At 31.0% G+C, this 57671-nt stretch carries 56 protein-coding genes, 1 riboswitch and 1 other annotated feature (2 of these 58 cut by a window edge); of the genes, 19 read left to right on the top strand and 37 right to left on the bottom strand.

Annotation, left to right across the window (positions count from 1 at the left end; genetic code table 11):
* Positions 1–973, top strand: the 3' portion of a protein-coding gene (locus tag DP68_RS09435) for a tetracycline resistance MFS efflux pump (protein WP_035308836.1). Its footprint begins 284 nt before the window's first position; the window shows 973 of its 1257 coding nt (coding positions 285–1257); the start codon falls outside the window, past its left edge; its stop codon occupies positions 971–973.
* 108 nt (positions 974–1081) lie between these two features.
* Here DP68_RS09435 and DP68_RS09440 read toward each other — a convergent pair whose 3' ends face one another.
* The 19 genes from DP68_RS09440 to DP68_RS09535 all read right to left on the bottom strand — a co-directional run bounded on the left by DP68_RS09440 (position 1082) and on the right by DP68_RS09535 (position 19045).
* Positions 1082–1582, bottom strand: coding sequence for a DUF2798 domain-containing protein (locus DP68_RS09440; protein ID WP_035308839.1), 501 nt, complete (start codon positions 1580–1582; stop codon positions 1082–1084).
* A gap of 700 nt (positions 1583–2282) precedes the next feature.
* Positions 2283–2780: a hypothetical protein gene (locus DP68_RS09445; RefSeq protein WP_035308840.1), complete on the bottom strand. Its 498-nt coding sequence runs from the start codon at positions 2778–2780 to the stop codon at positions 2283–2285.
* Positions 2781–2974: 194 nt separating this feature from the next.
* Positions 2975–3298, bottom strand: coding sequence for a cobalt transport protein CbiN (locus tag DP68_RS09450; protein WP_035308841.1), 324 nt, complete (start codon positions 3296–3298; stop codon positions 2975–2977).
* Positions 3298–4050, bottom strand: a complete 753-nt coding sequence (locus tag DP68_RS09455; RefSeq protein WP_035308843.1) for an energy-coupling factor ABC transporter permease — start codon at positions 4048–4050, stop codon at positions 3298–3300. Before DP68_RS09455 ends, DP68_RS09450 begins: the two co-directional genes overlap by 1 nt.
* 69 nt (positions 4051–4119) lie before the next feature.
* Positions 4120–4941 carry an energy-coupling factor ABC transporter ATP-binding protein gene (locus tag DP68_RS09460; protein WP_035308844.1) on the bottom strand — a complete coding sequence of 274 codons (822 nt, stop codon included), beginning with the start codon at positions 4939–4941 and terminating at the stop codon, positions 4120–4122.
* Between the two features lie 12 nt (positions 4942–4953).
* Positions 4954–5856 carry a cobalt ECF transporter T component CbiQ gene (gene cbiQ / locus DP68_RS09465; protein ID WP_035308846.1) on the bottom strand — a complete coding sequence of 301 codons (903 nt, stop codon included), beginning with the start codon at positions 5854–5856 and terminating at the stop codon, positions 4954–4956.
* 202 nt (positions 5857–6058) lie between these two features.
* A riboswitch (cobalamin riboswitch) is annotated at positions 6059–6228 on the bottom strand.
* Between the two features lie 191 nt (positions 6229–6419).
* Positions 6420–6815, bottom strand: a complete 396-nt coding sequence (locus DP68_RS09470; RefSeq protein ID WP_035308848.1) for a hypothetical protein — start codon at positions 6813–6815, stop codon at positions 6420–6422.
* Between the two features lie 258 nt (positions 6816–7073).
* Complete coding sequence (locus DP68_RS09480; RefSeq protein ID WP_035308854.1) at positions 7074–7718, bottom strand: V-type ATP synthase subunit D; 645 nt, start codon at positions 7716–7718, stop codon at positions 7074–7076.
* Positions 7719–7732: 14 nt separating this feature from the next.
* Positions 7733–9124, bottom strand: a complete 1392-nt coding sequence (locus tag DP68_RS09485) for a V-type ATP synthase subunit B (protein ID WP_035308857.1) — start codon at positions 9122–9124, stop codon at positions 7733–7735.
* The gene (locus DP68_RS09490) at positions 9117–10889 is read right to left on the bottom strand and encodes a V-type ATP synthase subunit A (RefSeq protein WP_035308859.1); all 1773 of its coding nucleotides are present in this window, start codon (positions 10887–10889) and stop codon (positions 9117–9119) included. The genes DP68_RS09485 and DP68_RS09490 overlap by 8 nt, the downstream gene beginning before the upstream one ends.
* A gap of 18 nt (positions 10890–10907) precedes the next feature.
* Positions 10908–11222, bottom strand: coding sequence for a V-type ATP synthase subunit F (locus DP68_RS09495; protein ID WP_186430498.1), 315 nt, complete (start codon positions 11220–11222; stop codon positions 10908–10910).
* Positions 11209–12210 carry a V-type ATP synthase subunit C gene (locus DP68_RS09500; RefSeq protein ID WP_035308861.1) on the bottom strand — a complete coding sequence of 334 codons (1002 nt, stop codon included), beginning with the start codon at positions 12208–12210 and terminating at the stop codon, positions 11209–11211. Before DP68_RS09500 ends, DP68_RS09495 begins: the two co-directional genes overlap by 14 nt.
* A 15-nt stretch (positions 12211–12225) precedes the next feature.
* Positions 12226–12831, bottom strand: a complete 606-nt coding sequence (locus DP68_RS09505; RefSeq protein ID WP_035308863.1) for a V-type ATP synthase subunit E family protein — start codon at positions 12829–12831, stop codon at positions 12226–12228.
* Between the two features lie 44 nt (positions 12832–12875).
* Entirely contained in the window at positions 12876–13382 is a 507-nt protein-coding gene (locus DP68_RS09510; protein WP_186430501.1) for a V-type ATP synthase subunit K, read from the bottom strand.
* 12 nt (positions 13383–13394) lie between these two features.
* Positions 13395–15362 carry a V-type ATP synthase subunit I gene (locus DP68_RS09515; RefSeq protein ID WP_035308865.1) on the bottom strand — a complete coding sequence of 656 codons (1968 nt, stop codon included), beginning with the start codon at positions 15360–15362 and terminating at the stop codon, positions 13395–13397.
* Positions 15349–15675: an ATPase gene (locus DP68_RS09520; RefSeq protein WP_035308867.1), complete on the bottom strand. Its 327-nt coding sequence runs from the start codon at positions 15673–15675 to the stop codon at positions 15349–15351. Before DP68_RS09520 ends, DP68_RS09515 begins: the two co-directional genes overlap by 14 nt.
* Before the next feature lie 302 nt (positions 15676–15977).
* Positions 15978–17672 carry a B12-binding domain-containing radical SAM protein gene (locus DP68_RS09525; protein ID WP_035308869.1) on the bottom strand — a complete coding sequence of 565 codons (1695 nt, stop codon included), beginning with the start codon at positions 17670–17672 and terminating at the stop codon, positions 15978–15980.
* 28 nt (positions 17673–17700) lie between these two features.
* Positions 17701–18201, bottom strand: coding sequence for a hypothetical protein (locus tag DP68_RS09530; protein WP_035308870.1), 501 nt, complete (start codon positions 18199–18201; stop codon positions 17701–17703).
* Between the two features lie 103 nt (positions 18202–18304).
* Entirely contained in the window at positions 18305–19045 is a 741-nt protein-coding gene (locus DP68_RS09535; RefSeq protein WP_035308872.1) for a zinc dependent phospholipase C family protein, read from the bottom strand.
* 309 nt (positions 19046–19354) lie between these two features.
* On the opposite strand from DP68_RS09535, the gene DP68_RS09540 reads away from it, so the two are divergent.
* Positions 19355–20602, top strand: a complete 1248-nt coding sequence (locus tag DP68_RS09540; RefSeq protein ID WP_035308874.1) for a dicarboxylate/amino acid:cation symporter — start codon at positions 19355–19357, stop codon at positions 20600–20602.
* A gap of 132 nt (positions 20603–20734) precedes the next feature.
* A complete protein-coding gene (gene spoVB / locus DP68_RS09545; protein ID WP_035308876.1) occupies positions 20735–22228 on the top strand; it encodes a stage V sporulation protein B in 1494 nt (497 codons plus the stop codon).
* Between the two features lie 76 nt (positions 22229–22304).
* Here the strand turns inward: spoVB and DP68_RS09550 are convergent, their stop codons facing one another.
* Positions 22305–22847, bottom strand: coding sequence for a recombinase family protein (locus DP68_RS09550; RefSeq protein ID WP_035308877.1), 543 nt, complete (start codon positions 22845–22847; stop codon positions 22305–22307).
* Positions 22848–23028: 181 nt separating this feature from the next.
* Here DP68_RS09550 and DP68_RS09555 point away from each other — a divergent pair, with 181 nt between their 5' ends.
* From DP68_RS09555 to fetB, 4 genes are all read left to right on the top strand, one after another.
* Positions 23029–24468, top strand: a complete 1440-nt coding sequence (locus DP68_RS09555) for a SulP family inorganic anion transporter (protein ID WP_035308878.1) — start codon at positions 23029–23031, stop codon at positions 24466–24468.
* Positions 24469–24671: 203 nt separating this feature from the next.
* Positions 24672–25112 carry a MarR family transcriptional regulator gene (locus DP68_RS09560; RefSeq protein WP_035308880.1) on the top strand — a complete coding sequence of 147 codons (441 nt, stop codon included), beginning with the start codon at positions 24672–24674 and terminating at the stop codon, positions 25110–25112.
* Between the two features lie 14 nt (positions 25113–25126).
* A complete protein-coding gene (locus tag DP68_RS09565; RefSeq protein ID WP_035308882.1) occupies positions 25127–25783 on the top strand; it encodes an ATP-binding cassette domain-containing protein in 657 nt (218 codons plus the stop codon).
* Complete coding sequence (gene fetB, locus DP68_RS09570; RefSeq protein ID WP_035308884.1) at positions 25780–26538, top strand: iron export ABC transporter permease subunit FetB; 759 nt, start codon at positions 25780–25782, stop codon at positions 26536–26538. Before DP68_RS09565 ends, fetB begins: the two co-directional genes overlap by 4 nt.
* A gap of 124 nt (positions 26539–26662) precedes the next feature.
* Here the strand turns inward: fetB and DP68_RS09575 are convergent, their stop codons facing one another.
* The 5 genes from DP68_RS09575 to DP68_RS09595 form a co-directional block, all read right to left on the bottom strand.
* Complete coding sequence (locus tag DP68_RS09575; RefSeq protein WP_035308886.1) at positions 26663–28270, bottom strand: polysaccharide biosynthesis protein; 1608 nt, start codon at positions 28268–28270, stop codon at positions 26663–26665.
* 25 nt (positions 28271–28295) lie between these two features.
* Entirely contained in the window at positions 28296–29270 is a 975-nt protein-coding gene (locus DP68_RS09580; protein WP_035308889.1) for an RluA family pseudouridine synthase, read from the bottom strand.
* A 4-nt stretch (positions 29271–29274) separates the two neighbouring features.
* Positions 29275–30465, bottom strand: a complete 1191-nt coding sequence (locus DP68_RS09585) for an amidohydrolase (RefSeq protein WP_035308890.1) — start codon at positions 30463–30465, stop codon at positions 29275–29277.
* 172 nt (positions 30466–30637) lie between these two features.
* Complete coding sequence (locus DP68_RS09590; protein WP_035308892.1) at positions 30638–30937, bottom strand: hypothetical protein; 300 nt, start codon at positions 30935–30937, stop codon at positions 30638–30640.
* A 158-nt stretch (positions 30938–31095) separates the two neighbouring features.
* Positions 31096–33102, bottom strand: coding sequence for an ATP-dependent helicase (locus tag DP68_RS09595; RefSeq protein ID WP_035308894.1), 2007 nt, complete (start codon positions 33100–33102; stop codon positions 31096–31098).
* 134 nt (positions 33103–33236) lie between these two features.
* Between DP68_RS09595 and DP68_RS09600 the strand changes: the two genes are divergently transcribed.
* Positions 33237–34721 (top strand): nicotinate phosphoribosyltransferase, encoded by a 1485-nt coding sequence (locus tag DP68_RS09600; protein WP_035308896.1) that lies wholly within the window; start codon positions 33237–33239, stop codon positions 34719–34721.
* 75 nt (positions 34722–34796) lie between these two features.
* Here the strand turns inward: DP68_RS09600 and DP68_RS09605 are convergent, their stop codons facing one another.
* Positions 34797–35021: a hypothetical protein gene (locus DP68_RS09605; RefSeq protein WP_035308898.1), complete on the bottom strand. Its 225-nt coding sequence runs from the start codon at positions 35019–35021 to the stop codon at positions 34797–34799.
* 225 nt (positions 35022–35246) lie between these two features.
* Between DP68_RS09605 and DP68_RS09610 the strand changes: the two genes are divergently transcribed.
* The gene (locus DP68_RS09610) at positions 35247–35591 is read left to right on the top strand and encodes a hypothetical protein (protein WP_035308900.1); all 345 of its coding nucleotides are present in this window, start codon (positions 35247–35249) and stop codon (positions 35589–35591) included.
* Between the two features lie 252 nt (positions 35592–35843).
* On the opposite strand, the gene DP68_RS09615 is transcribed toward DP68_RS09610, so the two are convergent.
* Positions 35844–36440 (bottom strand): CoA pyrophosphatase, encoded by a 597-nt coding sequence (locus DP68_RS09615; protein ID WP_035308901.1) that lies wholly within the window; start codon positions 36438–36440, stop codon positions 35844–35846.
* A gap of 153 nt (positions 36441–36593) precedes the next feature.
* On the opposite strand from DP68_RS09615, the gene DP68_RS09620 reads away from it, so the two are divergent.
* On the top strand, positions 36594–37847 hold the full coding sequence (locus tag DP68_RS09620; RefSeq protein ID WP_291548286.1) for a D-alanyl-D-alanine carboxypeptidase family protein: 1254 nt from the start codon (positions 36594–36596) through the stop codon (positions 37845–37847).
* 36 nt (positions 37848–37883) lie between these two features.
* Here the strand turns inward: DP68_RS09620 and DP68_RS09625 are convergent, their stop codons facing one another.
* Positions 37884–39011: an aminopeptidase gene (locus DP68_RS09625; RefSeq protein ID WP_035308906.1), complete on the bottom strand. Its 1128-nt coding sequence runs from the start codon at positions 39009–39011 to the stop codon at positions 37884–37886.
* 122 nt (positions 39012–39133) lie between these two features.
* Between DP68_RS09625 and DP68_RS09630 the strand changes: the two genes are divergently transcribed.
* Both DP68_RS09630 and gltX read left to right on the top strand, forming a co-directional pair.
* Positions 39134–40519, top strand: a complete 1386-nt coding sequence (locus DP68_RS09630; RefSeq protein ID WP_052085736.1) for an MBL fold metallo-hydrolase — start codon at positions 39134–39136, stop codon at positions 40517–40519.
* Positions 40520–40765: 246 nt separating this feature from the next.
* Positions 40766–42226 carry a glutamate--tRNA ligase gene (gene gltX, locus DP68_RS09635; RefSeq protein WP_035308911.1) on the top strand — a complete coding sequence of 487 codons (1461 nt, stop codon included), beginning with the start codon at positions 40766–40768 and terminating at the stop codon, positions 42224–42226.
* Between the two features lie 34 nt (positions 42227–42260).
* Here gltX and DP68_RS09640 read toward each other — a convergent pair whose 3' ends face one another.
* Together DP68_RS09640 and DP68_RS09645 are read right to left on the bottom strand one after the other, a co-directional pair.
* Positions 42261–42929 carry a ribonuclease H-like domain-containing protein gene (locus tag DP68_RS09640; protein WP_035308913.1) on the bottom strand — a complete coding sequence of 223 codons (669 nt, stop codon included), beginning with the start codon at positions 42927–42929 and terminating at the stop codon, positions 42261–42263.
* Positions 42930–42964: 35 nt separating this feature from the next.
* Positions 42965–43699 carry an HAD-IB family hydrolase gene (locus DP68_RS09645; RefSeq protein ID WP_035308915.1) on the bottom strand — a complete coding sequence of 245 codons (735 nt, stop codon included), beginning with the start codon at positions 43697–43699 and terminating at the stop codon, positions 42965–42967.
* 254 nt (positions 43700–43953) lie between these two features.
* On the opposite strand from DP68_RS09645, the gene DP68_RS09650 reads away from it, so the two are divergent.
* Genes DP68_RS09650 through DP68_RS19225 form a run of 3 tightly spaced genes read left to right on the top strand, consistent with a single transcriptional unit; the run spans position 43954 to position 46111 of the window.
* Positions 43954–44220 carry a ferrous iron transport protein A gene (locus tag DP68_RS09650; RefSeq protein ID WP_052085737.1) on the top strand — a complete coding sequence of 89 codons (267 nt, stop codon included), beginning with the start codon at positions 43954–43956 and terminating at the stop codon, positions 44218–44220.
* On the top strand, positions 44195–45958 hold the full coding sequence (gene feoB, locus DP68_RS09655; RefSeq protein ID WP_035308916.1) for a ferrous iron transport protein B: 1764 nt from the start codon (positions 44195–44197) through the stop codon (positions 45956–45958). The genes DP68_RS09650 and feoB overlap by 26 nt, the downstream gene beginning before the upstream one ends.
* A gap of 12 nt (positions 45959–45970) precedes the next feature.
* The gene (locus DP68_RS19225) at positions 45971–46111 is read left to right on the top strand and encodes a FeoB-associated Cys-rich membrane protein (RefSeq protein WP_081957164.1); all 141 of its coding nucleotides are present in this window, start codon (positions 45971–45973) and stop codon (positions 46109–46111) included.
* A 25-nt stretch (positions 46112–46136) separates the two neighbouring features.
* On the opposite strand, the gene DP68_RS09660 is transcribed toward DP68_RS19225, so the two are convergent.
* Together DP68_RS09660 and argS are read right to left on the bottom strand one after the other, a co-directional pair.
* On the bottom strand, positions 46137–46931 hold the full coding sequence (locus DP68_RS09660; protein WP_035308918.1) for a ribonuclease H-like domain-containing protein: 795 nt from the start codon (positions 46929–46931) through the stop codon (positions 46137–46139).
* A 91-nt stretch (positions 46932–47022) separates the two neighbouring features.
* Entirely contained in the window at positions 47023–48714 is a 1692-nt protein-coding gene (argS, locus tag DP68_RS09665; protein ID WP_035308920.1) for an arginine--tRNA ligase, read from the bottom strand.
* 85 nt (positions 48715–48799) lie between these two features.
* Positions 48800–49014, bottom strand: a binding site (T-box leader).
* 259 nt (positions 49015–49273) lie between these two features.
* Between argS and DP68_RS09670 the strand changes: the two genes are divergently transcribed.
* Both DP68_RS09670 and DP68_RS09675 read left to right on the top strand, forming a co-directional pair.
* On the top strand, positions 49274–49630 hold the full coding sequence (locus DP68_RS09670; protein ID WP_035308922.1) for a CidA/LrgA family protein: 357 nt from the start codon (positions 49274–49276) through the stop codon (positions 49628–49630).
* Entirely contained in the window at positions 49623–50312 is a 690-nt protein-coding gene (locus DP68_RS09675) for an LrgB family protein (protein ID WP_035308923.1), read from the top strand. The genes DP68_RS09670 and DP68_RS09675 overlap by 8 nt, the downstream gene beginning before the upstream one ends.
* Positions 50313–50488: 176 nt before the next feature.
* Here the strand turns inward: DP68_RS09675 and DP68_RS09680 are convergent, their stop codons facing one another.
* From DP68_RS09680 to DP68_RS09695, 4 genes are all read right to left on the bottom strand, one after another.
* Positions 50489–50953: a hypothetical protein gene (locus DP68_RS09680; protein WP_035308926.1), complete on the bottom strand. Its 465-nt coding sequence runs from the start codon at positions 50951–50953 to the stop codon at positions 50489–50491.
* 228 nt (positions 50954–51181) lie between these two features.
* Positions 51182–51883, bottom strand: coding sequence for a phosphatase PAP2 family protein (locus DP68_RS09685; RefSeq protein WP_035308929.1), 702 nt, complete (start codon positions 51881–51883; stop codon positions 51182–51184).
* Between the two features lie 114 nt (positions 51884–51997).
* A complete protein-coding gene (locus DP68_RS09690; protein ID WP_035308930.1) occupies positions 51998–52639 on the bottom strand; it encodes a TrkA C-terminal domain-containing protein in 642 nt (213 codons plus the stop codon).
* Between the two features lie 94 nt (positions 52640–52733).
* Entirely contained in the window at positions 52734–53855 is a 1122-nt protein-coding gene (locus DP68_RS09695) for an alanine dehydrogenase (protein WP_035308932.1), read from the bottom strand.
* 241 nt (positions 53856–54096) lie between these two features.
* On the opposite strand from DP68_RS09695, the gene DP68_RS09700 reads away from it, so the two are divergent.
* Both DP68_RS09700 and ablA read left to right on the top strand, forming a co-directional pair.
* The gene (locus DP68_RS09700) at positions 54097–54894 is read left to right on the top strand and encodes a hypothetical protein (protein WP_035308934.1); all 798 of its coding nucleotides are present in this window, start codon (positions 54097–54099) and stop codon (positions 54892–54894) included.
* A 16-nt stretch (positions 54895–54910) separates the two neighbouring features.
* The gene (ablA, locus tag DP68_RS09705; protein ID WP_291548318.1) at positions 54911–56191 is read left to right on the top strand and encodes a lysine 2,3-aminomutase; all 1281 of its coding nucleotides are present in this window, start codon (positions 54911–54913) and stop codon (positions 56189–56191) included.
* A gap of 37 nt (positions 56192–56228) precedes the next feature.
* Here ablA and DP68_RS09710 read toward each other — a convergent pair whose 3' ends face one another.
* On the bottom strand, positions 56229–57671 hold the 3' portion of the coding sequence (locus DP68_RS09710) for a methyl-accepting chemotaxis protein (protein WP_035308936.1). Its footprint extends 639 nt past the window's final position; only the last 1443 of its 2082 coding nucleotides appear in the window; its start codon lies off the right edge, out of view — the gene reads right to left on this strand; its stop codon occupies positions 56229–56231.

Here is a 57671-nt window from a genome sequence, read left to right on the forward strand (position 1 = left end):
TTTGGGTTCTGTAATCGGGTACCTGATTTTTGGCATAGGAGGAGCTCTATGGATACTATTTGCTGGGCGTATAATAGATGGTATAACCGGAGGTACTATAAGCACTATCTTCGCATATTTTGCAGATATCATTCCTCCAGAGCAGAGAACCAAATACTTTGGATGGATAAGTGCAATTGTAGGTGTGGGTACAGTCATTGGCCCAACTCTAGGCGGATTACTTGCCAAGTTTGGTTATTCTGTACCCCTGTATTTTGGAGCAATAATAACTTTATTGAATGTTGTTTATGGATTCTTTTTTATGCCTGAAAGTCTCGACAAGAATAATAGACTGAAAGAAATTACCTTTGTAAGGCTAAATCCATTTACACAGCTTGCAAGCATACTTTCCATGAAAAACTTGCAAAAATTGCTTATCTCAGCGTTCTTAGTTTGGATACCCAACGGATCTTTGCAGGCAGTTTTTTCACAATTTACAATAGATATTTTCAGTTGGAGACCAGCACTAATCGGGCTTATGTTTTCAATTATGGGCTTCCAAGACATCATTTCACAAGGTTTCATAATGCCAAAGTTCTTGATAAAACTTAGTGATAAAAAGATAGCAATTCTTGGAATGGCTTCGGAAATTATAGGCTACAGTCTTATTGCGCTATCTGCTTTATTCTCATTCTATCCTCTTTTTATCGCTGGAATGTTTATATTTGGTTTTGGAGATTCGATTTTCGGGCCTTCATTCAATAGTATGCTCTCCAAGTCTGTCAATTCTAGTGAACAAGGAAGGATTCAAGGAGGCAGTCAATCTATTCAGGCTTTAGCAAGAATGATTGGGCCTATCATTGGAGGTCAAATTTATGTATTATTTGGTCATGCCTCCCCCGCCTTTATGGGTATGATCCTTATAGCAGTGGCAATACCAGTTTTATATATAAGAACGCATGTTGATGAGGTTGTCGAGAACCCATCTGCTTAGCAGGTGTGTTTAATAAGATATATTGCAGTTCAATTTCTTAATGCGACAGCCCCTTTTTCTTTTTATTATTTGAGATAATTTATGTATTCAAGCTGCTTTGTATAATATTTAAGCAACTTCAATTTCCCCACATTCGTCTTCCTTTTCTAATTGCTTCTTAAAAATAGCGCCAAAAACGAATCTTACAAAGGGTTGTATGAAAAACAACTGTGAAAAAAATGCAAGAGGAAAATTAAATACTATTTTCTCCATCCAATTTGCAAGAAACTCTATGCTAATGCCGTTATACATAGTTGTTGCCACGAAGGTCATCATTGGACACATTAAGCAAACAGTAGCACATATGATTGCTGTTGTAACTATATACGGCTTATCTTCTCTTGGATTTACAACGCTGAAAACCAATTTTAGCGAAAGAGGACCGGCAATAAATATTTCAAGTAAAAATGTGATTATAAACTCAATTGCAATTACTTCGCGAGCTGCTATAAACACCTGATTGGACATACCTCCCATTTCAATAGCAAGATTATAAAATACGAATAAATGAACCGTAATTATTACGGTCAAAAGTGCATAAATCACTTGTTGAAATTTTGTTGTTGGCATAAAAAATACCTTCCTTTCTTTTGTTTAAATAACTTTTGTATTTTTATACGACAAAAAAGACACATGTAGCGCTTTGTACCGTAATCAGATTTACGTGCAAAGCACTACATGTGTCGTTATCTACTACTATATCATAATTTTTAGAAAAAAATCGAGCAAAATTTCTTCACATTTTAGAAATAAGACAGCATATTTTTAATGTTGAACGGGTCGTATGGAATTTCGCTTTGGCGAAAGTTTCTTTTAATAAATTGACACTCATCAAAGGGCTGGTAAGCCCACAGACCGATAGGTCGCAAAACATTAAGTATTCTATTTTTTATCAGAATTTTTTTATTTATTTAGTATAAGTTCCTGTAATGTTAAGGACTACCGTCCTAAAAAATCTTTATGTACTGATTCCTAAGATATCTTAGAAATTCAGTTAGCTGAATTTCTTCCTTTAGCAGTTCACATGAAGAACTTTTTAATGCTCTGAGAGCATAGAATTTTCATCGTAGAAGGCATTGAATGAGCCTAAGAACGGCTTTATTTATAAATTCAAAATACCATTAAGAGCCGCCTACTGCCTGAGCGACAGCGAATTTAGGCGGTTTAGGTATTTTAGATTTATAAATATTAGCCGTTCTCGGCGAAATGAACGTCTTCCTAGATGAAAATTCTATACGACCCAGAGCATTAAAAACGTCGTAATATCCTTTTAATGCGTTGCTTTTACTGATGAGAAGTTTCCTGCTTTAGAAAGCACTTTTACTACAGAAAATGCTATTACTCCATCTACTACGTGATGAAGTATTGTCCCTAACCCTACAGCTATAAGTATCTTTTCCATTGTAAATCCAAATGGAATAACTACTAAAGCTTCCAATATTCCATGAATTGGAGCTGTAATTGCTACAACTTTTGAGTATGAAACTCCTTTTTTAAGAAGATAAGCTCCAAACATTCCTACAAATGTATGCATAAAAGCTCTTGACGCTACAACTGCACCTTTAGTAATTAAGAATCCTATTGCCGACCCTATTCCAACCATAGCCGCTGGCACAGGTCCTAAAAACATTGCCAAAAACATTGGAACATGGGATGCTAATGTAGCTGAAAATGGTCCTACAGTTACAGCCAGTACCCCAAAAGAAATTGGTATTACTATAGCAAGTGCAGTAAGAAGCGCTGCATAAACTAAATTTTTAAGATTCATATTAATCCCTCCATTTGTTTACTAGTGTATATACAGTAGTATACACTAGTAATTTGCACTTGTAAATATCCTATTATAAATATTTTGTAGTGAATTATTTCTAAAAAACCACTAGTTTAATAGTTAAACTAGTGGTTTTTTATTTATCATCCAGAGGCAAGTGGACTCACTTGCCTCTCAATGTATATATAACTTTATGCAGTTTTACTCTTATGAATTTCTTTTTTATTTCTCTCAACGAATCTTCCCATGAAGAAGGCTAGTATCCCCACTCCAATACCTGTTTGTACGCAAAACAATAAACTCTCAATTTCTCCTGGCAATTCTCCACCAATCCAAGTTTCCATAACAGGTGTGAACCAAGGCTCATATTCTGTACCTGTAATCTCTGCAACTACTTGACTTCCTGCATCATCAGAGCCACCAAATTCAGCACCCTTTAATGCAAATAATGGTATAACAGCAATTAGTACAGCGATAACTAATAAAGTGGTAATTTTCTTTTTAGTATTTGACATTAATTTTCACCTCTCTTTAAGAATCCAATGCCTGTTAGCTCGGATTTTGCATATGTTTCAAGCCCAATAATAATAGCAACAGTTAAGATACCTTCTACAATTGCTAGTGGAAGCTGTGTTGGTGCAAATACTGCAAGGAACTTAGCTGCAGATGCTGCTATACCACCGTTTTGAGATGGATATGCAATTGCAAGCTGAATACCAGTTACGCAATATGTAAATAAGTCACCTATTGCCGCTGCTAGAAAAATACCTACATTCTTGTTGATGTTCATTTTTTTACATAGTTTATAAATCCCATAGGAAACTATCGGACCTGCAATAGCCATAGAAAATGTATTAGCACCAAGAGTAGTCAATCCACCATGAGCAAGCATAATTGCTTGGAAAATTAGTACAATAATGCCTAAGATACTAACTGCAGTTGGACCAAATAAAATTGCGCCTAGCCCAGTACCCGTCATATGTGAACAACTTCCTGTTACTGATGGTATCTTTAAAGATGAAAGTAAAAATATGAATGCACCTGCCATAGCAATCATAGTTATGGATTTACGATCCTCCTCCATTTTTTTCTTAATTGACATATAACCTTTTATTAAGAACGGAAGAGATATAACTCCCCATAAAATACAGAATTTTGGTGGAAGATATCCTTCCATAATGTGCATTGCGCTTGCTACTGGAACTATTCCGAATGTTAATGCAAAAACTGCTACTAATGCAACGATTTTATTTTCTTTTTTTTTCATCTTATTTTTCCCCCTCAGGTTATTTAAATTTATATCAATACTAGACTGAAATCTCTAAAGATATCTATTTTAGAGAATTTTCTTCAATTCCTGTGTACTTTTAGGATAATCTTTTGCATCTTTTAATATTTGTTTTTCTACAAGCAATTCATAAACCTCCATCATAGTTGGCTGTTTCAGATTTGCTTTTTTCAAAATCGATCTATTTTGAAAAATTTCTAAAGGTGCTCCATCTGCAATAATTTTCCCTTGAGAGAATACAAGGATTCTTTCAGCCCATCTGTAAGCAAAATCTACATCATGGGTTGAAATCAGCATTGTCTTCCCCTCAGATCCAAGCTTGGCTAGAACTTCTTCTAACATCAATGCATTCAAAGGGTCAAGAGCTGCAGTTGGTTCATCAAAGATAATAATTTCAGGTTTCATAGCAATGATATCTGCAATGCTAACACGCTTCTTTTCACCACCGCTCAAATAGTGCGGCGGACGCTCCTTAAAATCTGATATATTCATGTATGCTAGTGCTTCCTCAACACGTTTCTTCACTTCTTCTTTAGGAAGTTTTAAATTCATTGGCCCGAATCCGACCTCTGCCATAACCGTAGATGCTATTATTTGATTATCTGCATCTTGAAATACTATTCCGATATTCTTTCTAAGTTCTTTTAAATTCTTTTTATTGATGATTGTACCACGGTAAACGATTTTTCCATGTTCCGGTGTAAATACACCATTTACATTCAAGAAAAATGTAGATTTCCCAGATCCATTGGAACCAATTACAGCAATTTTCTCACCTTCATATATATCCATACTTACGCCGTTTAATGCAGGTTTTCCATTTCCATAAGTGTAGTGCATATCTTCAATTTTTAATATTATTTTTCTCATTATTGTTCCTTTCTATCTTGTAAAGCTCCATAGTAAAATCAAAAAAATTACAAATCCTACTGCTCCGACAATCTGTATTGTTTCTACCGGTTTATCTTCCCTCCAAAATATAAGATCTCCATCATAGCATCTAGCCTCCATAGCATTATAATAATTAGCTGCCTTTTTCAGCGAAATAACTAGCATATTACTTGCAATGCTTCCAAATGTGTAGCAGGAAGTTTTAAAATCACAATAGCCATGGCGAGATTCTACTGAATTTTTCATTTTAATATGAACATCCATTAAAATGAAAATGTAACGGTAAATGATATCCATCAGCTCTATAATAATCTTCGGTACATGCGCCTTCCTAAACACATAAATAATCTCAGATGATGGAGTGGATAGTGTCATCATCTGCAATGCACTTACAGCTGCAAAAACCTTCATAATCAGAAAAATCACTTCCTTAAGTTTTGCCTGAGATGTAAACACATAGAAAAAACCAAGATTTATATTATACTCACCAATTGGCTGTTTTGAAAAATCGATGGCAATACTAAAGGTACCGACAATGATAAACGCCATTGGAATTGCCAGCATAGATAAATATTCATGTATTGAAATTTTTCCTTTTACAATGCTCAGATAGGACATTGAAATAATAACTGCGACTGATACATATGGATTGTCCAATGCTATGCAAAGAATCAGTAGGCCAATAGAAAGGCATACTTTAAAAGTTGGATTCCAATGTCTAATTTTAGAAGCATGAGCATAAAAATCAATTAAAAATCCCTCACCATGCTTATGTCCAATTCTATGGCTATGCTTATGAGTGTTATCCCCTTTAGTGTAAACATCACGATATTTAAATTTAAATAAAAAAATACCCATCACAAACATAACACACAAAATAATAATTTTTTCCATTTAACACCTCTCTGAAATTTTAGCCTTGTCCGCTTTAGAAACACCAAAACAATCGAATTTTTACCATACTTTCAAATCCATTCTAAACTTCCACTAACTTGTATTAAAATAAAAAAGTCTTCTTAACTCAATAGTTAAGAAGACAAAAAGATCATCACGATTATCAAAACGCATCGCAAACACCCCCTATCCTTCGTAGAGTTAATTGTGTATTATTATAGGCAGGTATTCTGACTTAAGTATCATCGCCTTTATAACCTTCCCAGTTTCCCAGTGGTATTATATAAAGACTCCTCTTTTACAGCGGCGAGACCGTGCAGGATTTTCACCTGACTTCCCTTTTAATTCATAACCTATAACTATATATCAATTTTAACTTTAATATACACCATATTATGGTTTAAATCAAGTATAAAAAAATAATTATAGGCACCTTACTATCTTTTAATGATATATTTTTTTGAATTTTCTAATTTGATATATTACACAATTTCTAATATTAGCCTCTGACAGAAAAGAGCATCTATAGATTTGATTTAAACAAATCTATAGATGCTCCACTATTACGCATTTTGCTCTTCTATATTTTTAACCCCAATATTAAAGAATCTCCAATTGCCATCTTCTTCTTCATAGCCTTTACAATATATACATCCTTCTTTAAAATCATAACCAACTTTATTAAGTTCTTCATGATTTTCACGAGTATTTCTTACATCATTTAAATCCTCAACTTTTATCTTTAACATATTCCCTTTATTAGTTTTTACTAATGCTTCAAATTGTGGGAGCGTTCCCTCTTCTTTAATGGAGTATATATCAACTATTTTTAAATTCATACCCTCTTCTATAGTTAACTTATCTTTATACCTTCCCCAGCCTTCAGCTAATGTGGTATAATCTCCTATTTTAAAAATACTTTCCCCTATCATACATGATTTAACCTTGTCCATAACCATCTGTAATCCCCCCTGCAAATTAATTTTGATGTAATATCATTATACAACCATTGTTAAATAATCGTCAATGGTTTTGTTTGAATTTTCTTAATATTAACATTAAGTTTAAAATTCAAACCCATTTTGAGTTTAATATTATTATATTTTAGAAATGTTAATTTAAGAATCAAAAATATATTTTTTATAATATTACTTATAACAATACAAAAACACACATGATATTTTATAACATGTGTGTTTTTATAAATTGATATTGCATTATAGTCCATTTTTTTCTTCCATCATAGTCTTTACCTTCATAAGTCTTGTTAAGTTACTTCTTTCATTTTCATCAAGTTTCATGCGTATATATTTAATGGTTTCATGCAAATCAGGTATAGTTCTGTATTCTAGAGCATTAACCCTTCTTCTAGTCTTTTCTATTTCGTCTGCCATAAGCTGACATGACTTTTCTACTTCTGCAAGCTCTAACAGCTTAGGAAGTATAGAATATAACTTTTCTATAGCTCCATCTAACTCTGCAGATGTATTTGCAAAACCATAAGGATATATACTGCCTTCTTGATTTTCCATTTTTCGCTTAAATTTCATTACAGGTACATTAACACTCATAATATTTCTTTTAGTTACTTCTAAAGAAATACTTTCCATAGGATAGGCTATTGCTTCTTCAAGGAATTCTGAAGACATAACAGCTCTTGCCATTACAAAATTCTTTAATGATTTTTGCAATTCTTCTTCTACACTTTTCCTTAGTTCGTTATTATATTTTATAAGGTCTATAAATCTCCTCATAAGCTCATCTTGCTTATCTTTTAAAAGTTTATGTCCTCTGGTTGCTGTTACCAATCTCTTTTTTAATGTGGTGAGCTCCATTCTAGTAGGATTGACATTTAATCTCATAAGTTATCATTCCTCTATTCTTCAATCTTATTTTCTTGCTTTGGTAGATATTTTTCAAGATATTCATCTCTAATTCTCTTAAGCTCACCTTTTGGAAGTATGGATAGCAGCTTCCATCCTAGATCTAATGTTTCTTCTATTGTTCTATTTGTATTAAATCCTTGAGATACATATTCCTTTTCAAATCCATCTGCAAATTTAGCAAATGACTTATCAGTATCTGAAAGTGCAGATTCACCAAGTATTACAGACAATTCTTTTGCTTGCTTACCTTGAGCATATGCAGAAAATAACTGGTTCATTGTATCTGCATGATCTTCTCTAGTTTTTCCCTTTCCAATCCCTTTATCCTTCAATCTTGACAGGGATGGAAGTACATCTATTGGAGGCATAACTCCCTTTTTATAAAGTTCTCGACTTAATATTATCTGTCCTTCTGTTATATATCCTGTTAAGTCAGGAATTGGATGAGTCTTATCGTCTTCAGGCATAGTAAGAATAGGAATTTGTGTTATTGAACCTTCACTACCTTTTATTCTACCTGCTCTTTCATATAGTGTTGCTAAGTCTGTATACAAGTATCCTGGATATCCACGTCTTCCTGGAACTTCTTTTCTTGCTGCAGAAACTTCTCGAAGAGCTTCACAGTAATTTGTTATATCTGTCATTATTACAAGTACATGCATTCCTCTTTCATATGCCAAGTATTCTGCAGTTGTAAGCGCCATTCTTGGTGTAGCAATTCTCTCAATTGCTGGGTCATTAGCCAAATTCATGAAAAGCACTGATCTATCTATAGCACCAGTCTTTGTAAACTCATCTACAAAGAACTGAGCTTCTTCAAAGGTTATACCAATAGCTGCAAATACAACAGCGAACTTAGACTCAGAACCAAGTACCTTTGCCTGTCTCGCTATTTGTGCAGCTAGGTCTGCATGCGGAAGTCCAGATGCAGAAAACACTGGTAGTTTTTGTCCTCTTACTAAAGTATTTAATCCATCTATAGCAGATATACCAGTTTGAATAAATTCGGATGGATAATTTCTAGATACAGGGTTTATAGGTATTCCATTTATATCATTTCGTACTTCTGGTATTATCTTAGGGCCATCATCTTTAGGTCTTCCAAGTCCATCAAAGACTCTGCCAAGCATATCTTCAGATAAGCCTATTTCTAGTGGTTTTCCTAAAAATCTTACCTTACTTCCCTTTAAGTTTATACCCGAAGAACCCTCAAATAACTGTACCAAAGCTTTATCTTGATTTATTTCTAGTACTTTACCTCTTCGCATTTCACCTGTGTGCATTTGTATTTCTACTAATTCATCATAAGTTACATTTTCCACACCATCTACCAGCATCAAAGGTCCTACTACTTCTTTTACAGTTCTATACTCTCTAAGCATCTAAAATTCCTCCTTTGCTGATAAGATCATCCATAACAGCTGTTAACTCTTTGGAAATATCATCGATTTTACCTAAGTTTTCTTCTATTATATACTTAGATCTTGCTATTTTATCTCTAATTTCAAGATTTAATATATCTTTTAGATATACTCCTGCTTTTAGTGCTCTTTGTGCCTCATCACCAAACTGAAGTACTAATTTCAACATTTTATATTGTTTATCTAATGATGCATATGTATCTGCATCATGAAAAGCATTTTGTTGTAAATAGTCTTCTCTTATAGATCTTGCTGTTTCTAGTTTTAATCTATCGGACTCTGATAAAGCATCGATACCAACAAGTCTTACTATTTCCTCTAAACTAGATTCTTCTTGAAGCAGTGCCATAGCCTTAGTTCTTAGTTCTGTCCAATCTTCCGCTACATTTTCATCTAGCCATCCTCCAACTCTATCTGCATATAGAGAGTATGAATTCAACCAGTTTATAGCTGGGAAGTGTCTTCTATAGGCCAATTGAGAGTCTAGACCCCAAAACACCTTAACTATTCTAAGGGTTGCTTGAGTAACAGGTTCTGAAAGGTCCCCCCCTGGTGGAGATACTGCTCCTATGGCTGTAAGAGCTCCTTCTCTACCATCTTTACCTAGGCAAATAACATTACCTGCTCTTTCATAGAATTCCGCAAGCCTTGAACCTAAATAAGCTGGATATCCTTCATCACCTGGCATCTCTTCAAGTCTTCCTGACATTTCTCTTAAAGCTTCTGCCCATCTAGATGTAGAATCTGCCATTAAAGCTATGGAATATCCCATATCTCTAAAGTATTCGCCTATGGTTATACCTGTATATATAGAAGCTTCTCTTGCAGCAACAGGCATATTAGATGTATTTGCAATAAGAACTGTTCTTTTCATCAATGGTTCTCCAGTTTTAGGATCTCTTAACTCTGGGAACTCATTTAAAACGTCTGTCATTTCATTTCCACGTTCTCCACAGCCTATATATACAACCATTTGTGCATCTGCCCATTTTGCTAATTGGTGTTGTACTACTGTTTTACCACTTCCGAAAGGACCTGGCACACAAGCTGTTCCCCCTTTAGTTACAGGGAAAAAGGTATCTATTACTCTTTGGCCTGTTATCATTGGAGCAGAAGGATTTAATTTTCTCGCATAAGGTCTCCCTTTTCTAACTGGCCATTTTTGCATCATAGCTAAATCTACAACGCCCTTTTCCGTTTGAATTTCACCTATTTTATCTACAATGGTATAATCTCCTTCATTTAGAGAAATTATTTTTCCCTTCACTCCATAAGGCACCATTATTTTATGTTCTATTATAGAAGTTTCCTGTACAACTCCTACTATATCTCCTGCTTCTACTTCATCTCCAGCAGCTTTAACAGGCGTAAAATGCCAAATCTTTTTTCTATCTAATGCAAACACTTCTACTCCTCTAGCTAAGAATGCTCCTGCTTGTTCTTCTATAGCATTAAGAGGTCTTTGTATTCCATCAAACATTGCCTCAATAAGACCTGGACCTAATTCAACACTTAAAGGAGCTCCTGTTGAAACTACTGGTGCACCTGGTCCTAGTCCTGAAGTTTCTTCATATACCTGAATAGACGCTTTATCGCCTCTCATTTCTATTATTTCACCTATAAGACGCTCATTTCCAACTCTAACCACGTCAAATAAGTTTGCTTCATCCATACCCTCAGCAAGAACTAAAGGTCCTGAAACTTTTACAACTCTTCCAGTCTTCAAGCCTACCTACCTACCTTCCTATAAAATATTCACTCCAACTGCTTTTTCAACATTATCGTTAATCCTCTGCATTCCAATATTTAAGGTACCTTGATTATTAGGAATGAGGATAATGGCAGGAAGTAATTCTCTATTATATCTTTCTATAGTTTCATCTAAGTCCTTAGCTACCTGCTCCGTTATAAAAATAACTCCATATTTTTTAGCTGCTAATGTATCTACAGTTTTTCTAGCTTCATCTGAATCTAATACAGGAAAGACGTCTATTCCTAATGCTTTAAATGCAAGTATAGAATCTTTATCTCCTACTACTCCTATTTTATACATAGACATCACGCAGCCTTTCTCTTATGGTATCTGGTGCTATACCATTTAACTTTCCAACCATTATTATTCTTATAACTTTTATTTCCGTTTCCTTTGCATATATGTATGCAATTAATGGCTCTGCACCAAAACTTACATATTTTGCATCCTTAACATAGTTCATAGTATAATTATCAACAAGTTTTTCAAACAAGTTAAAATCACCTGTATTTACATAATCCTCTATTCCTAATCTCAATATGTTATAATAATCTGTGTGAGAAACTTTATTAATAAAACTCTCAATAGAATCATTGAAGTTATTCAAAAACACATCTCTATCTAACTTACCATTTTCTACAAATACTTCACTAAAAAAGTTTCTATCTTTATTCTGCTTTTTTATTCTTAAGAAAGCTTTTAAGTTGGTTAAATCTATATTTGTTTTTATATAATCAATTATAGCTTTTTCTCCCGTTTCTTTTCCTTTACTATACATGTCTTCATACATGAATTTATCTGCTATAATATCTATTTTTTGAGGATCCTCTGATTCTTCAAAAATCATCAGCGACTTTTCAAAAGTAGATCTCATAAATCCATTTAAATCTCTATAGTTAGACTCATCAGAGCATCTTTTTAAAATATCAGCATTAACTGTACCAACAGGGATTAAAAGATAACTTAAATCTTTGCCAAGTAGTTTTCCCTTTATTAGCACCTTTATATTATGGTAATCATATCTTATGCTCATAATATCAATAATTAATTTCTCTGGTGAAATTTCATACATTAGAGCATAAAGTCTTTTTAATTCTTCGCTTAAAAGTATTTCATACTCTTCTGGTCTTTTGATATTTCCCATATGGTTTCCATACTGAGTTTCCTGCAGTAATTTTAAAGCTTCTTCGGGAGATGAACTATCAATAAGTCTATCAATTTTTGACTTATCAAGGAGTTTGGTTTCCAGTGCTCTGAGCCTTGACACCGCTTGTATAAACTTCATGTTATCCATATAACCATATCCTCCTTAATTTGATTTAAATAAAATATCTAAAATCTTATCCTCTAGCTCATCTCTTAATGAAGGCACTAAAGCTTCAAAAGTACAATTTATTTCTATACCATTTTTACAAAGAATAAATCCACCTTTAATATCTCTATCTTCAGAACTTAGTTTAAGTTCTCCTTTTTTACCTTTAGCTCTTAATTCTCCATTGATAAAGTTTATAAGATTTTGATCTATTGTATTTTTGTAATTTCTTGATATCACTATTTCTTCATCACCCTCAATATCCAAGGATAATATGAAATTTCTAACAAACTTATTATATTCATCCTGAGATATTTCCTGTAACTCACTTTCTGCTCTATTGAATACACTTTCTATTAAATCTTGTTTAGCTTTTAACTTCTTATTTCTTATATCTAAATTAGCATTAGATACTATTCTTTCTTTTCTAGTGACAGATTCTATATGACTTTTATTTATTATTAGTTCCTTTTGTTTTTCAGCTTTACTTGTGAGACTGTCAACAGCTTCCTTTTCTGCTTCTTTAGCTTCATTTATAATTTCCTGTGCTTTGCTGTTGGCATCTTCTAATATCTTAGAAATTAAGTTATCTAAATTAGCCACGAAGAACCCTCCTTTACTGTTTATTTAGGCTCTAACTTAAAGTATTAAACCTGTATTCCAACTATCATTATGATTGAAGTAACAAGTGCTATAACTGCATATGTTTCAACCATAGCTGCAAATAATACGCCTTTAAACATGTGTTCTGGCTTCTTCGCTAGTATTGATATACCTGCTGCTGCAGTTTTACCCTGTGCTATAGCTGATTTCCAACCTGCTATTACTATCGGTAATGATGCTAAAAATATTAAGAAACCTGATCCTAATGATACCTGCGCTGCTGTTCCTCCAAGTAATCCTATTTTATTTAATATTATAAGTGTAGTAACGAAACCATAGAAACCCTGTGTTCCTGGTAAAACCTGTAGAATAAGTGCCTGACCAAACTTATCTGGGTCCTCTGTAATAAGTCCAGAAGCCGCTTCACCTACTATTCCAACTCCCTTTGCTGAACCAATACCTGGAAGCGCTGTAGCTAAGGCTGCACCTAGTAGGGCAAATAATAAACCTCCGTTTTGAGTCATAAATTCTAAAAAAGTTGCAAAATTCATATTAACTTCCTCCTAATCCTTTATTATTCTTATATATTTATTTTTAGTTGTGAATGGCTTAAATTCTTTACCTCCACCACTATAGAACTTTCCAAAGAACTCCAAGTATTGAAGTCTACAAGCATGAACATATGCTCCTAGTACATTTATTGCAAGATTAAATATATGTCCTCCTAAGAATATAACAGTTCCAAATATCCATGCAAATACACCGTTACCTAAAAGACTTACCATTAAATTAAATGATGTTCCTATAAGTCCAGTAGCGAGTCCAAGGGCTAAGAGCCTTGAATAAGATAATATGTCTCCTAAATATCCCGTTATTCCATATATTCCATAAAAGCCACCAGCTATTTTACCAACTATACCCTTATTACTTCTTCCCTGTGTAGCTACTAGTCCAACAAGTCCTACAATAGCCATATACTTGCCTATAGTTCCCAACACTGGAATTCCCATGGATGGTCCTATAAAGAGTAAAACTAATCCTGAAATAGTAAGATACCAAAATCCTACATCGAAAAGAGCATCTAATGCCTTACCTGACTTTATCAGTTCATATGCCTTTATACCCAAACCTGTATATAAATGCACAAATCCCATTATTATTGCTAAAATCAATACTGACATAGGTTCTGAAGAAGGATCTAGCCAAAGAGGTTTTATTCCTCCAGGGATAATCATGGTTGTAGCATCACCAAAATAACTTCCATAAACAATTCCCCAAGCTATAGTAGAAATACTGATGCTTTGGAAGAGTTTCATAAATTTTTGAACACCTTTGTCTAAAGGTAAAAGCTTCAATGCTAAAGTTGAGGCTATAAGCATCACTAACCCATAACCCGCATCTGATAGCATCATTCCGAAAAACACAAAGAAGAATGGTGTCATTGCAGGTGTAGGGTCTACCTCTCTATAATTTGGTAAACTATACATAGATGTAATAATTTCATAAGGCTCAACAAATTTATTATTTTTTAATAATATTGGCACATTATCCTCTGACGATGGTTCTCTAAATTCAATAAAGTAATGATCCCCACAGCAGCTTTTTAAAACATCCTCAAACTCTGCTTTCTTTTCCTCAGGAGTCCAACCTTCTATAACCAATACTTTATCTGTTTTTAGAAAATATTCCCCAGATTTTGCCTTATTTTCTTCCATGCTGTAATATTCAAATGCTATTTCTAAATCCTCTATTTTGTCACTATATTTTTTTATTTCTTGCTCAATGCCTTTTGCTTCATTTTCAGCCGCTTCAATTTTACTATTATATTCTTTTATTATTCCCTTTGGTGTATTGTCATACCTAAAGTCAAACTTATTTAAATTGTATTTCTTTACTAAATCTTCTGTTAATTCCCCCTGTGATTTATGAAATAACACTAGTAAACTTACTTCATCCCTTGTTTCTCCTAGCTTTTCAGTATAGGAACTAGAAACTTCACTATTAAACTCTTCAACAAATTTATCAGCTAAATTTTTGTTTGCAGTTCCAATAAAGTAATTTGATGTTTTTAAGCTCTTCAAATCTGCAAAGGATACATCTAAATTAGTCCAGGGAGTAAGTTCTTCTATTTCACCCTTAAGTTTACTAATTTCATTTTTTAAATCATTTAACTTATTATCAAATTTTTTCAATGTTTCATAAGTTGAAATCCAATTACTTTTGTCAGTAAGTTTTTTAATTTCATCATATCTTAAATGTTTCTTTCCCTTTTTTATGGCTTTAATCCCTTTTTCTCTTGGAACATATCTATCCATAAAATCTAATAAAAATTTAACCTTTGCAAGTTCACTTTGGACTTCAGAAACCTTTATATTATCACTTGCTTCTTCCAGGAATGGCATCTCTTCTATTACTTTTTCCTCAAAACTTACAAACTGCACTCCTTGAAATTTTTGCAAGCTTTCTAAAATGGTTTCTTTTTGTGATTGAAAAGCCAATAATGTAAATTTATTCATTTTAACTATTGCCATTATTCATCACTATCCTCTCGACTACTAACTTAATAGCATTTTTTATTTTATCCTCGGATAAATTTATTATATCATCTATATCTTTTTGAGCTTTTTCTTTAATAATTGCAGCTTCTTTTTCACCTTCTTTTATAGCTTCTGACATAATGCTATTTGCTGAAACGTTAGCTTCACTAATTATTCTTTTATACTCCTCGTTGGCTTTTACTTCTGAATTTTTAATAATACTTTTACTCTCTAACTGAGCGTTTTTTATAATTTCTTCTGCCTTTGATTCTGCATTTTTTATATCTTTTACAGCTTCTAATGCCAATCGAATCACCTCCTTAAGTTTATAATAAAAGCATATTTAACTAAATCTTAAAACTTTCTATGTAAAATATTATCATCAGGCATTCCCCTAGGGGGTATGTCCGATAATAATATTCTACATCTATAATTATTTTAGTCAATAGTTTTTAAGAATATTTATAAAATTTAGATATAAGAATATTTTATATACTTGTCTGTTTTTTTATATAATATCATATACTTAAAAAATAAACTATACCTTTTTGGTATATTTATTAGATTTTTTTAATTTCTTTGGGGAAATTTTAAATTAACTTTAAAAATTTACTGATAAATAAGACTTGTAACATCTTTAATCATACCATTTCTGTCATCAAACATTATGTAGGTTTCTTTATTATATATATTTCCTTCTTTTATGAGGGATATTATATCAATATAAAATTTTTCAAGCCTAATATTATTTAGCTCTCTGTTATTACTTACATAATCGTCCTCTAATATTCTTCTCTTAAGTACTTTTTCTTCTTCTTTATCCAAAGCCTTAGTTACGAAATCAGGTATCCATTTCTTTTTAGTATGATATAAAAACTCATATTTAACTATTTCCTTTAATACAAAACTGTCTGAATTTAGTATACTTTCATTATAATAAATCAAAACCCTATAGTAGTCAACAAATGATATATTTCTGTCAAAGTATCCCTTTAAATAGTAAAATTGACTAAGTGAATAATATAAGTCAAAAGGTTTATCAAATTTTGATAAAAGATACTTTATAGATAAATTAAAATTACCCGAATTATAGTATCTATCCACCATTTCTTCAACCATTTTAAGCTTAATTAACTCCTCATAGGATAAATGATTAGTTTTCAAAATTTCATAGGGAGGAAACGGCGAATATACTATGCCCCATTTATCCGCTTCTTCTCTCATGGAGGACCCCTTTAATAACTTTAAAAATCCTAACTGAATTTGTTCTGGTTCAATGGAATACAAGTCGTTAAATGATTTTTCAAATGAACTAAAATCTTCTTCAGGAAGCCCTATTATTAAATCTAAATGTTGATGTATATTTTTAATTTTTAAAAGCTCGCATACCTTTTCTTTGATATCTTCAAAATTTGCAGTTCTATTTATATTTTTAAGTACCTGATTATTGGTACTTTGAACTCCTACTTCAAATTGAAATCTATTTTTAGGAGCTTTAGATAATAATTCTATTTCATCCTTTGTTAGTAAATCCGCAGATATTTCAAAATGGAAGGTAGTTTCTCCTTCTTCTTCTATCAAGAACTTCCAAATTGAATACGCAAAGGTATGATCACAATTAAAAGTTCTATCCACAAATTTTACCAAACTAACCTTATTATCTATAAAATACTTTAATTCACTTTTTACTCTTTCAAGGTTTAAAAACCTCACTCCATGAACAGTTGAGGATAGACAGTATTTACAGTTAAAAGGACATCCTCTTGAGGCTTCATAATATACAATCTTATTCTTTAAATCTTCGTCTCTATCATATGGAAATACTACTTTATCCATTTCCATAAGCTCTCTTTTACCTGTATAGATAACTTTACCTTTGTCTTTAAAGTATAGGCCCTTTACGTCTATTATCTGGCTATTATTTAATATACATTCTATAAACTCCTTATATGTTTCTTCGCCTTCTCCTACTATTATATAGTCGCAATTATCTTTCTCTACATAAGAAGCCTCTTCATAAGAAACCTCAGGCCCTCCAAAAAAGATAGTTATATTTTTATCTATAAGCTTTAATAATTTAGAAACTCTGAGTACATATTCCATATTCCATATATAACAAGAAAATCCAACCATGTCTGGTTTCTCTTTCATTATATTTTGCACTATTCTTTCTACTCTATCGTTTATAGAATATTCTTGTAAAATACATTCATAATTTAAATCTTTTGTGTAATTTTTTAAATATCTTACTGCTAAATTGCTATGAATATATTTCGAATTTACTGCTGCTAATATTACTTTCATTCTTTACTTTCCTTTCAAACCATTTATATTATTTCTTTTCTGCTTTTATATAATATATATCTTCGTCTTGCATTTCTTCTATTATGTTAAAATATTCACTTAAAATCTTTAAAGTAGCCTTTTTATTAGAACTCAAAAATATCTTACTATCTTTAAATGTAATCTTTTTTTCTTTTGTCTTAGAAGAAATAATTTTTATATTAAAATTGACTAACTTATTATACCCTTTATTTACATCCCATATGTAAATTTTACCCTTTTCTTTTAGATATTTATTAATATTTTTTATAAGCTCCTTTCTGCTGCTTTCAAAATAAACTTGACTTAAAGTAAAAAGTAGTACACAGTTATCATAATATTTTTCCTCTATTTTATTCTCGTCATATTTTCCATCTATATACTCTATAGTAGGATTAACATTGAACTCCTTATATAAATTATATATTATTCCTGTGTTAGACATACCAATATCCAATAGATTGCCATTAAATAATTCATCTTCTAATTGTAAAGTAATATTTTTCTCCATATATCCACCTCCTTTAAAGATGAATACCTCTTACTTCTAAGGCTTGTCAATTTTATATATAATATTTCTCTATAAAGATTAAAAATCCTCTAATAGAGGATTTTTAATCTGTCTTTTCTAGAAGTTCTTTATAGTCTTTTCTAACTTTTTCTATTTCATCACAAAAATCTAACATAAATCCTGCAGTGGTTCTCTGTGCTTCCTTTAAAGCAACAGATGCGATGTTTCCGTATCTTTGCTCTCTATCTTTAATATGAATATTTTTCAAATATGCGTTGTTAGCAATAAATGCATTATTTTTTATATAATCTTCTATATACTTGTATCTCACTACCCCACTATCTGCTACAAAAATAAAGTCATTCATGAGCTTACTTATTATCCATAGTTCAAACTTTCTATGACTTTTTAAAAGTTTATTATTAACATGTTGAGGAACTGTAGTATCTTGTATCAAATGACAAGCTGCTCCAAAATAAAACATACCTTTTTCCATGTTTCCAGCCTCAATATATTCTAAGGCATTTGAATAATAACGCCTACATTCTTCTAATGCATTAGAAAATCCGTATAACCCCTTCCCCTTTCTATAATCATAGAAATGATTAGAACTTTTAAAATCCTGATCCGCCCACATAGCCCCTGCATTTATACTACTTATATACTTCTTTAAGAATTCAAATTCCTCTTCATATCCATCATTTTTTAAAATATTTAGCGCCTGTATATCTATAAATTTATGAACAGTGCAATAAGTTTTTAGTACCTTCTTCTTCAAAGGATTTACAGCAAAAAATAATCCTTTCAATGCACCTCCATAGGTTTTTTCAATCTTATTTCTCATATAACTCAACTACTCCTTCTATATTATTTATTATTTTCTTGCATTAAAGTTCCATGTATAGGATTTCCAAAAGACTTTTTATTAAACCTATAAATTTAAAATTTATCAAAATATTCTCAAAGATTTCTCTTAAATAAAATTATCTTCCATAGTATATATTTTGTCAACGCATACTTTTAAATTTTATAATGTAAAAGTAAATGAATTATAGCCCTTATTTTACTTGCATTTTCCCCTATATTCCTATAAAATTATTTGAGTATATGTATACAATATAAATATGTACTTATATATTAGGAGGACTTATAAATGAATACTAAAAAGAAAAGCATCTTTACAAATTTAGGTGCTTTAATAATTATTGCTATGTTTGTAGGAATATTAACAGGTCTGATAATGGGGAAATCTGCCCATATGTTTGCACCTTTAGGCGATATATTTATGTTGCTTATTAAAATGGTGGTTGTGCCCTTAGTAGCCTTCTCCATAATAACTGGTGCCGCTTCTATAGGTGACACAAAATCTGCTGGTAAAATAGGAGTTGCAACTTTTTCCTATTATATGATTACCACTTCGGTTGCTGTTATTATAGGACTTGTGTTTGGTGAAATCTTCAAGCCTGGTGCAGGTATTGATGTATCCTCACTTAGTTCTATGTTTTCTAATGAGTTTGAAACCAAGGGAGATTTACCTGGTTTTTGGGATACTATTAAAGGTGTTATTCCTGAAAATCCAATTAAAGCTTTAGTAGAAGGAAATATCCTGCAAATTATTTTCTTCAGCTTATTTTTCGGTTTTGGAATTTCTTCTTTAGAAACTAAAAAGAAAACATTTATTGTAAATACATTCACTTATATTACCGATGCTTTAATTTTTATAATCATGAAGGTAATGTACATAGCCCCAATTGGCGTATTTGCATTAATGGCAGATGCCACTGGCACATTTGGGTATGAAATATTAAAGAAGATAGTTTATTTATTTTTAATATATGTATTAGCTTTAATTATTCATAACTTTGGCTTTTACTCATTAAACATAAAATTATTTTCTTCAATGTCACTGAAAAAGTTTTGGTCTTCCATGTATAAACCTCAATTGGTTGCACTTTCTACAGCTTCATCTATGGCAACGCTGCCTGTAAATATGGAAACTTGTGAACAGGATCTTGGAGTATCAAAACAAACTTCTTCTTTTGTATTGCCTTTAGGCGCTACAATAAACATGGATGGAAATGCCATTTATTATTCACTAGCTGCATGTTTCTTTGCACAAATGTTTAATATAGACCTTGGCCCATCTCAATATATTGCAATAATGTTTACAGCTACCATAGGTTCCATAGGACAAGCCGGTGTTCCAGGACCAACTCTACTAGTTGTAGCAGTTTTACTTGCTGCTAACATTCCTGTAGTTGGACTTCCTATACTATTTGGTGTAGATAGAATATTTGATATGCTTAGAACTGCTGTTAATATAACCGGAGATGCTTCTTGTGCCGTAATCGTAGATAAACTTAGAGAATCAGAGGAGTTATCCGCTGCAAATGAAGAGTAATTTTTATACTGTATTATAATTTTTTATAATACAGTATTTTTTTATGCCCATAGTAATTATTCTTAAGGCTTATGAATATTTCCCGAGGCTTAAGAATAATTATTAATGTTAATAATATTGAGGTTATAAGGAATGAAAAAAGATACTTTTTATAGGGATACCCTTACGCTAACAGCAGCTAATATAGCAACCGGGATACTAGGTTTTACATTTGCCATAATACTATCAAGTAAAATTGGCCCTGAAGGCATGGGGCTTTATGGACTAATAATGCCTATATATAATTTATTTATATGTATTATTTCTGGTGGTCTTATAACTGCTATTTCTAAGGTATCTGCAGTGTATTACAGTAAACACGACTTTAAAAACTTAAATAAAACCATCGATACAACTCTATCTTTTGATGGTTTATGGGCACTTATAGTTGTTAGCATTGTATTTGTAAGTTCAAACTATATAAGTACCTATTTAATAAAAGACAGTCGAAGCTTATATGCTATAAAGGTGCTTTGTCCTGCAATGTTATTTATTGCATTTTCTTCAATACTTAAAGGATACTTTTATGGTATATCTAAAGTTAAAATTCCTGCATATATTGATGTATTTGAAAAGTTTATGAGAACAATAGTTATAATAGTTATATTTGGCACCTATGCTTTATCAACGGATATTTCCAGTAAAGTAACTTTTGCCTATGTTGCTTTAGCAATTGGCGAAGGGATAAGTACTGCTTTGCTCTATGTATCTTATAAAATACATAAAGTAAAGCCCTCTAATAATATGCAGTCTTCAGAAGGACGGGCTCAACTTCTATTTAACGTACTTATTATATCTATACCTTTGTGTTTAAATGCTTTTTCATCCACAGCACTATCCACTGTTTCTACTTTAATAGTTCCCAGAAGATTAATTGCTACTGGAATGGATTATAGTACAGCACTATCCTTAATTGGCAAATTCACAGGAATGAGCTTAAGCATAATATTTTTCCCTATGGTTGTTATAAACTCCGTGTCTACAATACTTATTCCAGACATATCCAAAAGCATTAGTAATAAAGATTATTGGGGTACAGAAACTAGAGTTATGAGTGTACTTAAGATTGCATTTTTATTAGGATTATCTACCTTGATTATATGCAACACTATTCCAAATGAACTGGGAAGCTTACTCTTTAAAAGACAAGATCTAGGCAATTTTATAGCCATTTCTGCTTTAGTTGCACCTTTAGTTTATGTAAGCACAACAACTTATGGCATATTAAACGGGCTGGGCAGACAAGGTATTTTACTTAGAAACTCTCTTATTATTTCTGTCATAGAACTTATAAGTCTTTATATTTTTATAGGAATACCTTCTATAAACATATATGGCTTTGTAATAACCTTTATTATAACTTCATCCTTAACACTTATAATTAACATGTTTGAAATAAGAAAACATCTTAATATTGACTTTAATAAAAATAATTTTGTTATAAGTATACTACTGTGCATATTGTTTTATTTTATATTAAATATTTTAAAAAATATTTTACCAGAAACCCTGTCTATGAAGTATCCAATCATAACTCTTACAGGTTTTTTGTTAATATTTTTTGATTTTAAACTCTCTAAGAAATAAAATGAAATCATATGATTTTCAAGGGAATCCATTTGACTTCCCTTGTTTTTCTTTATGCATAAATATATATTAACTATTAACTTTCCAAATATCTATATAAAGTTGACTTGCTAATTCCAGTCTCATCTTTTATTTCTGCCAGACTATATTTCTTGCTTTGATACATAACAATGGCACGTTTTACATTTTCATCAGGTTTCCTCGGACGGCCGCCGTGGACTCCCTTTTGTTTTGCTTCATATAACCCTTCTTTTGTTTTTTCACTTGTGACATCGCTTTGGAAATCAACAAGATACTTTACAATATCAGTGAATCTATATCCATTCGGATTACTGGTATCAATTTTCTCAGTAAGAGACTGAAGATAGGCACCTTTACTTTCAATTGCTTCCAAGAGTTCAACCAAATGCCTTGTTGAATCAGCAAATACAAAAAGTTTTGTAACAACTACCCTATCATCTTTTTTTAGCATATCTAATGCACTTTGCAGCTGGATTCTTTTTTTAGCTGACGAATGTTCTTCAGCAATAATTGCTACGCAATTTGCTTCCTTTAGGATTTTTAGTTGATTTTCGCAATTTAAATCTCCTTGATATGGTCTCATATATCCGATTATCATACATATTCTCCTAGCTCATAAGATATTTCTTTTATTATAACACAATCTATATTAAAGTTTATCCGAAAAAGTTTCAAAATGGTTGGTTTTTGGAACGATATGTGCTAGAATGTTACTTGCATGCAAAATTTAGAGTTCATAAAGTTTTATATTAAAAACAATATATGAGGTGAATAAATTAATGATTAAAGATTTAAAGAAAGAATGGTTTGGCAATGTCAAAGGAGATATCTTGGCAGGGATTGTTGTTTGCTTAGCTTTATTTCCAGAGGTTATTGGTTTTATGATTGTTGCCGGAGCAGACCCAATTGTTGGGGTGTACGCAACATTCTTTATCACAGCAATTGCAGCATTTTTCGGCGGACGAACAGGCATGATTTCCGCAGCCGCAGGCTCGGTTGCATTAGTATTAGCACATTTAGTAGCTCAGTATGGAATCGAATATTTATTTGCTGCAACAATTTTAGCAGGTGTTGTTCAAGCAATTTTAGGTTTCTTTAAAATTGGAACTTTGATGCGTTATATTCCAAAGCCAGTCATGATTGGTTTTGTAAACGCATTAGGTATTATGATGTTCACATCCCAACTGGATCATTTTAAAGGAAATTTGATTTTACCTGTACTTGGAATTATAGGGGTCATAATTATTTTCATATTCCCAAAAATAACGAAAAAGATTCCTTCACCAATTGTGTCAATTTTAGTTATTTCTCTAATTGTTATAGGATTAGATTTAGATGTAAAAATGTTAGGTGACTTAGGCGAAATTTCAAGCAAACTCCCAAGCTTTAGAATCCCAAAGGTGCCTATGACACTAGAAACACTAAAAATTATTTTTCCTACTTCTCTTTCTGTGGCAATTGTTGGATTAGTAGAATCCCTATTAACTGCACAATTAGTGGATGAAATAACAGGAGAAGGTAGTAATAAAAACGTTGAGTCAACAAGTCAAGGTTTAGGAAATATTATTTCTGGTTTCTTCGGTGGAATCGCTGGTTGTGGTATGATTGGACAAACAATTATCAATATTAATTATGGTGGAATTGGTCGTTTAGCCACATTCCTATCAGGTTTTTTCATGTTGATGTCAGTGGTCTTGTTTAGTAATGTAGTTATGCAAATTCCTATAATTGCTTTAGCATCAGTAATGGTTGTAGTTTCATTTGAAACAATTAACTGGGAATCAATTAAGCGTTTAACCGTTGTACCAAAAAGCGAAGTTTTTACAATGATTTTAACAGTTGCAATTGTTTTATCAACGCATAACTTAGCATATGGTGTGGTTATAGGCACATTAATGAGTGCAATTTTTGCAGCATTCAAAATGTCAAATATCCATGTAGAACAAGGCAGTGAAAAAGATGCTCATCATTATAAAGTACACGGACATCTTTACTTTGCGTCAGCTGAAAAATTTCTTGATTTCTTTGCAGGTGAAATGAAACATCAAGATGAAGTAATAATCGACATAAGTACAATGACATTATGGGATTCAACAGCTGTTGAAGTAATTGATAAATTGATTAATAAAAATAAAAATAATGGTATTAAAACAACTTTTATCGGCGCTAATAAACAAAGTGAGGAACTACTTAAAAAAGTTTCAAAAAACATTGCGTAAACAATATAAATATTAAAATATAATCATTAGAATTGATTTAAAATTAGTGTGTAGTATTTATAAACTACGTATCAACTTAAGAAGCATCTGAATTATAAGATGCTTCTTTTTTAAACAATTTCATTGTATAACACTTAAAATAATGTTATACTGCCCATATATTACGATAATCGTAATATATGATACGAGAAGAAGGTGAACTAATGAATGAAAATCAACTAATCCACAAACTCATAGATGTTTTTGAATATAAAAATTCTTATCAGCTTAAGAGTTCTAATATTCAACCACAAGATATGTATGTACTAGAAAGAATATATTTCCTGGAAAAAGTGAAAATAAGGGACATATCAAAGCAGTATGATATCCCCCCCTCCACTCTTACAGGAATTATTGACAGATTAGAAACTAAAAAGTATATAGAAAGAATCAGAAGTACTGAAGATAGACGCACTATTGAGCTTATTGCCACTGAGCTGGGAAAACAAGTTGTAAAAGAACATGTTGAAGAAGATAAACTATTTTCATTAAATTTTTTTAATACTCTGCAGGAGGATAAAAAACAACTATTTAAAGAATTACTAGCTGAATTGCTTACAAATGTAAAAAAGGAAAGTTTATTCAATGCAAATAACATTTATTGATTGGGGGGGTTATCTTGTCATTATTAGAATTTCAAAATGTATTTTTTATTGATGATAATAAAACCATATTGAAAAACATAACAATTCCTATTTATCAAGGGGATTATATTTCTGTTGTTGGGTCATCTGGCAGTGGCAAAAGTACATTTCTTAAATTGTGCTGTCATTTGAAAAGTCCAACAGAAGGTAAAATCATATATAAAAACAAATCTATTATGGAACACAACCCTATGGAATTAAGAAAAAATATTGCATATTGCTTCCAAACTCCATATATCTTTGGCGATACTGTTATGGATAATATTTCTTTCCCATATTCTATAAGAGGCAGTAAGGTGGATTTGCAAAGAGTAGAAGAACTTTTTCTTCTCTTTAATCTTGATAAAGAATACTTAACCAAAGATATAAAAAACCTGTCTGGAGGGGAAAAGCAAAGAATTGCACTAATCAGGACATTATTATTTAAACCAGAGATTCTGCTTCTAGATGAAGTGACATCTGCACTTGATACTGGTAATACTCTTATTGTTGAAAATGTAATAAAATCATTGAACCAGGATGGTACAACCATTGTCTGGATAACTCATAACCCTGAACAAAGTAAAAGAACTGCAAATAAAATATTAACCATTGAATATGGCGAAATTAAGTCACTGGAGGTGCTAAAATGAGTAGCAGTTTGATGAATTCTTCCTCACTTTTAATTTCCTCATCACTTGTGCTAGTGGCACTATTATTTTCCTACGCTCAGAAGTTAAAACTTGAAAAAGAAATTATAATAAGTGTTATGAGAGCAATACTGCAGTTAGTTATTGTTGGATATTTACTTAATTATATTTTTGGACTTAAAAACCCAATATTTACAACTCTCCTACTTTTGTTTATGACTTTTAATGCCGCTTATAATGCTGCAAAAAGAGGTAACGCAATAAAAAATGGACTTCTAATATCATTTATATCAATATCATTAGGAACTATAATTACCTTATCTATTCTTGTATTTTCTAGGGCCATCAGGTATGAGCCTTATCAGATTATTCCTGTAAGCGGAATGATTATAAGTAATGCTATGGTAGCCTTAGGCTTGTGTTACAGACAATTAACCTCTGATTTTAAAAATAAAAGAGAAGAGATTGAAACAAAACTTTCCCTGGGTGCAGATATTTTGCCGTCATCTATAGAAATAATCAAAGACTCAATAAAAACTGGTATGCTTCCAACAATTGATTCAGCAAAAACACTTGGAATTGTATCGCTGCCTGGTATGATGACAGGACTTATACTTGCTGGCACTTCACCTGTAGAGGCAATCAAATATCAGATTATGGTAACATTTATGCTGCTTTCAACAACTTCAATATCTTCTTTTGTAGCATGTTATTTATCCTATAAAAATTTCTTCAACAAAAGAAAACAGTTAGTTTGATAATAAGCCCATATTGCAGATTACAATATGGGCTTATGCATATATACTTACCAATTAAAATATTATTCATTTAGCATTTCACATAAAGAAATTTTTAAGGCTCTGGAGCATTAAAAATGTCGTACTACTTTATCTTTTTCAGTAATACATTAGGTATAAGTTTCAAAGCTTTTCTAGGTAATATATTAAAATCTTCCTTTGAAATTCCAACTGTAACAATTAATCCAAATAGATAGGAGTAGGCTCCAATTATTATTGATATTATAACACTTATTGATATCGCTAAATAATTGCTTCCAAACAATTTAAAAACACTGTAAAAAGCAATGTATACAATAAATACAACAGCACCCATAAACGAAGATGCTACCAATGGTTTTAGAGCTGGCCTTAAAAACTTGAATTTTAATCTTAAGGACTTTTGAAGCATATTGTGATTTAGAATTATTGGAATTATATATCCAACAATACTTCCATATATAGCCCCTAAAATATTTATACTTGGTATAGATATCAAGAAATAGTTTACTAAAATTTTAACTAATATACCTATAAAGGAATATAAAGTAGATGTATAAAGCTTACCTATACTTTGAAGTATAGTTGTTTGAATTTGCATTATTGACATTAGAACAAGAACCACAGAACCATACGCCATTAAATAAGATCCTTGTCCAAATCTAAGCATTTCAAATATTTGCGTGCTTAGCACAGAGAGTCCAAAGGCCGCTGGAATAGCTATTAAAAAGCACATTTTAAATGCGTATTTAATCTTACTTTTTACGCCATGTCTATCTTCTACAGCTACTGCTCCAGATAAAGCCGGAAGTATTGCTGCTGCAAGAGATGATATAATAGCTATTGGCACATTTAAAAGCTGCTGATACTTAACTAAATATCCATATAGTGTGGACGCGTAAGCTTCAGAAACTCCGCCAGCTAATAGCCTTGCCTTTGTATTTCCTAAATCAACTAAATTACCTGCATAAGTCATCCCTACGCATACTGTAATTGGAAGTCCGTAATGTATAATTTTTCTAAGTATGTTCTTAGAACTATATCTCTTTATATTTGCTTCAATATATCCTTTAGGAACCTTAATTTTCTTATGTCTTTCATAATACCATATAAGATAAGCTGCAGAAATAAATGCTCCAAGAGAAGTTCCTATTGTTGCTCCTGCACAGGCTGCTTCAATACCGTACTTTACTAAAAGCGCTGCAAATACCAATGAAAAAATAGTATTTATTATTTGTTCTATAACCTGTGATACTGCTGTAGGTGTCATATTATGCAATCCTTGAAAATACCCTCTATATGCTGAAGCTATTGAAGTAAATAATATAGAAGGTGCTAAAGCCAATATTGATAAATAGGCTTTTTCAAAGTTTACTAAATTTGCCAAAGGCCTTGCTAAAGCTATCATTAGTACTGCCATTATTATTCCTATTAAAAGTAATATTAATCTTGCTATCTTAAAACTTCTTACTGCATCCCTATAGTTTTTTACGGCAGTAAGTTCAGATATTAGTTTTGATATTGCAACTGGTATACCTGAATTAGTTAAAACAAATATGAATACATATACAGAATAAGCTGCTCCATATACACCATATCCTTCATCGGTTATTATTACTCTTAAAAAAGGTATGTATAAAAGAGATATTACCTTTACCATCATTCCTGCTGCAGAGAGTATTGCAAACCCCTTAGCAGTAGATTGCTCTTTCATATTTTACTTCTCCTATCTTCTCTACTTAAAACTTAAATACATCATTTTTTATTTTTTTAAGTACTGGAGGTAGTGTTTCTGCTATAGTTTTATTTTCCATGTACGCAAGTTTATCCTTACAATTTTTAAAGATAACCTTATATGCATAAAGATATTGATAATTCAATCCATATTTGTTATTGAAAAAACTATTCAGTTTACTATCCTTGCTATATTTCACATCTCCAACTATAGGATTGCCTAATTCACTTAAATGTGCTCTTAACTGATGACTTCTTCCTGTTATTAAATCTATTTCTATAAAAGAAAAAGTTCCGCAGCTTTGAATTGTCTTTACTTCCATAGCTATTTTCTTAGAATTTGGCACCTCTTTTGTATATACCTTAGATATATTACTATCTTCATTCTTCAATATATATCCTTCATATATTCCATCTTTTATTCTTCCTGCTACCAATGCTTCATAGTATTTCTTTATGTCTCTTTCTCTTATCATTTCATTTAAAAGTTTAAGACTTTCATAATTTTTACCGAATATTACTATACCAGAAGTATTTCTATCCAATCTATTGCATGGAGCTGGCGTAAAAGTAAGCTCTTTTTCTGGGATATAATCGCCCTTATCATACAAATAGGATAATATGTAATCAGTTAATGTAGCCTCTCCATTCTTTTTATCAGAATGAACAAGTATACCAGGCCACTTTTCTACAAGTATCATATTTTCATCTTCATAGGTAATCTTTAACTTACTGAACTTAGTAGCTTCTACCTTTTGAAAATTCAACTTCTTTTTAGTATCTGTGGAGGATATATATGTTACTTCTACCATATCCCCTTCTTCTAAAGTATATTTTTCTTTAGCTTTTTTCCCATTTACCCTTACGTCGCCTTTTCTTATTGCTTTGTATATAGCACTTAAAGGTACATCCTTTAACCATTTTCTTAAAAATTTATCCAGTCTTTGCTGCGCTTCATTAGATCCAATTTCTGCTTTCATATTTTTACTCCTTATCTATTGTGTTTAAGTAATCCCATGCAAATTTACTTTGAAGAGCAGCACCTAAAGCTAAGCTCTCTTCATCTACATCAAATAAACTTCCATGTGCTGGGTGAATTATTCCCTTTGCTTCGTTTCTTACACCTAAATTATAAAATACTCCTGGTCTCTCCATTGAAAAATATGCAAAACTTTCTACTCCCATACTAGGTGCATCTAAGTCTAATATATCCTTCTTATCCATTACTTCTTCAGCACTTATAAGAAAATTTTTAACCATATCATCATTATTATATAGGCATGGATAACTTTCTTCCATTTCTATGATACATTCTCCCCTTAAGGATTTAACCATGCCTTCTACAACTTCTTTAAATCTCTCTCTTACATAATGTCTATGCTCAGTTTTCATAGTTCTTATAGTACCCTTGAAATATACTTCCTCTGGAATTATGTTATTGGCGGTTCCTCCCTGAATACATCCTACAGTTACAACTCCTGGTGAAGTAGGTGGTAATTCCCTACTTATTATGGATTGTAAATTTACAATAACACTACTTGCAATAAATATAGGATCTATAGTTGTATCAGGACGAGCTCCATGGCCTCCCTTTCCTATTATCTTTACCTTAAATGAATCTGAAGCTGCATTTACCGCCCCCATTTTCACTCCTATTTTACCACAAGCAATATTTTCATCTACATGAAGTCCTACAACTCCATCTACATGTGGATTTTCCATTACTCCTTCTTTTATCATGAGTAATGCTCCTCCAGTTGTTTCTTCTGCAGGTTCAAAAAATAACTTAACATTACCTTGTAACTTATCCTTTAATTCATTTAATATTAACGCTGCTCCCATAAGAATCGCAGTGTGTGCATCATGTCCACAAGCATGCATTTTCCCTAATGTTTTTGATGCATAGGACACTTCTTTTCTATCTTCTAATGGCAGTGCATCCATATCAGCCCTAAGAGCTATAGTTTTGCTCCCTTTCCCCTTTATAATTGCACATATCCCAGACTTTGCCACCTTATTATACTCTATACAATTTTGCTGTAAAAATTCTTCTATATATTTAGTAGTATTACAAAGATCATAATCTAGTTCAGGATTCATGTGAAAATTTCTTCTCCATTTTATAAGATCTTCTTTAATTTGTTCTGCTCTTTGCAAAAAATTTATATCTACCATATTAATTTTTACACCTACCTTTAGTTTATCTAATAATCTAAAAAATATAATATGTATAATGTTATAATTTCCTAAAATTCCTTACTAGTTTTTTGTGCATTTTAAAAGCTCATATTCATAGAATATGAGCTTAATTAAAATTATATAACATTATTTCCAATTATTCAACAAACTACTCTACTAATCTTATTACTTCGGCATTGTCTTTTATATATGGTAAATTCTTCATAACAGCATATACATATTTAAAAGATTCCCTCGGACCATTAAAAATCTGATTTTTAGGCATTTCCTTAAAATATAGTATGTTACACCATACGTCTATAAAATCATTTTTATTTACAAAGCAATTTCCCTCTGAATGTCTTACCACAAATCCATCTTTATACTTTTCTATTATTTCTATGTCATCTATTTCTTCTCTTGTTATTAATCCTGATACATCTTCCCACATAGTTTTAAATGAAATCATAACTTTTCCTCCTGGATATTTTAAAAATATACACTTCATTTACTATACTATTCTCGATAATAGTATAACATATATTTTTTATATGTCAATCAATAATCCTATTATAGGTTTATTTATATATCATAAATCAGATAAAATATGTTAAGTTTAACCATTACTTATACATTTTTATGTTTTATTAAACTTAATATCTTATTTCCTATAACATTTTTAATGCTAATTTGTCTTTTTATGTTGTTTTTAAATAATATACTTATGAAGTTTTCATCTACCTTATCTATTATACCTTCACCTAAATATATATGTTTGACATTTTCCCCACCTTTATACACGGGATTATTACATATACTCTTCTCCAATCCGCATTCCCCTATAAAATTAGAAGGATTACAATACTGTCCTTTATACAACTCAGGAATGCATAATGTTAGATACTTTTTTGTTCTTGTAACACCCACATAAAAAATCCTTCTTTCTTCCTCTAAATTTTCTTCGCTGCTGTTTTTATGGGGAATATTACCTTCAATACAATTGACTATAAAAACACACTCAAACTCCATTCCCTTTACTCCATGTATGCTACTTAAGGTAACAGCATTTGAACTTTCCTTAGGTAATTCGCCTCTTCCCTTTTCTATATAATTTATAAACTCCTCTATAGTCGTAAAATCCTCTGACGAACTTTTAAGCATCTCTATAAAATCCTTTAATTCCTCTTTGTCTTTTTTGGTTTTTTTAATATAACTTTCAATATAATCTTCATAATTTAAGGAATACACTACATACTCTATTGCATCAATTGGAGTCATATCTTTCATCTTATTAATCTTCTTTTGTAAATCTCTTATAATTTTCAGTTTAAATATGGGCAATTTATAGCCTGCAAGTATTTCAAAACAACTTTCTCTTAAAGGATTTTTATTTAAATTATGTATATCAACTTTACTTATATATCTAAGAGGCCTATTTATAATATTTATAAAACTTTCCCTATCATAAGGATTTATGGCTAATTTCAGGTAAGAGATTATATCTTTACAAAAAAAATGATTGAAAAAGTTATAATTTTTATCTAATAACTTGAATGGAATACCTTGTTTTAAAAAAACATCTATCAAACTTAAGCTCTCATTATTTGTTCTATATAGTATTGCTATATCATTATATTCAATCTTTTTATCCTTTATAAAATCTTTTATATCTTTAGCTACCTTGATTGATTCTTCTCTTTCATCCCTACAAGTAAGTACATTAATATCACCTATATCTTTTCTAAAGGCTTCTATTATTTTTTCATTCCTTAATTTATTCTTTTTAATAAATGTTCTTGAAAAATCCACCACATTAAGTACACTTCTGTAATTCTTATGTAAGTATACCTTTTCTCCATTTTCAAAATACTTATTAAAATAAACCATACATCCTGGATTTGAACCTCTAAATCCATATATGCATTGATCCTCATCACCTACTGCAAATATAGAATTATTTGTATTTAACATTTTTAAAATACTGAGTTGAATATTATCGCAGTCCTGAAATTCATCTATAAGTATGTACTTAAATTTATTTTTATAATAATTGCACAGTACTTCATCTTGTTTAAGTAAATTTTTACACATAACCTGTAAATCTTCAAAATCTATTAGTCCATTTTCCTTTTTGTATTTTTCATACTCATTATAGCAATCATAAAAGACTTCTTTGTCTCCTGTGTACTTAAACTCATCTAAGCTTATTTCGCTGCTCTTATAAAGGTATATACTATTGATTATTCCTTTTAATTTTTCTTCATTAATAGTTTCTGTATATTTTCTTAAGGTATAATCTATAATTTTTAGACACTGATCTCCCGCTATAATTCGGGGCTTATTTGAATTTCTATATAATATCCTATAAAATAAGCTGTGAAAGGTTCCAAAAAATGCGGGGACTTCTAGATTATTATTGCTTACATATCTTAGATACATATTTTTTGCTGCAGCTTTTGTAAAAGTTATTACTATAATATTTTCTCCCTTTACCCCTTCAGAGTTTATTAGATATTCTATCCTATTTATAATAACAGTAGTTTTTCCCGAACCTGGAGGCGCTACTATAAGTAAGTTTCTTTTTTTACTTTTCACTGCATCAAATTGCCATTGGTCTAAATTACAGCTAGACATTTTACTCACCTTCATTTTTATATAAGCATTTTTAACAATTACCTTGTAAAAAAATATTTCAAGGTATAAAATAGTAATAATTATTTATATTATTAACAAAAATATTAATTTATAACATATAAGGAGTTAACACTATGGAGTACATAAAAAACTTTAACGTTAGAAATGATAGAAACCTTACCATGTTAGTAGATTTCTATGAACTTACCATGGGCAATGCATACTTAGAAAATGATTTAGGAAATAAAATAGCTTATTTTGATATGTTTTTTAGAAGAGTACCTGATGGTGGCGGATATTGCATAATGGCAGGTATTCAGCAGCTAATAGAGTATCTTTCTAATTTATCCTTTACTCATGACGATATAGAATATTTGAGAAGCAAAACTATTTTTTCCGAAGAGTTTTTAAACTATCTTGAAAACTTTAAATTTTCTTGTGATGTATGGGCAGTGCCAGAAGGCAACCCAGTATTCCCTAATGAGCCTTTAGTAACAGTTCGCGGTCCTATTCTACAAGCTCAATTTGTAGAAACAATGATTTTACTTTCTATAAATCATCAAACACTAATTGCTACTAAAGCCAATAGAATATGCAGAGCTGCAGATGGCCGTACAGTTATGGAATTTGGTTCTCGTCGTGCTCAAGGATATGACGGAGCTATATATGGAGCTCGTGCAGCAATGATTGGTGGATGTAATTCTACCGCTTGTACAATAGCTGAGCAAATGTTTGGAGTTCCATCTTCTGGGACTATGGCTCACAGTTGGATACAGCTTTTCCCTACTGAATATGATGCTTTTAAAGCTTGGGCTAAGGTTTACCCAGACAACTGTACATTTTTAGTAGATACCTACAATGTATTAAAATCTGGTATTCCAAATGCGATTAAAGTTTTTGATGAAGTTTTAAAACCTCAAGGTTTTAGACCAAAAGGAATTAGAATAGATAGTGGGGATATAACTTATCTTACTAAAAATTGTAGAGAAATGCTTGATGAGGCTGGATATAGTGATGTAAAAATAATCGTATCCAATTCATTAGATGAATATATAATAGACTCAGTTTTACGTCAAGGTGCTCCTATAGATGGATTTGGCGTTGGCGAAAGACTTATAACAGCAAAATCCGAACCTGTATTCGGAGGAGTATATAAACTTGTAGCTATAGAAGACGGGGATAATATAGTTCCTAGAATCAAGATAAGTGAAAACGAAGAAAAAATAACAAACCCTGGATTCAAAAGGATATATAGAATATTTGATAAGGATACTGATAAAGCTATTGCTGACCTTATAACTCTTCATGATGAAAATATAGAAGAGCAAGAATCCTTAATGTTATTTGATCCTGTTTATACTTGGAAAAAGAAGAAGATTACTAATTTTTATGCCAAAGAGCTTATGGTTCAAATATTTGACAAAGGAAATCTTGTGTATGATTCTCCTTCTGTAACTGAAATTAAACAGATAGTAGATAAGGAAACTGAGAAGTTATGGCACGAAGTATTAAGGTTTGAAAATCCTCATAACTACTATGTGGATTTATCTACAAAGCTTTGGTCCTTAAAGCATAACCTTATTAATAAATACTCCAATATATATATGGAGAATAAATAAAATAAAGGGAAGTTGGATTAAGCCAGCTTTCCTTTATTTTATTTAATATCCCCTGATTATTAATTATTATCTTCATTAAACCATATATTCTTCTTGCATTTCTCTGTAATAATCTTTAATGAAGTCCAGCTCCCTTTCTTTAAAAAACATGTCATCAAACTCTTCTATTGATTTAACTTTATAATTTGATAACGTTTTAAAAGGACATATGCCCTCATTTTCCTTTAAATTATATAACGCACAATCTTTAAAACATTCTTCTTTATTATCACAAGTTGATAAAAAAGTACATTCCCCCACTTGATTTTCCCCCTATTCCCACATTAATAATATAGTAATTAGATACCAATTAATTGGTATCCTATTGTTTAAATAAATTATACACCAATATTTAGAAAATTTAAATAATAAATTGGTAATTCACAGAATTTTTTATTATTTTATTAAAAAAGTTGCTGCTGGGCACATAATTTTATAACAATAATATAAACTAATTGTAATACCTAGAATTAAGAGGTGATAATTATGAACTTTTCAACCATATCCTTATCTTATATATTCCTAGGAATATTTGTTGTAGCTATTTTATTTTATGCTTACTTTAAATTTGTACTTATAAAAAGTTCTGACAAAAGTCCTGATAAGGATAAAATAATTGGTACTATGAAAAAACCTGAAGTTTGGCATGAGAGAAACAAAAGAATGAGTTACATTGCTTTGTTTTGGTCTGTAATTTCACTAGCAGTATTTGTATTTTTGAAATATTTATATAAGTCCCCTATTATACCTAGCTTTATGATTTTTATTTACTTAGGAGTTATAGTTTTATCCTCAGTACTTTTTCTTCCCAGAAAAACACGCTCCAAATAATCATTACTCTCTAGCTCCTATGCTCTATAGTGATATTTTTAATGTTGAATAAAGTATGGGATTTACATTGTAGAAATCATTGAGCAAGCAATAAAAGCTCTTTATTTCTGACTTTAAAACATCGTTAAGAGCCTTCTATTGTTTGAGCGAACGCGAGTTTAGAAGGCTTAGATGTTTTTAAGTCAGAAATATTAGAGCTTTTTGCGCAGCGAACGATTTCCTAAATGCAAATCCCATACTCTAGTTTCAACATTATCTTATAATATCAATGAATCTTTTAATTATAAGTGCTGTAAATCCCCAAATTACGTATTCGTTATATTTATAAAAATATTGCTCACGCTTTCCTTTTGAAAACTTGTAGTTTTTCCCACCTACTATAAGATGATATGGAAAGTTATCAGGGAACTCTGGAATTAAATCTATATCATATTTCTCAGGTTCATTACTTAAAAAGAAATCCACTGGAACTTTGAATATCTTATGTACTTCATCCTTACTCCACTGAAAATCACATTTTTTTAATATTCCTACAAATGGATATATCACTTGATTATAAGGACTAACAAAATAATCCATAGCACCTATTACTTTTATATCTTCTTTACCTATATTCAACTCTTCCATGGTTTCCCTAATTGCTGCCTCCATAGGTGATTCCCCAGGCTCTATTTTACCTCCAGGCAGCGATACATCTCCAGGCTGAGAAGTTAGTGTTAAAGCTCTTATCTCAAATACTATACTCGGTGCCTCTTCCTCTGTAATACATATCATCACTGCATACTTATTATAATTTCCTATTAAATCTGCTTGTCTGTTTTTAAATATTGATTCTATATTTGATATCATAATTAGAACTCCTTCCTTTAACCTATATAATTACTTATTAATATTATATACTAATTTAAGTTTGTCAAATACACCGCTCCATGTTATACTTAATGGGTATTACACTTAATAATATACAGCAAAAAAACACTATAGAAAATGGAGAGATGTACGTTGAAAAAGAGATTTTCATTTATTCTTTCATGTATTTTATCACTTTCTATAAGTACTCAGGTTTTTGCAGCTGCTAAAGATATGCCTTCAATATATGGTAAAGCTGCTATTACCATGGATGCCGATACTGGAGAAATAATATATGCAAAATCTGCAGATAACAAAATGTATCCAGCAAGTACTACAAAACTTTTGACAGCTTTACTATTAGCTGAACATAAAGATAAAGGTGATAATCTTACATATACCCAGTCTGCAAAAATACAACCTGAATATTCCCTTGATAAAAATATGCACCCTATCGCTGTTGGTGAAACTATGACTGGTGCCGATGCTATGGATGGACTTTTACTTTACTCAGGGAATGATGTTGCTTATATGATAGCAGACAACGTTGCAGGAAATGCTAAAAGCTTCGAAAATATGATGAATGAAGAAATAAAAAAACTAGGACTTAAAAATACATATTTTGTTACACCTAATGGTCTTCATGATGCAAATCATTACACCACTGCATATGACTTAACTGTTATAGCAAGAGCTGCCTACAAAAATCCATGGGTTAGAGAATCTATGGCAAAAAAGACAAGTACTATTCGTACTTCTGCTGGCACTGTGCTTATAATTGAAAATAGAAATAAAAACTTAGGTGTTGATGGTAATGTAGGTGGAAAAACAGGTTATACTTCTCTTGCCGGAAGATGCTTAGTAGCTGTTTATGAAAGAGGTGGACGAAAACTTGTTGGTGTAATTATGAATTCAGTATATGATAGTCAAGACTCTTATGTGTTCCAAGATATGAAAAAAGTTATTGATTGGAGCTATGAAGCAAAGAAGACTGTTATTTATCCTAAAGGAACTGCATTAAAAACTGAAACTATTACATACAAACCTCTTGGTTTCTTTGGTCCAGAGAAAAAGATAGATGTTCCTCTTATCGTAAAAGAGGATGTAACAATATATGAAAATGAAGTAAACAAGAAGGATAACGAAAAAATATTCAAGTTAAATAAGTTAAATCCTTGGTCTTTAGATGAAGACACTAAACTTGGAACTCTTACTTTAAAACAAAGAGAAGCTTCAAAAGACTACAGCTTATATACAAATGTATCTAAAGGAACGTTACTTAAGCAAAATATTCTTTTATATACTTTTGCCTTAATAAGTGTAATAGCTGTTTTAGTATTAATTGCTGTTGTCATAAAGCTAATTTCCAATAAAAAAAGAAATAAAAAACGCCCTAAATATCATTAAATCTAAAAGAGAGTACTTTCAAGTACTCTCTTATTTTTATAAATTATATTTCAGAAGTATATCCTTTTTAAATTCTCCATTTTCGTAAAATAATTCTTCGTCAGCGTATATTTTGCCGCCATTTCTCATATCACAAAGCATATCCCAATGAATAGTGGATCTATTTTTTCCACCAGCTTCAGGCATAGAGTCTCCTAATGCCATATGAATAGTTCCACCTATTTTTTCATCAAAGAGCATATTTCTTGTAAACTTCTTTATACCATAATTTGTTCCTATGGCAACTTCCCCAAAGAAGGAAGCCCCTTCATCAGTATTTATAAGTTCCTTTAAAAGTTCCTCTCCTTTTTTAGCTGTTGCTTCTACAACTTTTCCTTGCTCTACCTTAAGTACTATTCCTTCTATTTCCTTTCCAGCATATATACCAGGAAAACTAAAGGTTATAACTCCATTTATTCCATCCTCTACTGGTGACGTAAATATTTCTCCATCAGGGAAATTTGCCTTACCATCGCAATTTATCCACTTTCTATTTTCAATATTTACTTTAATATCTGTTCCTTCAGAAATCATATGAAGCTCTTTTTTAGTGTCTAAATATTTTACCCATCTTTCCTGATCTCTGCTTATCTTCTTCCACTCTGCCACAGGGTCATCATGATCTAGAAGCCCTGCCCCATATACAAAATCTTCATATTCAAAAATGTTCATGGAAGCCTCTTGAGCATCTGCATGAGTTGGAAATTGCGTTCCACACCATCTAAGTGTTCCATCTCCACATCTTTCTGAATATATCCTTCTCCAGCTGGATGCACCCTTTGAAGAATACTTTATTTTTTCTGATGGAATATTAGAATTAGCCTTAGTATTTTGACTTCCCCAAGCAGTTAACCATACATCTGCCTTTTCTATAGCACATTTTTGTATGTAGCTTTCCTCCAAAAGTTGTTCATTTGATGCATGCTTAAGCTTTATATATTTTGCTTCCTGTGAGTCTATTAAAGTTTCTACATGAGCCCCTGCCTTCACAGCCTCTTTAACTACTTCTACCATCCATGGAGTTGCCACATCATCACATTGTACTAGTACAAAATCTCCTGGCTTTACTTCTGTAGAATAATTCACTAAAAGTTTTGCTAACTTATTTAATCTTATATCTCTCATATTATTTCCTCCCAATACAAATATTTCCCCATTAATTTTATCATAAAAAAGATTTTAACACTATAAATACACAAGATTTAGGTAATACTATACTTTACCGGAAGTTTTAAGGAGGTTTTAAATTGAATATAGAGTTTTATGGAGCTGCAGGATGCGTTACAGGCTCCTCACATATATTACATATCAAAGATAAAAAAGTATTACTAGATTGCGGTATGTTTCAAGGAAAAGATGAAAAAGAACGAAGTAACTTTGCATTTAGCTTCAACCCACAAGATATAGATTTTGTAATATTAAGCCATGCTCATATAGATCATAGCGGAAGAATACCGATACTTTATAAACAAGGTTTTAAAGGAGAAATTTTATGCACTGAAGGTACAAAGGATTTATGTAACATAATGCTTCAAGATAGCGGACACATTCAAGAAATGGAAACAGAATGGCTTAACAGAAAACGCAGACGTAAAGCTCTTCCAGAGGTGACTCCCCTTTATACCGAAATTGACGCTAAAAAATCCATGGATTTATTTAAAGGCTGCGCTTATAATGAGTGGATTGAGTTATTTGATGGATTAAAAATTAAATTTACAGATGCAGGACATATTTTAGGCTCGGCCATAACTGAAATGTTGATAAATGAAAATAATCATACAACTAAGCTGGTTTACTCTGGTGATCTCGGAAATATAAATATACCTATTTTAAAAGACCCTACCTACATAGACAATGCAGATTATATTATTATGGAAACCACCTACGGAGACAAACTTCATGGAGACGTATTCTGTGATTTAAAAGAATTAGTTAATATAATACAGGACACTGTAAACCGAGGAGGAAATATTATAATCCCTTCCTTTGCTATAGGAAGAACTCAAGAAGTAATTTATGCATTAAATAACTATGTTGAGTCTGGAATATTAAAGGGCATAAAGGTATATGTGGATAGCCCTTTAGCTTCAGAATCTACAGAAGTATTTAAAAAATATACAAAGTATTTTGATACTGAAGCTTTAAGATTAGTTAACTCTGGTGATAATCCACTAGAATTTACTGGTCTTACATTTACCAAATCACCTCAGGAATCCATGGATATAAACAATATTCAAAGTGGTGCTGTAATAATTTCCTCCAGCGGCATGTGCGATGCAGGAAGAATAAAACACCATCTTAAACACAATTTGTGGAGAAAAGAATGCTCAGTGGTATTTGTAGGCTATCAAGCAGAAGGAACTCTTGGAAAACGTATATTGAATGGAGAAGAATTAGTAAAAATACTTGGAGATGAAATTGCAGTAAAAGCACATATATATAATTTGCAAGGACTCTCAGGCCATGCGGACAAAAATGGACTTTTGAATTGGGTAAAGGGATTTAAAAACAAACCTAAGAATATATTTTTAGTTCATGGTGATGAAGAAGCACAAGAGAGTTTTTATAAAATGCTTAATGAAGAAGGATTTTATTCTCATATAGCTAAATTAGGAGAAGATATATATGTATAAACTCTCCATATTTTGCTAATAATATTACCACTAAAGTAACTTAATTCTTTATATTTACTTTAATACCACTTAATAAGTCATTATTCTTTCATTAGCTTGACAGGGAAATCATAGTATTATATGATAGAATTGACTTAAAACCTATCCCTTTCGTCCTTAATCTAAAGGATGAGAGGTTTTTGTTTTACTGAATTTTTAAGTCCTTTTATGGATTAAAATATTTATACAATAGGGAGTTGAAAAACTATGGATGGAAAAAAAGTAAGAACTAGATTTGCTCCAAGTCCAACCGGATACATGCATGTTGGTAACCTTAGAACAGCACTTTATGCCTATCTAATTGCTAAACATGATGGAGGAGATTTTTTATTAAGAGTTGAAGATACGGATCAAGAAAGACAAGTAGAGGGCGCTTTAGAAGTAATTTATAACACATTAAATGTAACAGGTCTTCATCATGATGAAGGTCCAGATGTAGGAGGTCCTGTAGGTCCTTACATTCAAAGTGAAAGAAAGCCTATTTACATGGAATATGCTAAAAAGCTTATAGATAAAGGCGATGCTTATTACTGCTTCTGTGACAAAGAAAGAATTGATATGCTTCGACAAAATTCAGAAGCTTTAAATAGACCTTTTAAATATGACAAACATTGTCTTCACCTATCAAAGGAAGAAATAGATGAAAAGATAAAGTCCGGTGTTCCATTTGTTATAAGACAAAATAATCCTTCTACTGGAACTACTACTTTTGAAGATGAGCTTTACGGAAAGGTTACAGTAGAAAATAATGAACTTGATGATATGATACTTTTGAAATCTGATGGTTTCCCAACTTATAACTTTGCTAACGTAGTAGATGATCATCTTATGAATATAACTCATGTAGTTAGAGGTACAGAATATTTATCTTCTTCTCCAAAATATAATCGTTTATATGATGCTTTTGGCTGGAATGTACCAAAATATATTCACTGTCCTCCAATAATGAGAGATGCTCACAATAAATTAAGTAAAAGAAAAGGTGATGCTTCCTTTGAAGATTTACTTGAATTAGGATTTTTAAAGGATGCTATATTAAACTATATAGCTTTACTTGGATGGAACCCAGGAACTACTCAAGAAATATTTAATTTAGAAGAACTTATAGAAAAGTTCGACTTCACTCACATAAATAAGGCACCTGCAATATTTGATATTGTAAAACTTAGATGGATGAATTCAGAATATATAAAAATGCTTCCTGTAGAAGAATTCCATAAGATGGCTCTTCCATATTACAATCAAGTTATTAAAAAAGACTTAGATTTAATGAAACTTAGTGAACTTTTACACACTAGAACAGAAGTATTAAGTGAAATACCTGGACAAATTGATTTCTTTGAAGAAATGCCTGATTATTCTCCAGAATTATATATTCATAAAAAGATGAAAACTAATTATGAAAATTCCCTAGTAAGTCTTGAAAAAGCCCTTCCTATATTAGAAGGACTAGAAAACTGGGATTTAACTTCTATTCATGATTCCATGATGGATTTAGTTAAGCAATTAGAAGTTAAAAATGGAGTAGTTCTTTGGCCAATTAGAACTGCAGTTTCAGGAAAACAATTTACTCCTGGTGGAGCTTTTGAAATAGCTGAAATACTTGGCAAAGAAGAATCATTAAGAAGAATCAGAATAGGAATAGAAAAGTTAAAAGAAGTTCAATAAAATAAAAAGTCTCCTTGATTTTTAAGGAGACTTTTTACTCTTTAGGGGAAACTTCGCTAGACACATACTTTTCCCAAGTAATATACATATAAAATAAGCTTACTACGTCCTGCTCATTATAAAGAAGTATCTTTTCCTTCTTCTCAGTTGGCATTCGATTTATATACTCTCTATCCTTTATTACCTTTCCAAAGGTTTTGGCAAGGTTTTGACCGCTTATAAGCTCACTTTCTCTTTCTATCTCAAATTCCTTTTCTAATGCCTTAAGACCTATATTTACACCTTTGCACTTTTCATATTCCTTTTGCAAATCTATATGAGTAAAATATTCTTCTAAATTAAGATTCAATTTATATTTATTCATGAGATAATTTATTACAGTAAAATCGTTATTTCCTGAAAAAGTAACAATATATCTCTTCCCTTTATTTTCATATAAATTTACAAAATATTTTTTAGCTAGTCTTAAAATTTCTAAGGAGTCAGCTTTATTTTCTATCATATATTGAGTAGTTTTTAAAACCTGCTTCTCTTCATCATAATAACTGCATCCAAACACTCCTATACATATAGGTTTTTTATATACATAATGCTCTAAGTCAAAAAATACTGCTTTTTTAAATATCGATTCCTTTGTATTTATTTTTAAAGCCATATCTTCATTTATTTCTTCAACCTTTTGTGTATTTTCCCTTACAATCATAAACTCCACTCTTTCTAGATTATTTATCTTAACTTCTACATATTTAATATATCTAAACAATCAGTACTTAAGTTATAAACACTGTCTTTTCTTTCAACTATTATCTTTATTTTGTTTTTTACCTCTTCATCACTCATAACCTTTTTTAATAGTTCTTTAGTTGGATTTACACAAATGGGATACCTTATCATTTGAAACATAGAAAAGTCTCCAGCTGTATCTCCATAGGCATAACTTGCATTTAAGTCTATATTATAAAGATCTTTCAGCTCATTTATCGCTCTTTTTTTATTTACGCTGTCCCACATAGGTATAACTTCTCCAGTATATATTCCCTCTTCATTTAACTTATAAATTGTGCCTCTATAATCATCAAATCCATGTTTAACGCTCATTTCCTTAACAAGTTCAATAGGACTTCCCGAAACCGTTACAACCACATGCCCTTGGCTTCTATGCCATTTTATTCTGTCACGAGTAAAAGTGTATACTCTATCTCCCTTTTGTTCTATTACATTTTTAGCTATATATTCTACTTGATATTTAGGAAGACCTTTTACTGCTTCTATATAAATACTAGCCATTTTCAATAAATAATCATCATAATTTCCTTCTCTTTTATCCCACTTTACGTATTCAGGCTTTACTTCTTTGTACCATCTATCTTGAGATATTATTTCATATTTTATAAGCTTTTTAAATAATTCCGTAATTAACCCTTCTCTATAAAGAGTACCATCTATATCAAAAAACGCTGCTACCTTCTTCATATTCATACCTCCCTGCAATTATTATTTTAATTATTATAGATAAGTTATTTTCACTAAAAAAGTATATATTTCCAATTTACTTTTTATTATACCCTTTACTAAAGTATTTGTAAAATATATAGCTTTTAATACTTAAATACAGATTTATTTTTATTTAATACCTCTGTCAAGCTAAAATTTATATTGACATTCCCTGCCTATGGTGGTATATTAATATTGAGAATGATAATAATTATCAACGAGGAGTGGATAATATGTGTATTATAGATTTAAAACCTGGAGAAAAGGCTTGTATAGAAAATGTTTTTGGAAATGAAAAATTAGCAAAACGTCTTTTATCCTTAGGCTGCATCGCAGGAACAGAAGTTTGTTTAAAAAACAAGGCGCCCTTTGGTGATCCTATAATTATAAATTTTAGAGGTTTTGATTTAGCAATAAGAAAAAATGATGCAAAAAATATACTTGTAAGAGGAATAGAATATAAGGAGGCAGTTTATGACAAATGCAGCATTGTTGGGTAATCCTAACGTAGGCAAGACTTCTCTCTTTAACGCACTAACTGGTTCCAATCAGTACGTAGGAAATTGGCCTGGAGTAACGGTTGAGAAAAAAGAGGGTTATTTAGATTCTAATGTTAAAATAGTAGATCTTCCTGGTATATATGCCATGGATACCTATTCTAATGAGGAAAAAGTATCAAAGGAATTTCTTTTAAATGGCGATGTGGATGTAATCTTAAACATTGTAGATGCTTCTAATTTACAAAGGAACTTATATCTTACCCTTCAATTAAAAGAATTTAATAAGCCTATTGTATTGATATTAAATATGGTAGATATAATCAACGAAAGAGGAATAAAAATAAATTATGATGCTTTAGGTAAAGCATTAGGCGTACAAGTAATTCCAATATCAGCTTCTAAAAATATAGGTATAGATGAGTTGAAATTGCTGCTAAAAAGCGGTACTTTTTTTAGAGACAGCAATGATAATGATTATCAGTTTCAGAATGAATCTCAAGCTTATGCTTTTATTGATGAAGTGCTAGATAAAGTAACAGTATCTCCTGAAAATAATAATAAAAATATTGGTAAAGCTATAGATAAGATTGTTTTAAATAAATTCTTAGCTTATCCTATTTTCTTAGGACTATTATATTTAATATTTGAATTCACATTTACTTGGGTAGGAAATCCCCTAGCTGATGTTCTAGATGGTCTTTTAAATGATAAATTTGTACCATTTGTAGAAATGGTACTTTCCAGTACAAGCCCTTGGTTCCAATCATTAATAATTGATGGAATAATTGGCGGTGTTGGTTCAGTAATAGTGTTCTTGCCAGTTATACTTGCTCTTTTCCTAGGAATTTCTTTCTTAGAAGACAGCGGATATATGGCTCGTGCAGCTTTTATAATGGACAAATTCATGAGAAGCATGGGACTTTCAGGAAAGGCATTTATTCCTCTTATAGTTGGCTTTGGATGCTCAGTTCCTGCAATAATGACAGCTAGAACATTAGAAAGTGAAAAGGATAGAAAACTTACAGCACTAATAGTTCCACTTATGTCCTGTAACGCAAGACTTCCTGTATACGGTCTCTTTGCCGCAGCATTTTTCCCTGGACATGAAAGCTTATTGGTATTTTCCTTATATCTTCTAGGCATATTTATAGCTTTTATTATAGGTATAATATTTAAAAATACATTATTTAAAAAAGATGAAGAGCCATTTATACTTGAATTACCTGAGTATAAACTACCTACACTTAAAAACCTAGCTCTTCATACTTGGGATAAAGGAAAGGGATTTTTAAGAAAAGCTGGTACTATAATATTTTCAATATCAATTATAGTTTGGATATTATCTAATTTTAACATGCAAGGTATGACTGATATGAATAACAGTTTACTTGCTTCTATTGGTAAGTTTATAAGCCCTATTTTTAGCCCTCTAGGCTTTGGAAACTGGGAAGCTTCAGTTTCACTTCTTACAGGCTTTATGGCTAAAGAAGTTATAATTGGTTCCATGGGAGTAATATATGGTGGAGACTTAATGAGTATACTTCCTCAGCACTTTAACTTTGTAACTGCTTATACATTTTTAGTATTTGTTCTTCTTTACACTCCATGTGTTTCAGTTATAGCTACAATGAAGAAAGAATACGGAAATAAAATGGCTATCTTCTCCATGGTATATCAATTTGTTTTAGCTTGGATTATATCTTTTATAACATATCAGATTCTAAATGTTATATTTTAGGTGGTGAAAAGCATGATTATTCAATATATCATTACAGCAGCAATTGTCGGCTCTGCTGTATATATACTTTATAAAAATATAAAAAATAAAGGTCAAGGAAAGTGCGACTGCGGTAGTTGCTCTTCCCACTGTCCTAGTTACAAAAAGAAGTAATAGTGAAATTTCACTATTACTTCTTTTAATAACTATTTTTTATTATTGTCATCAATTCTTCTATATCTATATTTCCCCTTAGCAAGCAGTCAATAACCTTGCCTGCAGACTTTTTAGATATCTTTTCTACATCACAGGGAATTTCAATATTGCTTTTTTTAATCAAATACTGGAGATACTTGTACTGCTTTTCTGTTATAATATCATCTCTTCTTAAATCATCTTCATCAATCTTGGACACAATTTCAAACAGCTTGGGCAAATTCAGTACATCTTCAAAATTATGAAGCATGATCGTTTCTTTTAACTCTTCTCCACGTTCTTGTAAGTATTTATAATATAGATCGATGCTTATTCCACCATCAATTAAATCTTTCCTTTGTATACCTATAAATTTTTCAACAGTTTTTAAATTACATCTCTCTATACCAAGCTTTTTATAGTAAGGTCGTATCATTCTATATAAATCCACATGGTTATCAGGCATTATACAATTTATATTATGTTTTGTAAGCTTTATCTTAATAAATGGTTCATCAAATGCTTTTCCATTATAGGAACACCATGTATTAAAACCTTCAATGTCTTTTTTAAATTGCATTAGTATATCTCTTTCTTCTTGCAAGTTTTCTGCAAAGTATTGTTTAACACAAAAGGTACTTTTTTCAGAAAACCATCCTAAAGAAATAAGCATAATGCAATCCTTTTCTTTGTCAAATCCCGTGGTCTCTATATCAAAGTAAGCCATATTTTCCATATCATATTTATAAAATATATCAGGTTTTAGATCAATTGTTTCTTCTCGAGTTCTTATATACATTACTCTCCTCCAAACCAAAGCAACCCTTACTTATACAAATGCATGTAGTACCCTATTCATAAGTTAAGTACTACATGCACAATATTTATACTTACATCTCTTCTACTACATCTATTCCTAAAAGGTTCAATCCATTTTTTATAACTTGGCAAGTAGCTTCTACTAACTTAATTCTTGCAACCTTAGTTTCCTCATCTTCTGCATTCACAATACTATGTGCATTATAGAATTTATTAAATCCTTTAGCTACATCTATAACATATCTTGTAACGATAGATGGTTCTAGTTTATCTATAGAATAAAGTATTGACTCATTGAAAGAGGATAGTGTTTTTGCAAGCTCAAATTCTTCTTTTGAGGATAGTTTTTTATAATTTATGCTTCCTTCTATATTGCCTGCTTTTCTTAATATGCTTTTACCTCTTGCATAACTATATTGAACATATGGTCCTGTTTCTCCATCAAAGCTCAACATTTCTTCCCAGTTAAATACTATATCTCTTTCTCTATTGTTTTTAAGATATGTGAATATAACTGCTCCGATCCCTACCTTCTTAGCCACTTCTTCCTTGTTTGCTAAATCAGGATTTTTTTCTTTTATTACTGCTGTTGTTTTTTCTATTGATTCATTTAGAAGCTCTTCAAGGAATATAACTTCTCCCTTTCTAGTTGAAAGCTTTCTGTCTGCAAATCTTACAAGTCCAAAACCTACATGTTTGCAATAATCTGCCCATTCCTTACCCATAAGTTTTAAAGTCGTAAATACCTGCTTAAAGTGCAGTGATTGTTCAAGTCCTACTACATATATGCTCTTGTCAAAATCATATGCATTTTTTCTATATACAGCTGCTGCAAGGTCACGAGTGGCATATATAGTTGCTCCGTCGGATTTCTTTATTATACATGGAGGCATATTGTAATCTTCAAGCATTACTACCTTTGCTCCATTACTTTCTGTAAGTAGACCGCATTTATCTATTTCTTCTATTACAGCATCCATTTTATCTCCATAGAAACTTTCTCCAGCATAGGAGTCAAATTCTACGTTTAACATTTCATATACTTTATTGAACTCTTTAAGACTTAAATCTCTAAATCTCTTCCAAAGTCTTACTTCTTCTTCTGATCCGTCTTCTAATTTTTTAAAGTGCATTCTTCCTTCTTCTTCTAAAGAAGGATCCTTTTCTGCTTCATCATGGAATTTTACATATATTCTAAGCAGCTCTTTAATAGGTTCTTTTTCTAATGCTTCTTCATCTACCCATCTTTTATAAGCAGAAATAAGCTTTCCAAATTGAGTTCCCCAGTCACCTAAGTGATTGATTCTAGTACAATTATATCCTTCAAAACTCAATATTTTATAAAGAGAATTTCCTATAGATGTACTAAATAAATGTCCTACGTGGAAAGGCTTTGCTATATTTGGAGATGAGTACTCCACTGCTACATTTTTACCTTCACCTGAATTTGTTTTACCATAGTTTTCTTTTTCGCTTAATATTTTTTCTAAGGTATTTTGAGTGAATACAGATTTATCCACAAAGAAGTTTAAGTATGGACCCATAGTTTCTATTCTTTCAAATCCTTCTTTGTTTATATTAGTTTTTAGCTCTTCAGCTATTAAATTTGGTGCCTTTCTAAGTACCTTTGAAAGCTGAAAGCATGGGAATGCATAATCTCCCATTTCTGGTCTAGGTGGAATTTCTATTAATGCTTCTATTTTTTCTTCTGGCATATCTACATGTTCTTTAATTCTTTTTACTAAAGTATTTTTAAAATCCATATATGTACTACCTCCATTTATTATTATTTTTACCACATATATCATTTATTATAATGCTATATCACAAAAACCCGTCCTGTAAAAAAACAGAGACGGGTAAATTCCGCGGTACCACTCTAATTGACTAATGTCCACTCCAAATTTTAACGCAAACTTGCGATTTATCTTACTTTCATAAGTACTGATTTTAGATAAACTTCTCCAAGGCTCTCTTCCTTTTTACTTTCTTGTAGACTCTCACCATACTCTACTCGCTTTAAAGAACTTTATAAAAAGTACTTTCCTTTTCATAGAATTTATATTATTTCCTTTTAAGTTACATTTTATTATATTATCATTTTTCTTATATTGTCAATATCATATATTATAATTTATCTATAAAAAGTAAACAACTGCACAAGTATGCTCATAATTATAATTACATTCCTTTTTATTAAAAAAACACCATAACCTTAGCTCATAATTTGATATTTTTTATAAAAATATAGTTTTTTATGTAGAAAAGTACTAAAATAAAGATTGTACATTTAATATAATTCTTAAAGAAAGAGGTGTTCTAGTGAAACTTTTAAGACAATTAGCTATTATTCTTATAATAGGCTATTTGGGAGAACTAATACATACCGTTTTTCATTTGACAATCCCAGGAAATGTTATAGGTATGTCAATTTTATTTGCCTGTCTTTATAAAGGCATTATAAAATTGACTATGATTGATAAAATCACAGCTTTTTTATTGGACCATTTAGCCTTCTTTTTTATACCTGCCGGAGTAGGTATACTTACTTGCTTACCTTTATTAAAAAACAAATGGATAAGCTTTATTACAATTTGTCTTATAACAACTGTACTAATTATAGTTGTTACAGGTTGGACTATCCAATTGTATATAAGGAGGATTGAGAAAAATGACTGAACTTTTAAACTCCCCTATGACTGGAGTGCTCATATCATTACTATGCTTTGAACTGGGCTTATATATATATCATAAGACTAAAATACCATTTTTTAATCCATTATTAATAGCAATTATTTTAGTTATATTTATAATTAAACTTTTTAATATTAGTTTAGATTCCTTTAATATCGGAGGTAACCTCATAAGCTTCTTTTTAGGACCTGCAACAGTCGTACTTGCAGTACCACTATATCATAAACTTGATCTTATTAAAAAGTACTTTGCTCCCATACTTTTAGGAGTAACAGTTGGGTCAATTACAGCAATGTTTAGCATATATTATATATCTAAATTATTTGGTCTTAACGATGAGCTTACATTTTCCTTAGTTCCTAAATCTATAACAACACCTATTGGGATAGAGGTTTCCAAGGTAATAGGAGGAATCCCTGCTATTACTGTAGCCGCTATTATACTTACAGGTATTATAGGCGCAGTTATCTCTCCTTTAGTTTGTAAAGTATTTAAAATAAAAAATGAAATTGCTATAGGAATATCTATAGGTACAGCAGCTCATGCTATAGGTACTACTAAAGCAATTGAGATGGGAGAAACAGAAGGGGCAATGTCAAGCCTTGCTATAGGAATTGCTGGTATAATAACCTCTGTTCTGGCTCCAATCTTAATTAGTATGTTGTAGATAATTGAAACATTTTTAATGGGGAATGTTTCGTATGGAATTCCCCATTAAAAATGTATTTATTTCAATAATTTAGCACATAAAAATCTTTTATGGCGATAGCCTAATATCGTCAAGTTAATATTTACAAAAGCAATCAATACATTCAATAAATCAAATAACAACTCTAACATATTTTAATTCTTTACTTCTATTTTAAATGAAAATGAAGAAGTGTGTGTTTCGTCCCATTGGCCGTTAATTTCATAAACATATATCCCTGTTTCATTAGGTGCATAAAAAAATCCTTCTTTTGTTCCTTTCAATGTTTTTTCAGAAATAATTTTCCCATTTCTCCAAAGAATAAGTGAAATGTTTTTTGGTTTTAAAAAAACATCAAATCTAAAAAATACTTTTCCATTGGATTCTATGATAACAGGCTGAATATTTTTTACACCCTCTTCAGGAGGTAATCCTAGAATACTATTTCCACCTTTACTTTTATTAAACCATGCATATGTAGATGGAACAACTTTGATTTCTAAATTATTATATTTTATTAATGGAATAGGTACCTTCCTTGACAAATTAAAAGTCTCGAAACATAAAATTGAAATTGCTAAAACAAAAGTCATCCCTAAAATCATCAACAATTTTTTCAATATTTAAACCTTCTTCTCATATAAATTTCATTAAGTTAGTAAATATGAGTGATATTTTTAATGTTGAATATATAGTATGGGATTTGCATTGTAGAAAGAATTAGAGCTTCTTTGCCCAGTGAACGATTGCATGATTTATAGAAATCTCTGATTCCGTTATAAATCAGCACATCTCAGGATACTGAGATGTTTCATTAATTATGCAAATTCTATACGACCCGTTCAACATTAAAAACGCCTAGCATTTTTCTTATAATATGAATATCTATGAAAAATTATGTTTAACGCTGACCAAAAGGCACCAGCTGACCATCCTGCTAGTACATCACTTAAATAATGTACTCTTAAATACACTCTGCTTAATCCTATAGCTATAGCTAGTATTATTAATAAAGTCGCAAAAAAACATCTTATGGTCATACCTTTTAGATGAATCAATATAAGATAAGAAGCTATTATTGCCAGTGTCATAAAAATCATAGCATGTCCACTTGGCAAACTATACCCATGCACTTCTATAATTCTTATATCTGGCCTATTTCTTTTAAAAAATGCTTTTAAAGCCTCATTTAAAAGCCATACCCCTAAAATATTCAAGGATAAAAATGCTGCCTCACTTTTAAGTTTTTTATAAATTAAGAATGAAGCTCCTAAAAGTGTGAGTATTATTACACCTGAAGAATTTCCAAGTGTAGTTATGCTGTATACTATCTTACTTAGCAAAGGTGTCTCTATAGATTTTACAAAGTTTATAGCTACCTTATCTATAGCATAATTACCTCCATTTTCAAAATAATCTTCTATTATACTTAAAAATGCAAATAAAGATATAAATGATACTAAAACTCCCAAAACCAAGTACTTCCACCTTTCATCATGTTTCTTATATGTAGAAAGTGAATGCTTAAATCTTATAAAAAAACTTTTCAATTGCTTTCCCCCCCAAATTATTCTATAACTATAATACAAAAAATGCCATGTTCTTACAACATGACATTTAAAATTTCTCATCATATAATTTTCAGCGGTTTATAAAATACTTCATTAACTCTCTACTTCTGAATATGCATTGTATATAAAATCATATACCTTATCATATACATTAGTTGTGCCTATAACCACTATTATATCCTCGTCTTTAAATACATAGTCAGGCCCTGGGGATACTACTATTTTCCCATTTCTTCTGTAAGCTAATAAAGTAGCACCAGTAGCTTGCCAAAATCTTAATTCGTTTATTTTCTTATTTAATACTTTACAGTCCCCTTTTATTTCAACCTCAATAAGAGTAAATGGGGTTATATTTTTAAATCTATCAACAAAATCTAACACTTTTTCAAAATTCACTTCTATTTCTTCATCTAATTTTCTTTTTTTATCTATAAGGTCAAATATATTTTCTTTAACAGTTGCTAAATACTCAGTATCCTTATTTTTTTCTATAAACTTTTCGGCTGCTTGGATTGACATTATTTCTACACCACTGCCCTTTGTAGATAAAACAACATTCATGTCTTCCAATAATGCTATTGCTCTTCTTATAGTTTCTGGAGATACATTGTACATACTAGCCAGCGTTGATCTTCCGCTTATCTTTTCAGTAGCTTTAAGTTCTCCAAGTACTATTTTATTTGCTATGTCTAGAGCTATATTTTTATATACCGCTCCACCATGTGGATTTTTCATCTATATTCCTCCAATTTTCATTAGAAATGCTTTTTTACATGATTTCATTATAAATCAGTACATCAAATATAATATATCAAAACCCACCAAATTTCTAGTGCTTTTCACATTTTTCAAAGTATTCTATAGTTCCTCTATAGATTGCTCTTACAAAATAATCATCACTATCTTCATTAAATTCTTCTCTACTTAATCTTATAAGCTTTTGAATTATAGGAAATAACTGAATTCCATAAAGCTTCATACACTCTTCTGGCTTTATTCCTGGCCATGCATTGCAGCTTACAACTGTTCTTCTAATCGAATTATTTACTCCTTCAGGAATGTTTTTATATACTTCATCATTTTCATATATAACTGGTTTATCTAGTGTTCCTGTAGGTATTCCCTCTATAGCTTTTACCTGAATAGGATTTATATCAGTCAAATATGGATCAGCAGTTAAATCTAGTATAACAGCATGAGGCTTTAAATATCCTATAAGTTCATTATTTATGATATATTGCGAAGGATTATCTCTAGTTGATGCATCAACCAATATATCTGTGTTCTTAAGTATCTTAATAAGCTCTTCTCTATCATTCGTTATACTTCTAGGAAGCATATTTACTATTACTCCCTTAGTATTTAGCTTGTTCATCTTTTTATTCAGCTCTATGCTACCATACTTTCCTGCTGCCTTTGCTGCATAAAGCCCTACCATTCCCATACCTATTATAGATACATTTATGCACTCTCTATCTGGATAATAAAAATTTGGCATTATCTTTGATAATTCATTAAAGGCCATTTCTACACCATTTCCAGAAGTACCATTATAATTTACTACTATTCTTTCTAAAAAGTCATTTCGCAAGGAGTCCATTGAAATTCCAAATATATTTTTCTCCTTAAGCTTTCTTACCCTAGTATCTCTAGTAGGATAATGAAGCATACTTACTAATGTTGAATTGTCATTCATAATATCTATTTCTTTAAACTCTGGGGATCTTAAAACCACTACTATATCCTTTTTATAACATTCCTCATTACTTACAAATCTTATATTTGGATTTACTTTTAAGTATTCCTCTTCTGTTATTCCCATTTTACTGCCATACTCTTCTTCTAAATAAAATATGCATTCTTCATTTTTTAACATATTAAAAAATTCTGGTAAGAAATCTCTTTTTTCGTTTTCTTCTTTATGCATTCTTGGAAATCCTAAAGTTATCATATTTATCACCCTTTTCAAAATTTTTTAAAAATATGCACTGAAATTTTTTGACAACCTAACACTTGTATTATATAATTAAGTTGTTAATATATACAACTTAATTATACTTGCCAAGTTGTAATTTTTCAATACATTTATTTACATATTGGGAATTTATCTTATATATTTTTTTGAATTTTGTGTAAATTATTCTAAGAATAAATAATTGTAAATCAATAATTAATATAGAGGGGGTTTTTTTATGAGTTACATAAAAGACTTTTTTAAAAAAGACGGATTTGATTTCGCCTTATCCATAGACTCAGAAGGGACAAACTTCGATAAAAACTTAGAAAATAACGTTAAACACTTAGAAAGATTACTTAAGTTAAATACAGATAATGATGTATACACCATTCTTTTTATCACACCTTATTTTGCAGACATGCTGCATAAACTTAACTTAGTCCAGGTAATAAAAAAATACAAAGTAATTTTTGGTCTTCATATTCATCCAGATAATTTACCTGAAGAAATAAGTATGAACTGTCCATTTTTAAAAGAAAATGAGGAACTTTTAGCTTCATACAATTATGAAGAACAAAAAACTTTAATAAAATTATGTTTAGACTACTTACATTCTAAAGAAATTGCTCCTATTGAAATATTTAGAGGTGGTTATTTCTCAATGGATGATAATACCGCTAAAGCATTAATAGAAGTAACAGATATAAAATACGAATCTCACAATATTTATCGCAGTCAATATAACATTACTGAAAATCTTTTAACACCTATTCCTGTTTACGCCTACGATGATGCTGAAGAGCTTAGGCTGGAGTACTTTAACTCAGAAAAATTAAGTGAGCTTTTAGTGGATGCTATGGAAAATAATAAAAAAACCTTGGCTATTACTCATAGCTATCTTCTAGATCCTGAAGATTTTCATTATAAGAGGGATAATATATCTCCAGATATATATACTCGTCTAAATAATTTATTAAAAATGATAAAGATTTACAAACAAACTATAGAACCAATTGAAAGTTCAGAATTTTAAAAGGAGGATGAATTGCATGATAAATTATAAAGATATAGAGTTATGGAAAGATGTAACAGAAGAACAGTGGAATGATTGGAAATGGCAAGTAAAAAATAGAATCACCTCAGTAGAGCAATTAAAAAAGGTTATAAATATTCTTCCTGAAGAAGAAAACGCTATAGATAAGTGCTTAAAAACTTTGAGAATGGGGATATCCCCTTACTATGCAACTTTAATAAACCCAAATGATCCTCAAGATCCTGTGAGAAAACAAGCTGTACCTACAATACACGAGTTAAATTTTTCAACAGCTGATATGAATGATCCACTTCATGAGGATGCTTCTTCACCAGTGCCAGGGCTTACTCATGCTTATCCAGATAGAGTATTACTTTTAGTAACAGATATGTGTTCTATGTATTGCAGACACTGCACAAGAAGACGATTCGCAGGACATAAGGATGATTCCATGCCTCAAGATAGAATAGATAAAGCTATAGAATATATAAGAAATACTCCAGTGGTTAGAGATGTGTTACTTTCCGGCGGAGATGCTCTTATGATAAGTGATGAAAAACTTGAATATATAATAAAGAAGCTTAGAGAAATTCCTCATGTAGAAATCATAAGACTTGGTACAAGGACGCCTGTAGTTAATCCCATGAGAATCACCGATGATTTGGTTAACATGCTAAAGAAATATCATCCAATTTGGATTAATACCCACTTTAATCATCCAAATGAAATAACAAAAGATTCAATAGAAGCCTGTGAAAAGCTAGCTAATGTTGGCATTCCTTTAGGAAATCAAACAGTACTTTTAAGAGGCATAAATGATTGTATCCATATCCAAAAGGACTTAGTTCATAAACTTGTAAAAATGAGAGTTAGACCTTATTATCTTTATCAATGCGACTTATCTCAAGGTATAGAACATTTTAGAACTAAAGTTTCTAAAGGGATAGAAATTATCGAAGGGTTACGCGGTCATACCTCTGGCTACGCTGTTCCTACATTTGTTGTAGATGCTCCAGGGGGTGGAGGTAAAATACCTGTAATGCCTCAATACTTAATAAGTCAATCACCAAATAAAATTGTGCTTAGAAATTATGAAGGCGTTATAACTACTTATACTGAGCCAAAACATTCAGAAGACTCTACCTGTCATTGTCCTGTATGTAGTACTTCTGAAGAAACAACTACTGATACCGGAGTATCTTCTTTATTCCATGGAAAGAAAATTAATTTAGAACCTAAATCCTTGGATAGAAAAAAGAGAATTACTGAATATAAAAAACACTCTCACCATAATTAAGCAAAAAGCTCTATCCTTTGAAAGATAGAGCTTTTTATTATTCTATTTTAAATTTCTTTATTTCGCCTGAAAGTTTTTGAGCCATTCTATTAAGCTCTTCTGATAATGCACTTACTTCTTCCATTTCAGCATTTTGTTCTTCAGTTACTCCACATACACTTTGTGTTGCATCCGCTATACTATTTGACATTTCTGAAACGTCTTCTACTACCTTAACAACCTTATTTCTGCTATCATCTACATTTTTTAAGCTTTCAGTTATATTGTTTATCTTTTGAACTACATTTTCTATTGCTGTATTTATTTCTTTAAATGTTTCCTTTGTATTTTTAACTGCATGGTCTTGCTCTGAAACTACTGCTTCTGCATGTTTCATAGTACTCTTTGCACGCTCAATATCTTTTTGTATATTATTGATTATACTTTTTACATTGCCTGTTGATTGCGCAGTATTTTCAGATAACTTTCTTACTTCTTCTGCAACTACGGAGAATCCTCTTCCAGCTTCCCCCGCTCTTGCAGCTTCAATTGCCGCATTTAAAGCAAGTAAGTTTGTTTGTTCTGAAATTGAAGTTATTGTTTCTACAATACTTCCAATACTATTTGCTTTTTCACTAAGTGAATTTATAACCTCTACTATTTCAAGAGATACTTCGTTGTTTTCTCTATTTTTTTCCTCTAGCTTTTCAATAGTTTCAAATCCTTTATTGGATATTTCATATACCCTATTTGAAGACCCTCTGCTGTCCTCTATATGCTCTACTACCTCATCTAACTCTGCCGATAACTCATTAGCTGCTTCTACACCATCCTGAGCATTTTGTGCTCCTTTATCAATACTAATTGTAACATCGCTAATTGTTTTTGCTACTTCTGTAATTGAAGTAGTAGTTTGCTGAGTTGACGCAAGTAATGATTCTGATGAATTAGATACTACTTGTGAAGCTTCAAGTATATCTTGTATAAGTCTCTGCATGTTTCCTATCATTAAATTAAAACTGTTACTTAGAGTTCCAAACTCATCCTTTGAATTATAGGTACTTTTAACTGTTAAGTCTCCCTCTGATGCTTTTTTAATTAAATCTACTAAGTATATAAGAGGCTTAGTGAATTTATTTGAAACAATATATGTTATTACTATTACAATTATAAGTATAATAAGTCCTAAGAATATATTTGTATTTCTTATACTTGTTATCATTGCAAAGGCATCTGATTCCTTTTCTACAGTAATAACTGCCCAGTTATCTGAACTTCCTGGAAGTTTTATTGTTTCATAGGCACTAATTACCTTATTTCCATCCTTGTCCTTATATTCTTTAATTCCTGAATTACCTTGTAATGCTTGTAATGTTATTTCTTTAAGTTCTTCAGGAACTTTTATATCTTCTTGATTAGTTTTAGGAGCACCACTGGCATCCTTTACTATTTTTCCAGAAGCATCCTTTACCTTTACAGTCTTAGTTAAATTCTTATAATT

It is taken from the genome of Clostridium sp. HMP27, from assembly GCF_000765165.1.
In the GTDB taxonomy this organism is placed as follows: Bacteria; Bacillota; Clostridia; order Clostridiales; family Clostridiaceae; genus Clostridium_AK.

Bases quoted from the DNA above. Each gene is read 5' to 3' on its own strand.
- DP68_RS09440 (WP_035308839.1), bottom strand. From the start codon at position 1,582: ATGCCAACAACAAAATTTCAACAAGTGATTTATGCACTTTTGACCGTA.
- DP68_RS09445 (WP_035308840.1), bottom strand. From the start codon at position 2,780: ATGAATCTTAAAAATTTAGTTTATGCAGCGCTTCTTACTGCACTTGCT.
- DP68_RS09450 (WP_035308841.1), bottom strand. From the start codon at position 3,298: ATGTCAAATACTAAAAAGAAAATTACCACTTTATTAGTTATCGCTGTA.
- DP68_RS09455 (WP_035308843.1), bottom strand. From the start codon at position 4,050: ATGAAAAAAAAAGAAAATAAAATCGTTGCATTAGTAGCAGTTTTTGCA.
- DP68_RS09460 (WP_035308844.1), bottom strand. From the start codon at position 4,941: ATGAGAAAAATAATATTAAAAATTGAAGATATGCACTACACTTATGGA.
- cbiQ (WP_035308846.1), bottom strand. From the start codon at position 5,856: ATGGAAAAAATTATTATTTTGTGTGTTATGTTTGTGATGGGTATTTTT.
- DP68_RS09470 (WP_035308848.1), bottom strand. From the start codon at position 6,815: ATGGTTATGGACAAGGTTAAATCATGTATGATAGGGGAAAGTATTTTT.
- DP68_RS09480 (WP_035308854.1), bottom strand. From the start codon at position 7,718: ATGAGATTAAATGTCAATCCTACTAGAATGGAGCTCACCACATTAAAA.
- DP68_RS09485 (WP_035308857.1), bottom strand. From the start codon at position 9,124: ATGCTTAGAGAGTATAGAACTGTAAAAGAAGTAGTAGGACCTTTGATG.
- DP68_RS09495 (WP_186430498.1), bottom strand. From the start codon at position 11,222: ATGTCTATGTATAAAATAGGAGTAGTAGGAGATAAAGATTCTATACTT.
- DP68_RS09500 (WP_035308861.1), bottom strand. From the start codon at position 12,210: ATGGATAACATGAAGTTTATACAAGCGGTGTCAAGGCTCAGAGCACTG.
- DP68_RS09510 (WP_186430501.1), bottom strand. From the start codon at position 13,382: ATGAATTTTGCAACTTTTTTAGAATTTATGACTCAAAACGGAGGTTTA.
- DP68_RS09515 (WP_035308865.1), bottom strand. From the start codon at position 15,362: ATGGCAATAGTTAAAATGAATAAATTTACATTATTGGCTTTTCAATCA.
- DP68_RS09525 (WP_035308869.1), bottom strand. From the start codon at position 17,672: ATGAAAGTAATATTAGCAGCAGTAAATTCGAAATATATTCATAGCAAT.
- DP68_RS09530 (WP_035308870.1), bottom strand. From the start codon at position 18,201: ATGGAGAAAAATATTACTTTACAATTAGAAGATGAATTATTTAATGGC.
- DP68_RS09535 (WP_035308872.1), bottom strand. From the start codon at position 19,045: ATGAGAAATAAGATTGAAAAAACCTATGGAGGTGCATTGAAAGGATTA.
- DP68_RS09540 (WP_035308874.1), top strand. From the start codon at position 19,355: ATGAATACTAAAAAGAAAAGCATCTTTACAAATTTAGGTGCTTTAATA.
- spoVB (WP_035308876.1), top strand. From the start codon at position 20,735: ATGAAAAAAGATACTTTTTATAGGGATACCCTTACGCTAACAGCAGCT.
- DP68_RS09550 (WP_035308877.1), bottom strand. From the start codon at position 22,847: ATGATAATCGGATATATGAGACCATATCAAGGAGATTTAAATTGCGAA.
- DP68_RS09555 (WP_035308878.1), top strand. From the start codon at position 23,029: ATGATTAAAGATTTAAAGAAAGAATGGTTTGGCAATGTCAAAGGAGAT.
- DP68_RS09560 (WP_035308880.1), top strand. From the start codon at position 24,672: ATGAATGAAAATCAACTAATCCACAAACTCATAGATGTTTTTGAATAT.
- fetB (WP_035308884.1), top strand. From the start codon at position 25,780: ATGAGTAGCAGTTTGATGAATTCTTCCTCACTTTTAATTTCCTCATCA.
- DP68_RS09575 (WP_035308886.1), bottom strand. From the start codon at position 28,270: ATGAAAGAGCAATCTACTGCTAAGGGGTTTGCAATACTCTCTGCAGCA.
- DP68_RS09580 (WP_035308889.1), bottom strand. From the start codon at position 29,270: ATGAAAGCAGAAATTGGATCTAATGAAGCGCAGCAAAGACTGGATAAA.
- DP68_RS09585 (WP_035308890.1), bottom strand. From the start codon at position 30,465: ATGGTAGATATAAATTTTTTGCAAAGAGCAGAACAAATTAAAGAAGAT.
- DP68_RS09590 (WP_035308892.1), bottom strand. From the start codon at position 30,937: ATGATTTCATTTAAAACTATGTGGGAAGATGTATCAGGATTAATAACA.
- DP68_RS09595 (WP_035308894.1), bottom strand. From the start codon at position 33,102: ATGTCTAGCTGTAATTTAGACCAATGGCAATTTGATGCAGTGAAAAGT.
- DP68_RS09600 (WP_035308896.1), top strand. From the start codon at position 33,237: ATGGAGTACATAAAAAACTTTAACGTTAGAAATGATAGAAACCTTACC.
- DP68_RS09610 (WP_035308900.1), top strand. From the start codon at position 35,247: ATGAACTTTTCAACCATATCCTTATCTTATATATTCCTAGGAATATTT.
- DP68_RS09615 (WP_035308901.1), bottom strand. From the start codon at position 36,440: ATGATATCAAATATAGAATCAATATTTAAAAACAGACAAGCAGATTTA.
- DP68_RS09625 (WP_035308906.1), bottom strand. From the start codon at position 39,011: ATGAGAGATATAAGATTAAATAAGTTAGCAAAACTTTTAGTGAATTAT.
- gltX (WP_035308911.1), top strand. From the start codon at position 40,766: ATGGATGGAAAAAAAGTAAGAACTAGATTTGCTCCAAGTCCAACCGGA.
- DP68_RS09640 (WP_035308913.1), bottom strand. From the start codon at position 42,929: ATGATTGTAAGGGAAAATACACAAAAGGTTGAAGAAATAAATGAAGAT.
- DP68_RS09645 (WP_035308915.1), bottom strand. From the start codon at position 43,699: ATGAAGAAGGTAGCAGCGTTTTTTGATATAGATGGTACTCTTTATAGA.
- DP68_RS09650 (WP_052085737.1), top strand. From the start codon at position 43,954: ATGTGTATTATAGATTTAAAACCTGGAGAAAAGGCTTGTATAGAAAAT.
- feoB (WP_035308916.1), top strand. From the start codon at position 44,195: ATGACAAATGCAGCATTGTTGGGTAATCCTAACGTAGGCAAGACTTCT.
- DP68_RS19225 (WP_081957164.1), top strand. From the start codon at position 45,971: ATGATTATTCAATATATCATTACAGCAGCAATTGTCGGCTCTGCTGTA.
- DP68_RS09660 (WP_035308918.1), bottom strand. From the start codon at position 46,931: ATGTATATAAGAACTCGAGAAGAAACAATTGATCTAAAACCTGATATA.
- argS (WP_035308920.1), bottom strand. From the start codon at position 48,714: ATGGATTTTAAAAATACTTTAGTAAAAAGAATTAAAGAACATGTAGAT.
- DP68_RS09675 (WP_035308923.1), top strand. From the start codon at position 49,623: ATGACTGAACTTTTAAACTCCCCTATGACTGGAGTGCTCATATCATTA.
- DP68_RS09690 (WP_035308930.1), bottom strand. From the start codon at position 52,639: ATGAAAAATCCACATGGTGGAGCGGTATATAAAAATATAGCTCTAGAC.
- DP68_RS09695 (WP_035308932.1), bottom strand. From the start codon at position 53,855: ATGATAACTTTAGGATTTCCAAGAATGCATAAAGAAGAAAACGAAAAA.
- DP68_RS09700 (WP_035308934.1), top strand. From the start codon at position 54,097: ATGAGTTACATAAAAGACTTTTTTAAAAAAGACGGATTTGATTTCGCC.
- ablA (WP_291548318.1), top strand. From the start codon at position 54,911: ATGATAAATTATAAAGATATAGAGTTATGGAAAGATGTAACAGAAGAA.